At 66.2% G+C, this 44,770-nt stretch carries 47 protein-coding genes; 24 read left to right on the plus strand and 23 right to left on the minus strand.

The window, feature by feature from the left end; translation table 11 throughout:
* A partial coding sequence (locus HNP98_RS20030; RefSeq protein WP_173811965.1) for a hypothetical protein occupies positions 1–340 on the minus strand: 340 nt, incomplete at its 3' end.
* A 317-nt stretch (positions 341–657) separates the two neighbouring features.
* Between HNP98_RS20030 and argS the strand changes: the two genes are divergently transcribed.
* From argS to HNP98_RS20050, 4 genes are all read left to right on the plus strand, one after another.
* On the plus strand, positions 658–2,451 hold the full coding sequence (gene argS / locus HNP98_RS20035) for an arginine--tRNA ligase (protein WP_173811966.1): 1,794 nt from the start codon (positions 658–660) through the stop codon (positions 2,449–2,451).
* Between the two features lie 214 nt (positions 2,452–2,665).
* Complete coding sequence (locus HNP98_RS20040; protein WP_173811967.1) at positions 2,666–3,247, plus strand: LOG family protein; 582 nt, start codon at positions 2,666–2,668, stop codon at positions 3,245–3,247.
* Positions 3,248–3,334: 87 nt separating this feature from the next.
* Positions 3,335–3,919: a glutathione peroxidase gene (locus tag HNP98_RS20045; RefSeq protein ID WP_173811968.1), complete on the plus strand. Its 585-nt coding sequence runs from the start codon at positions 3,335–3,337 to the stop codon at positions 3,917–3,919.
* Positions 3,920–4,095: 176 nt separating this feature from the next.
* Positions 4,096–4,989: a 1,4-dihydroxy-2-naphthoate polyprenyltransferase gene (locus HNP98_RS20050; RefSeq protein WP_173811969.1), complete on the plus strand. Its 894-nt coding sequence runs from the start codon at positions 4,096–4,098 to the stop codon at positions 4,987–4,989.
* 248 nt (positions 4,990–5,237) lie between these two features.
* Here HNP98_RS20050 and HNP98_RS20055 read toward each other — a convergent pair whose 3' ends face one another.
* Positions 5,238–6,929: a DEAD/DEAH box helicase gene (locus tag HNP98_RS20055; protein WP_380267745.1), complete on the minus strand. Its 1,692-nt coding sequence runs from the start codon at positions 6,927–6,929 to the stop codon at positions 5,238–5,240.
* Between the two features lie 172 nt (positions 6,930–7,101).
* Between HNP98_RS20055 and HNP98_RS20060 the strand changes: the two genes are divergently transcribed.
* From HNP98_RS20060 to HNP98_RS20075, 4 genes are all read left to right on the plus strand, one after another.
* Positions 7,102–7,839: a class I SAM-dependent methyltransferase gene (locus tag HNP98_RS20060; protein ID WP_173811970.1), complete on the plus strand. Its 738-nt coding sequence runs from the start codon at positions 7,102–7,104 to the stop codon at positions 7,837–7,839.
* Between the two features lie 43 nt (positions 7,840–7,882).
* Positions 7,883–8,215: a hypothetical protein gene (locus HNP98_RS20065; protein ID WP_173811971.1), complete on the plus strand. Its 333-nt coding sequence runs from the start codon at positions 7,883–7,885 to the stop codon at positions 8,213–8,215.
* A 35-nt stretch (positions 8,216–8,250) separates the two neighbouring features.
* Positions 8,251–8,904 (plus strand): ATP-binding cassette domain-containing protein, encoded by a 654-nt coding sequence (locus HNP98_RS20070; protein WP_217425850.1) that lies wholly within the window; start codon positions 8,251–8,253, stop codon positions 8,902–8,904.
* 308 nt (positions 8,905–9,212) lie between these two features.
* Complete coding sequence (locus HNP98_RS20075; RefSeq protein ID WP_246275248.1) at positions 9,213–10,133, plus strand: hypothetical protein; 921 nt, start codon at positions 9,213–9,215, stop codon at positions 10,131–10,133.
* A 194-nt stretch (positions 10,134–10,327) separates the two neighbouring features.
* Here the strand turns inward: HNP98_RS20075 and trpS are convergent, their stop codons facing one another.
* The 12 genes from trpS to HNP98_RS20135 form a co-directional block, all read right to left on the minus strand.
* Positions 10,328–11,305 (minus strand): tryptophan--tRNA ligase, encoded by a 978-nt coding sequence (trpS, locus tag HNP98_RS20080; protein WP_173811973.1) that lies wholly within the window; start codon positions 11,303–11,305, stop codon positions 10,328–10,330.
* 11 nt (positions 11,306–11,316) lie between these two features.
* The gene (locus HNP98_RS20085; RefSeq protein WP_173811974.1) at positions 11,317–11,967 is read right to left on the minus strand and encodes a hypothetical protein; all 651 of its coding nucleotides are present in this window, start codon (positions 11,965–11,967) and stop codon (positions 11,317–11,319) included.
* A 38-nt stretch (positions 11,968–12,005) separates the two neighbouring features.
* A complete protein-coding gene (locus tag HNP98_RS20090; RefSeq protein WP_173811975.1) occupies positions 12,006–12,644 on the minus strand; it encodes a hypothetical protein in 639 nt (212 codons plus the stop codon).
* A gap of 81 nt (positions 12,645–12,725) precedes the next feature.
* Positions 12,726–13,337 (minus strand): hypothetical protein, encoded by a 612-nt coding sequence (locus HNP98_RS20095; RefSeq protein ID WP_173811976.1) that lies wholly within the window; start codon positions 13,335–13,337, stop codon positions 12,726–12,728.
* Between the two features lie 26 nt (positions 13,338–13,363).
* Positions 13,364–14,116, minus strand: a complete 753-nt coding sequence (locus HNP98_RS20100; RefSeq protein WP_173811977.1) for a queuosine precursor transporter — start codon at positions 14,114–14,116, stop codon at positions 13,364–13,366.
* Between the two features lie 10 nt (positions 14,117–14,126).
* Complete coding sequence (locus HNP98_RS20105) at positions 14,127–15,038, minus strand: ribonuclease Z (protein ID WP_173811978.1); 912 nt, start codon at positions 15,036–15,038, stop codon at positions 14,127–14,129.
* Positions 15,039–15,225: 187 nt separating this feature from the next.
* Positions 15,226–15,600, minus strand: coding sequence for an STAS domain-containing protein (locus tag HNP98_RS20110; RefSeq protein ID WP_109656031.1), 375 nt, complete (start codon positions 15,598–15,600; stop codon positions 15,226–15,228).
* Positions 15,601–15,660: 60 nt separating this feature from the next.
* Positions 15,661–16,515: a DUF4198 domain-containing protein gene (locus HNP98_RS20115; protein ID WP_173811979.1), complete on the minus strand. Its 855-nt coding sequence runs from the start codon at positions 16,513–16,515 to the stop codon at positions 15,661–15,663.
* 5 nt (positions 16,516–16,520) lie between these two features.
* Entirely contained in the window at positions 16,521–18,362 is a 1,842-nt protein-coding gene (locus HNP98_RS20120; protein ID WP_173811980.1) for a glycosyltransferase, read from the minus strand.
* A gap of 79 nt (positions 18,363–18,441) precedes the next feature.
* Positions 18,442–19,197, minus strand: a complete 756-nt coding sequence (locus HNP98_RS20125; RefSeq protein WP_173811981.1) for a LytR/AlgR family response regulator transcription factor — start codon at positions 19,195–19,197, stop codon at positions 18,442–18,444.
* A gap of 219 nt (positions 19,198–19,416) precedes the next feature.
* The gene (locus HNP98_RS20130; RefSeq protein ID WP_173811982.1) at positions 19,417–20,451 is read right to left on the minus strand and encodes a sensor histidine kinase; all 1,035 of its coding nucleotides are present in this window, start codon (positions 20,449–20,451) and stop codon (positions 19,417–19,419) included.
* Complete coding sequence (locus tag HNP98_RS20135) at positions 20,448–21,173, minus strand: hypothetical protein (protein ID WP_173811983.1); 726 nt, start codon at positions 21,171–21,173, stop codon at positions 20,448–20,450. Before HNP98_RS20135 ends, HNP98_RS20130 begins: the two co-directional genes overlap by 4 nt.
* Before the next feature lie 248 nt (positions 21,174–21,421).
* Here HNP98_RS20135 and HNP98_RS20140 point away from each other — a divergent pair, with 248 nt between their 5' ends.
* Both HNP98_RS20140 and HNP98_RS20145 read left to right on the plus strand, forming a co-directional pair.
* Positions 21,422–22,303: a DUF5694 domain-containing protein gene (locus HNP98_RS20140; RefSeq protein ID WP_173811984.1), complete on the plus strand. Its 882-nt coding sequence runs from the start codon at positions 21,422–21,424 to the stop codon at positions 22,301–22,303.
* Positions 22,304–22,364: 61 nt separating this feature from the next.
* Positions 22,365–22,997, plus strand: coding sequence for a nitroreductase family protein (locus HNP98_RS20145; protein WP_173811985.1), 633 nt, complete (start codon positions 22,365–22,367; stop codon positions 22,995–22,997).
* 100 nt (positions 22,998–23,097) lie between these two features.
* Here HNP98_RS20145 and HNP98_RS20150 read toward each other — a convergent pair whose 3' ends face one another.
* Both HNP98_RS20150 and HNP98_RS20155 read right to left on the minus strand, forming a co-directional pair.
* A complete protein-coding gene (locus tag HNP98_RS20150) occupies positions 23,098–24,006 on the minus strand; it encodes a YitT family protein (protein ID WP_173811986.1) in 909 nt (302 codons plus the stop codon).
* A 197-nt stretch (positions 24,007–24,203) separates the two neighbouring features.
* Positions 24,204–26,093 (minus strand): alpha-amylase family glycosyl hydrolase, encoded by a 1,890-nt coding sequence (locus HNP98_RS20155; protein ID WP_262889146.1) that lies wholly within the window; start codon positions 26,091–26,093, stop codon positions 24,204–24,206.
* Positions 26,094–26,286: 193 nt separating this feature from the next.
* Between HNP98_RS20155 and HNP98_RS20160 the strand changes: the two genes are divergently transcribed.
* Positions 26,287–26,694, plus strand: a complete 408-nt coding sequence (locus tag HNP98_RS20160) for a DUF6960 family protein (RefSeq protein WP_173811987.1) — start codon at positions 26,287–26,289, stop codon at positions 26,692–26,694.
* An 82-nt stretch (positions 26,695–26,776) separates the two neighbouring features.
* On the opposite strand, the gene HNP98_RS20165 is transcribed toward HNP98_RS20160, so the two are convergent.
* The 4 genes from HNP98_RS20165 to HNP98_RS21630 all read right to left on the minus strand — a co-directional run bounded on the left by HNP98_RS20165 (position 26,777) and on the right by HNP98_RS21630 (position 32,806).
* Positions 26,777–28,438 (minus strand): M1 family metallopeptidase, encoded by a 1,662-nt coding sequence (locus HNP98_RS20165; protein ID WP_173811988.1) that lies wholly within the window; start codon positions 28,436–28,438, stop codon positions 26,777–26,779.
* Positions 28,439–28,540: 102 nt separating this feature from the next.
* A complete protein-coding gene (locus HNP98_RS20170; RefSeq protein ID WP_173811989.1) occupies positions 28,541–29,893 on the minus strand; it encodes a YfcC family protein in 1,353 nt (450 codons plus the stop codon).
* 79 nt (positions 29,894–29,972) lie between these two features.
* Positions 29,973–31,328 (minus strand): type IIL restriction-modification enzyme MmeI, encoded by a 1,356-nt coding sequence (locus HNP98_RS21625; protein ID WP_317171162.1) that lies wholly within the window; start codon positions 31,326–31,328, stop codon positions 29,973–29,975.
* A complete protein-coding gene (locus tag HNP98_RS21630; protein WP_217425851.1) occupies positions 31,325–32,806 on the minus strand; it encodes a type IIL restriction-modification enzyme MmeI in 1,482 nt (493 codons plus the stop codon). The genes HNP98_RS21625 and HNP98_RS21630 overlap by 4 nt, the downstream gene beginning before the upstream one ends.
* A 72-nt stretch (positions 32,807–32,878) precedes the next feature.
* On the opposite strand from HNP98_RS21630, the gene HNP98_RS20180 reads away from it, so the two are divergent.
* From HNP98_RS20180 to HNP98_RS20190, 3 genes are all read left to right on the plus strand, one after another.
* Positions 32,879–33,376 carry a DUF2721 domain-containing protein gene (locus tag HNP98_RS20180; RefSeq protein ID WP_173811990.1) on the plus strand — a complete coding sequence of 166 codons (498 nt, stop codon included), beginning with the start codon at positions 32,879–32,881 and terminating at the stop codon, positions 33,374–33,376.
* 177 nt (positions 33,377–33,553) lie between these two features.
* Positions 33,554–33,889 carry an ASCH/PUA domain-containing protein gene (locus HNP98_RS20185; RefSeq protein WP_173811991.1) on the plus strand — a complete coding sequence of 112 codons (336 nt, stop codon included), beginning with the start codon at positions 33,554–33,556 and terminating at the stop codon, positions 33,887–33,889.
* 187 nt (positions 33,890–34,076) lie between these two features.
* Positions 34,077–35,891, plus strand: a complete 1,815-nt coding sequence (locus HNP98_RS20190; RefSeq protein WP_173811992.1) for a T9SS type A sorting domain-containing protein — start codon at positions 34,077–34,079, stop codon at positions 35,889–35,891.
* A gap of 30 nt (positions 35,892–35,921) precedes the next feature.
* On the opposite strand, the gene HNP98_RS20195 is transcribed toward HNP98_RS20190, so the two are convergent.
* A complete protein-coding gene (locus HNP98_RS20195) occupies positions 35,922–36,332 on the minus strand; it encodes a hypothetical protein (protein ID WP_173811993.1) in 411 nt (136 codons plus the stop codon).
* A 208-nt stretch (positions 36,333–36,540) separates the two neighbouring features.
* On the opposite strand from HNP98_RS20195, the gene HNP98_RS20200 reads away from it, so the two are divergent.
* Entirely contained in the window at positions 36,541–36,786 is a 246-nt protein-coding gene (locus HNP98_RS20200) for a hypothetical protein (RefSeq protein WP_173811994.1), read from the plus strand.
* A gap of 304 nt (positions 36,787–37,090) precedes the next feature.
* A complete protein-coding gene (locus HNP98_RS20205; protein WP_317171164.1) occupies positions 37,091–37,531 on the plus strand; it encodes a BLUF domain-containing protein in 441 nt (146 codons plus the stop codon).
* On the opposite strand, the gene HNP98_RS20210 is transcribed toward HNP98_RS20205, so the two are convergent.
* Positions 37,528–38,052, minus strand: coding sequence for a 2'-5' RNA ligase family protein (locus HNP98_RS20210; protein WP_173811995.1), 525 nt, complete (start codon positions 38,050–38,052; stop codon positions 37,528–37,530). The two genes, HNP98_RS20205 and HNP98_RS20210, sit on opposite strands and share 4 nt — an antisense overlap.
* 117 nt (positions 38,053–38,169) lie before the next feature.
* Here HNP98_RS20210 and HNP98_RS20215 point away from each other — a divergent pair, with 117 nt between their 5' ends.
* Complete coding sequence (locus tag HNP98_RS20215; RefSeq protein ID WP_246275249.1) at positions 38,170–39,297, plus strand: spore photoproduct lyase family protein; 1,128 nt, start codon at positions 38,170–38,172, stop codon at positions 39,295–39,297.
* A gap of 16 nt (positions 39,298–39,313) precedes the next feature.
* Here the strand turns inward: HNP98_RS20215 and HNP98_RS20220 are convergent, their stop codons facing one another.
* Entirely contained in the window at positions 39,314–39,586 is a 273-nt protein-coding gene (locus HNP98_RS20220; protein WP_173811996.1) for a modulator protein, read from the minus strand.
* Between the two features lie 71 nt (positions 39,587–39,657).
* On the opposite strand from HNP98_RS20220, the gene HNP98_RS20225 reads away from it, so the two are divergent.
* From HNP98_RS20225 to HNP98_RS20255, 7 genes are all read left to right on the plus strand, one after another.
* A complete protein-coding gene (locus HNP98_RS20225; protein WP_173811997.1) occupies positions 39,658–40,209 on the plus strand; it encodes a hypothetical protein in 552 nt (183 codons plus the stop codon).
* Between the two features lie 78 nt (positions 40,210–40,287).
* Complete coding sequence (locus tag HNP98_RS20230; protein WP_173811998.1) at positions 40,288–40,497, plus strand: hypothetical protein; 210 nt, start codon at positions 40,288–40,290, stop codon at positions 40,495–40,497.
* Positions 40,479–40,886, plus strand: coding sequence for a type II toxin-antitoxin system VapC family toxin (locus tag HNP98_RS20235; protein ID WP_173811999.1), 408 nt, complete (start codon positions 40,479–40,481; stop codon positions 40,884–40,886). The genes HNP98_RS20230 and HNP98_RS20235 overlap by 19 nt, the downstream gene beginning before the upstream one ends.
* Before the next feature lie 11 nt (positions 40,887–40,897).
* Positions 40,898–41,677, plus strand: a complete 780-nt coding sequence (locus HNP98_RS20240) for a serine aminopeptidase domain-containing protein (RefSeq protein WP_317171163.1) — start codon at positions 40,898–40,900, stop codon at positions 41,675–41,677.
* A gap of 107 nt (positions 41,678–41,784) precedes the next feature.
* A complete protein-coding gene (locus HNP98_RS20245; RefSeq protein ID WP_173812000.1) occupies positions 41,785–42,615 on the plus strand; it encodes a phosphatase PAP2 family protein in 831 nt (276 codons plus the stop codon).
* A gap of 91 nt (positions 42,616–42,706) precedes the next feature.
* A complete protein-coding gene (locus tag HNP98_RS20250; protein ID WP_173812001.1) occupies positions 42,707–43,531 on the plus strand; it encodes a PhzF family phenazine biosynthesis protein in 825 nt (274 codons plus the stop codon).
* A gap of 42 nt (positions 43,532–43,573) precedes the next feature.
* Positions 43,574–44,665: a tetratricopeptide repeat protein gene (locus HNP98_RS20255; RefSeq protein WP_173812002.1), complete on the plus strand. Its 1,092-nt coding sequence runs from the start codon at positions 43,574–43,576 to the stop codon at positions 44,663–44,665.
* Positions 44,666–44,770 lie beyond the last annotated feature (105 nt).

The following is a 44,770-nucleotide window of genomic DNA, read 5'->3' on the forward strand; positions in this document are numbered from 1 at the left end:
GGATTAAAATCTGTCTTAGCAACTTAATGCTCAGACGACTTGCTAAACGGGCAATATCCAAACCTGACGATTGATTTATCCTATACCCTCTTAGGGTTACCGGTGGTTCGGGCGTGTGGCCCTCGGTGGTTTCGTAGGCTTCTACGGCATCGGCAAGTAAGGCCAGGGCTTTGTTATCGGCGGCGTCCGGGGCTTGCTCCCAGGCTATCATCTGCTCGATGGCGGCCGCGTGCTGTTCGTCACTGGTAATCTTGAAATCGAAGGAATAGGCGGGTTTAGCAGCTGCGGCACCCGGCTTCGTGGCCTGCCCGGCGACGGTTTTTTCGGTGGATTTGCTCATTTCGCGTGGGGTATTAAATGATTTATCTTTCAAATAACGGCGAAGGTGCAGGATGGGCTTCCATACAGTATAATTAAATTATCAGAAACGGAATAAGTGACCCTATATGCAGCAAGCCGGCCCCAAGGCAAGCCCCGCCAGCCACCACCAGGGCCCCTAAGTCGCTCCAAGTTTCGGGAGGCTACCCGCCCGTCCGGCGCGAGGGGCCCCACCCGCCCAGCCCAGTCCCCCCGCGCCCGCCGCCGCTGGGGCCCTACGCTGGGGGCCCTGCTTTTTGCCGCGGGGATAGGGTTACGGCCAGCCCGTACCTTTGCCCCGTGCAACAGTTAGAACAAGACCTCAAAACCGCGCTGCAAACCGCTGCCCGGGCCGTTTTCGGCGTCGAAATCCCCCTTGCCAGCCTCGCCTTGCAGCCCACGCGCAAGGAGTTTGCCGGCAGCTTCACTCTCGTCACGTTTCCGCTCACCAAGGCGCTGGGCCAGGGCCCCGAGCCCATCGGCCGCGCCCTGGGCGAGTGGCTGCAGGCCCACGAGCCCCGCGTGAGCGGTTTCAACGTGGTGAAGGGCTTCCTCAACCTCGAAATTGCCGACGCCGAGTGGCTGAAGCTGTTTGCCCAGCTGCAAGCGCAGCCGGCCGGGGCCCCTGTCCCCACCGGGGGGCCCCAGCGCGTGGTGGTCGAGTACTCGTCGCCCAACACTAACAAGCCCCTGCACCTGGGGCACTTGCGCAACAACTTCCTGGGCTACTCGGTGGCCGAAATCCTGAAGGCCACCGGCGCCACCGTTACCAAGGCCAACCTGGTGAACGACCGCGGCATCCACATCTGCAAGTCGATGATTGCCTACCAGCGCTTCGGGCAGGGCGAAACCCCGGCCAGCGCCGGCCTCAAGGGCGACCACCTGGCGGGCAAGTACTACGTGCTGTTCGAGAAGCACTACCGCGAGGAAATCCGGCAGCTCGAAGCCGAAGGCGTGACCAACGAAGTGGCCAAAAAGCAGGCCCCCCTGATGGCCGAGGCCCAGCAGATGCTGCAAGCCTGGGAAGCCGGCGACGAAGCCGTGATGGCCCTCTGGCACCAGATGAACGGCTGGGTGTACGAGGGCTTCACCGAAACCTACGCCACCATCGGCGTCGATTTCGACAAGTTCTACTACGAATCGGGCACCTACCTGCTGGGCAAGGAGCGGGTGGAGGAAGGCCTGCAAAAAGGCGTGTTCTTCACCAAAGAAAACGGCTCGGTCTGGGTCGATTTGCAAGCCGAGGGCCTGGATGAGAAGCTGCTGCTGCGCGCCGACGGCACCAGCGTCTACATCACCCAGGACCTGGGCACGGCCGAGCTGAAGTACCAGGATTTCGGCTACGACAGCAGCATCTACGTCATCGCCGACGAGCAGAACTACCACATGCAGGTGCTCCAAGCCACGCTGGCCAAGCTGGGCAAGCCCTACGCCGCCGCCATCCACCACCTCAGCTACGGCATGGTGGACCTGCCCTCGGGCAAGATGAAGTCGCGCGAAGGCACCGTGGTGGACGCCGACGAGCTGGTGCGCGACGTGGTGGCCGCCGCCAAAGCCGCCACCCTGGAAAAAGGCAAAACCGAAGGCCTGTCCGACGCCGAGCTGGAGGAATTGTACCACCTGCTCGGCCTGGGGGCCCTAAAGTATTACCTGCTGAAGGTGGACCCCAAAAAGCGCATGCTCTTCAACCCCGAAGAATCGGTGGCGCTGGAGGGGCACACGGGGCCCTTTATCCAGTACAGCTACGCCCGCATCGCCGCCATCCGCCGCAAAGCCGCCGAGCTTGGCATTGCCGAAGCTGCGGATTTTGCGGCCCTGGGGGCCCTGGCGCCCACCGAGCGCGAGCTGGTGCAGGAGCTGGCCCGCTACCCCGCCGTGGTGGCCGACGCCGCCCGCAACCTCTCGCCCGCCGTGGTGGCCCAGTACGCCTACGACCTGGCCAAAGCCTACAACCGCTTCTACGCCGAAGTCTCCATCTTCCAGGAAACCGATGAGCTAAAGCGCAGCCTGCGCGTGGCCCTGTCGGCCCGGGTGGGCGAGCAACTCAAGGTAACGCTGGGCCTGCTGGGCATCCAGGTACCCGAGCGCATGTAGGCCGGCCCGGGCTGCCGGCTTTTCCGCCGGCTGCCCGGTAATCCCCAGGGCCCCCAGGTCAGGTACCAAGGGCCCCCAGGTAACCCCAGGGCCCCGGGGCAACGATTCCCTGCCGATTCAACGATTAGCGGGCAGCCGGCGAAAAGCCGGCAGCCCGCCCCGTTTCCTCATCCATAATCCCTCATCCGCAGTCCCTTATCCATAATCCCCCCGAATGAAAAGCGTCGCCGTCTACTGCGGTTCCAGTGCCGGAACCAACCCTGCCTACGTGGCCCAGGCCCGGGCCCTGGGGGCCGCACTGGCTGCCCAGGGCCTCACGCTGGTGTACGGCGGCGGGCGCGTGGGCCTGATGGGCACCATCGCCGATGCGGTGCTGGCCGCCGGCGGCAAAGTGGTTGGCGTTATCCCCGGTTTTCTGGATGCTAAGGAGCTGGCCCACAAAGGATGCACCGAGCTGCACGTGGTGCGCACCATGCACGAGCGCAAGCTAATGATGGCCGACCGCGCCGACGCCTTCATTGCCATGCCCGGCGGCTACGGCACCCTGGAGGAGCTGTTCGAAGTCCTCACCTGGGGCCAGCTGGGCCTGCACCAGAAGCCCGTGGGCCTGCTGAACGTAGCGGGCTACTACGACCACCTGCTGCTGGCCCTCGACCGCATGCGCGACGACCAGCTGCTGCGCGCCGAAAACCGGGCCGCCCTGCTGGCCGATGCCAGCCCCGCCGGCCTGCTCGCGCAGCTGGCCGCCTACCGCTCGCCGCAAGTCGAGAAATGGCTCGATTCCAGCACCACGTAGCACTGTGAACATGGGGGCCTCAAACCTTGCGGCGGCCGCGCCGGTTCAAGCGGCAAGTTCTAATTCAACCACCTCAACACCAATTTTATGAAAAACTCCCTGTTGCGCCTGCTGGGCCTGGGTGCACTGGCCACGGCCGGTCTCTCGGCCATGAATTTCACCGCTTCGCCCCAACCTAAAATGGAAACTGCCGCCGCCCCCACCGTGTACGATTTCACCGTGAAGTCCATCGACGGCAAAGACGTGAAGCTGAGCCAGTACAAGGGCAAGAAAATCCTCATCGTGAACACCGCCTCCAAGTGCGGCTTCACCCCGCAGTACAAGGAGCTGGAGGAGCTGTCGAAGAAGTACGGCAAGGAAGTGACCGTGCTCGGCTTCCCGTCCAACAGCTTCAACCAGGAGCTGGCCTCGAACACCGAAGTGGCCTCGTTCTGCGAGAAAAACTACGGCGTGACGTTCCCCCTGTTCCAGACCGTGGCCGTGAAGGGCGACGACGCCACCCCGCTCTACAAGTTCCTGGCCGACAAGACCAAGAACGGTGCGGTGAGCGACGCTCCGAGCTGGAATTTCTGCAAGTACCTGGTCGATGCCCAGGGCCACGTCGTGAAGTTCTACCCCTCGAAAGTGACGCCCCTGAGCCCCGAGCTGCTGGCCGACATCGCGGCCAAGTAATTTTTGCCCCCGGCAAGCTGTTGCCTGCGTGACGCAAATAGAACGTCATGCTGAGCGCAGCCGAAGCATCTCTCCTGCTCAACTATTCCAATCGATTGGAGTGCTGCTGCGGGAGAGATGCTTCGGCTGCGCTCAGCATGACGTTCTTTTGCTTTTAATTACTTTTTTCTACAGTTATGTCCCCCTGGATTTCCGCGTTTCGCCCGCGCACCTTGCCCCTGGCCCTGGCCAGCATCCTCACCGGCGGCTTCCTGGCGAAGGCGGCGGGCCTGTTCAACGGCCCCGTGGTGGCCCTGGCGGCCCTCACCACCATTCTCCTGCAAATCCTCAGCAACCTGGCCAACGACTACGGCGACTCGCAAAACGGGGCCGACAGCATCCACCGCGAGGGGCCCCAGCGCGCCGTGCAAAGCGGGGCCATCACCCCCACCCAAATGAAGCGCGGCATGTACATCTGCGGGGCCCTGGCCTTTGCCAGCGGGCTGCTGCTGCTGTGGGTGGCCCTGGGCACGGCCGGCCTCTGGCTGCTGCTGGGCTTCCTGGCGCTGGGCCTGGCCGCCATTTGGGCGGCGGTGAACTACACCGCGGGCAGCCGGCCATACGGCTACGCCGGGCTGGGCGACATTTCGGTGTTCCTCTTTTTCGGGATTGTGGGCGTGTGCGGCACCTACTTTTTGCAGGCGGGGGCCCTGCCGCTGGCCGTGCTGCTGCCCGCTGCCGCGCTGGGATGCTTCGCCACGGCAGTGCTGAACGTTAATAACATCCGCGACATTAAATCCGACGTGCTGGCCGGCAAAATCACGATTCCCGTGCGGCTGGGGCCCCGGCACGCCCGGCGCTACCACTGGCTGCTGGTGCTGTTCGGGCTGGGCTGCGCCACGGTATTTGTGACCCTCACCTACCACTCGCCCTGGCAGTGGCTCTACGTGCTAGCTGCCCCGCTGCTGCTCTTCAACGCCATTCAAGTATGGCAGCGCCAGGAATCCCTGCAAATCGATCCGCTACTGAAGCACATGGCCCTGAGCACGCTGGTGTTCACGGTACTATTTGGGGTGGGGCAGGTAGTGTAGGATTGCCCTGCTCCCAAGGAACCTCACCCCCTAACCCCCTCTCCAAAAAAGAGGGGGAACTAGTTTTTAGCCTTAGCTTCTAAAACTAGAAGATTATGCTAGGGCTAGTTCCCCCTCTTTTTTGGAGAGGGGGTTAGGGGGTGAGGTTCCCTAGGACGGTGAGCGCAGAGGCGGATGCTAGAACGACCCACTTGAGCATTGATTAAATAAAAAAAGCGCGGCCGCCCACATGGGCGGCCGCGCTTTTTTTATTCGCTGGCAGGTGGCGTTTCGCTGGAAGTAGTGCTGCTTTCGGCACCGCCTTCCGGCTTGGGGCCCCGGTCGTCTCTGTTGCGGTTGCGGCCGCCGCGGCTGCGGCGGCGCTCCCCGTCGGGGCGGGGCTCGCGGGGTTCGCCGTTGGCAGGGGTTTCGCCTTCGGCCCGGGGCTCGCGCGGGGGGCGCTGCCCGCCTTCGGGGCGCGGGGTTCGTTCGGGGCGGGGGCCCCGGTCGCGGCGCTCTTCGCCTTCGGGGCGCGGGGGGCGCTGGTAGGGCACGGCGGGGGCGCTGCCGGCGTCGAGGGCGGCCAGGGCGTTTTTGGCGTTGGCCAGGCGCTCCAGGTGCCGGGGGTCTTTGGGGTCGGGGGCGTCGCGGCGGGGCGGCCGCTCGCCGTCGCGGCCACCGCCTTCGCGGCGCGAGCCGCCCTCGCGGGGGCCCCCGCCGAAGCCGCCGCTCCGGCCGCCGCCGCTACCGCCGTGGCCGCCGCGGGCGGGACGGCCGCCGATTTTGCCGCCCAGGCCGGCGAAGCGCTTGGGGTCGAACTCCGGGGCGGGGCCCAGGCCCAGCTCCTCGGTGATGGCCCGCTTCTCCAGGTCGCGCTCGATGAGCTTTTCAATTTTCAGCACCCGGTCCTGGTCCTGGTCCGAGATGAAGGTGATGGCCGTGCCCTTGGTGGCGGCGCGGGCCGTGCGGCCGATGCGGTGCACGTAGTCCTCGGCGGCGCGCGGAATGTCGTAGTTCACCACGTGGCTCAGGCTGTCGATGTCGATGCCGCGGCTGAGCACGTCGGTGGCCACCAGGATGGGGAACTGCTTGTTTTTGAAGGCCCGCATGATTTCCTCGCGCTCCTCCTGGGTGCGGTCCGAGCTGATGCCGCGGGCCTCAATGCCGAGCTTGTTCACGGCTTTCACGATGCCGCCCACGGCCGCTTTCTGGCTCGTAAACAGCACCATGCTCTGCACGTCCTGGGTTTTGATGATGTGCTCCAGCACGTAAATCTTCTGGCGGTCGAAGGCCATGTACAGCTGCTGGTCGATGCCGGCGGCGGGCTTGCTCACGGCCAGGCGAATCTCTTCGGGATTGGTGAGAATCTGCTGCGAGAAGTCGCGGATTTTGCTCGGCATGGTGGCCGAAAACAGCAGCGTCTGCCGCTGCTTGGGCAGCTGGCGCACGATGTTGAAGATGTCGTCGCTGAAGCCCATGTCCATCATCTTGTCGGCCTCGTCCAGCACCAGGTACTTGATTTGGTCGAACTTGACGTAGCCCATCTGCAGGTGCGCGATGAGGCGGCCGGGCGTGGCGATGATGATGTCGGCCCCGCTCGTCAGGGCCCGCTTCTGCTGCTCCCAGCCCTCGCTTTTGCCGCCCCCGTAAATGGCTATCGAGCTGGCCTCCACGTAGTAGCCGAAGCCCATCACCTGCTCGTCGATCTGGGTGGCCAGCTCGCGGGTGGGCACCAGGATGAGGGTGGTGGTGTGGCCGTGCTTGGCGTGCGAAATCTTGTCGAGCAGCGGCAGCAGGTAAGCGGCGGTTTTGCCGGTGCCGGTCTGGGCGCAGGCAATCAGGTCTTTGCCTTCCAGGATTTTGGGGATGGCCTGCTCCTGCACGGGCGTGGCCTGCTGGTAGTTCATGGCGTCCACGCCGGCCAGCAGGTCGTCGTGGAGGTTAAATTCGTGAAACGTCACGGGACAGCTGTTTTAAAATGAATAATTTGGGCTGACCTCGTGCTTTTGGCCAGCAAACCGCTTGATTTACGGTAAAGATACGCCCGGGGCCCACGCTTGAGGTTGCGCCGGGCGGCCCGGGGCACCGGGCCGCCCGGCCCCGCCAAAAGCCCCAACGACTCAGCGCCCAGAAATGTCCCTCGACCGCTTCTCCGCCCAGGCTGCGGCCTACGCCCGCTTCCGCATCGACTACCCCGCCGCCCTCTACGCGTGGCTGTTGCCGCTGGTGCCCGGCCGCCAGCGGGCCTGGGACTGCGCCACCGGCAACGGCCAGGTGGCCGTGGCGCTGGCCGCGCACTTCGCCGAAGTGGAGGCCACCGACCTCAGCACCAACCAGCTGGCCCAGGCCCCGGCGCGGCCTAACCTCCACTACCAAACGGCCCGCGCCGAGCACACACCCTTCCCTGATGCCGCGTTCGACCTCATCACCGTGGGCCAGGCCGTGCACTGGTTCGACCACGCCGCCTACCACCGCGAGGTGCGCCGCGTCGCTGGACCCGGTGCGTGGCTGGCCGAGTGGGGCTACGGCCTGGGCCGCATCAGCCCCGCCATCGACCCGCTCGTGTGGCACTTCTACCGCGAGGTGCTGGGACCCTATTGGGACGAAAACCGCTGGCACGTGGACGACGAGTACGCCCGCATCCCGTTCCCGTTTGCCGACGTGCAGCGGGCGCATTTTGCCGAGCAGCGGCAGTGGTCGGCCGCCTGGTACCTCGATTACCTGCGCACCTGGTCGAGCGTGCAGAACTACCAAAAACAGCACGGCACCGACCCCGTGGCGCTGGTGGCCGAGGCCCTGACGCAGGCCTGGGGCCCCGGTGAGCGGGCGGTGATATTCCCCGTATTCGCCCGGGCCGGGCGGGTGAAATAATCACAGGTTCACCGCGTTGGCGAGCCATTTATTCCTGATTTTTATGACCCCACTGGCTACCCGGTTGCGGGCGGTGCTGCTGTTCTACCGCGGCGTCGCGCCGTTTACGCTGGGCATCTCGGCGCTGATAGTGCTGGCGGTTTTGGTGCCCGCGTTGCGCGAGGGCCGGGCCCGGGGCTTATTGCCGATGCTGTTGCTGCTTAAGCTGGCCACGGGCCCCGCGGTGTGGTACCTGGCCGAGCAGCTGCGCCCCCAGCAGTACTGGTTTTACTACAACCTGGGGGTATCGCGCGGGCGCTTGTGGGCCGGCGTGGCCGTGCTGGACGGGCTGCTCTTCCTCGGCACGGCGGCCGCCGCAACGGCCCTGGCCGCGTGAGCCGGGGCCCCGCATTCCGCGCCGCGGGCCCGCACGTGCTCGAAGCCGACGGCATCCGGGTGGCGTTCGGCGGCCGGCCGGTGCTGACCGACATCTACCTGCGGGTGCAAACCGGCCAGGTGGTGGGCCTGCTCGGGCGCAACGGCAGCGGCAAATCCACGCTGCTGCAAGCCGTGTTCGGGGCCCGGTGCGTGGCCGATGCCTCGGTGCGCGTGAACGGCCGCCGGGCCGTGCCCGCCTTCCGCACGCCGGGCCTGCTCAACTACCTGCCGCAAGCGCCGCTGCTGCCGCCCGGCGTGTCGCTGCGGCAGGCGGCCCGGCTGTTGCGCGTCGATTGGGCGCAGGCCACGGCCAGTTTCCCCGAGCTGCGGGCGCAGCTGGAGGCCCGCCCCGGCGAGCTTTCGGGCGGCACGGCCCGCTTGCTGCACATGCTGCTGCTGCTCCACGCCGACACCGCGTTTTCGTTGTTCGACGAGCCATTTACCGGCATCATGCCCGTGCACCTCGAAACGCTGGGCGCGGAGATGCAGCGGGCCCGGCAGCGCAAAGGCCTGCTCCTCACCGACCACCGCCACGCCGAGGTGCTGCCGCTGTGCGACGTGGTGTACCTGCTGCACCAGGGCCGCCTGCTGAAGCTGGGGGCCAACCCCGGCCCCGAGCTGCGCGACCACGGGTACCTGGCGGCCTGAGCAGGGCCCCGGCGCGGCCGGCGCGGTGGTTTGCGGGCCGGGTGCGCGGGGGCGGCACCCGTTTGTCCCAGCTCCAAAAACGCCGTGGTCAAACGGGCGAAACGATGGAAGCCGAGGGTTAACGCAGCTATGTTATACTGAAATTAGGTACTTGCGCCAGGTGCTTTAAAATAAATTAAAAAATAATTATCTGTAAGTCAGTATGTTAATTAATAGATGTAAATTTTGCTTTTGGTATTTTGACAGTAAACCTTTATTCTTGCCAGTACTAGCTATCCCGTTTTATTTCATAAATTACTTACTCTATCATGGCCAAGCTATCCAATAAAGCCCCCGCCGCCCCCGAGCTGTTCGCGCCGGCCGAGCCGCGGCCCGCTACCGACTTGGTGGCCACCCCCGCGCCCGCCCGGAAAAAGGCCAGCCGGGTTCCTAAAAGCCCTAAGAAGGAAGCCCTTATCCCGGCCGAAGCCCCCGCTGCCCCGGCCGAAACCGTGCACAGCGGGGCCACCGCTACCAACGACCAGCCCACCGCCGAAGCCGGCTCGCCCACCGAGGCCCCCGCCGACCGCCTCGACCAGATTTTCGACGGCCTCAAGCAGAAATCCACCGCCAAGCAGGCCATCTTCCGCAACACGCTCGCGGCGTTCGAATGCCTGCGCCTGGTCTCGCAGGAGCTGGTGCTGGAGCTGGCCCACAAGCGCCCGCCCCTCGACGCCAGCGTGGTGCTGGAGTACCGCTCCATCAACGACATGGAGTTCCACATCCGGTTTTCGGGCGATTTGCTGGTGTTCGTCATGCACTCCAACATCGTCACGTTTGCCGACGAGTACGGCCCCATGCCCAGCGCCTACGTCCAAGCCGATTTCCGGCGGCGCTTTTTTGGCCACATCATGGCCTACAACTTCATGGCCGACAGCATCAAGTACCAGCGCCTGAACGACCCGGGATACCTCGTGGGCCGCCTGCTCGTCAACATCGAAAACCACTACTTCCTCGAAGGCGTGCAACAGCTGGAGCTGCCCAACAACGACATGTCGGACAACGTGCTGACGACCGACGCCATGCGCCTGTTCGTGGAAAGCGCCATGATTGCCGCCGTCAACAACGACCTGATTGCCCCGCCGCTCACCGAGATTCAGAAAATCAACGTCAAGCAAAAGTTGGAAAACCAGCAGGTGAGCCGCGGCAGCAAAGTCGGCTTCAGCTTCTCCCACGAGCAGGTCGTCTGAACCGCAGATTAAGTGGATTTAACGGATAAGAACGGATTTCAATAGCCTTTAAATATTTGGTGAGAGGAGCTTTGGGCCGCTAGCTGGAATTTCTAAACCCCAACAAAAAGGCCACTCGTAGAGTGGCCTTTTTGTTGCAGAAGAGGAGGCCGTTGGAATCCGTTCTTATCCGTTAAATCCACTTAATCTGCGGTTCAGACAACGCCATAACCCACCTTGGCCCGCACCTTCGCTAGCACGCCGGCCCCGTAGGCCTGGGCCCGGCGGGCCCCGATGGCCAACTGCTTGTCTATTTCGGGCAGGTTGGCCATGTAGAAGTCGAACCGCTCGCGCTCGGCGGCGAAGCGCTTCAGAATCAGCTCGAACAGGGCCTGCTTGGCGTGGCCGTAGCCGTAGCCGCCGGCCAGGTACAGGCGGCGCAGCTCGGCGGTGTCGGCGGGCGGGGCCAGCAGCGAGTACAGCTTGAAGGTAACGTCGGTGTCCGGGTCTTTGGGGTCGGCGAGGTCTTTGCCGTCGGTGATGATTTTGCGGATGACCTTCTGCAACTCCTTCTCCGGCAGGAAGATGTCGATGGTGTTGCCGTAGCTCTTGCTCATCTTCAGGCCGTCGGTGCCGGGGATGGTCATCAGCTCGGCGTCGACGCGGGCCTGGGGCGGCACCAGCGTGTCGCCGTAGCGGGCGTTGAAGGCCTGGGCGATGTCGCGGGCAATTTCGAGGTGCTGCACCTGGTCTTTGCCCACGGGCACAATCTCGGCGTCGTAGAGCAGGATGTCGGCCGCCATCAGCACCGGGTAGGTAAAGAGGCCGGCGTTCACGTCCGAGAGCTTGTCGCTCTTGTCCTTGAAGCTGTGCGCGTTGGCCAGCATCGGGTAGGGCGTGAAGCACGACAGGTACCAGGTCAGCTCGGTCACCTGGGGCACGTCGGACTGCCGGTAGAACAGGTTTTTCGCGGTATCGAAGCCACAAGCGAGCCAGGCGGCGGCCACGGCGTAGGTGTTCTGGCGCAGCACGTCGGGGTCGCGCACGGTGGTGAGCGAGTGCAAGTCGGCGATGAAGTAGAGCGAGTCGTTGGCCGGGTTCTTCGACAGCTCGATGGCCGGGAGGATGGCCCCGAGTAGGTTGCCCAGGTGCGGGCGGCCCGTGCTTTGGATGCCGGTGAGGATGCGGGACATGGAAATGAGAATCAGTGTGCGGTGTCCGGCAGGGGAGCCGGCACGTAATCGGTACCCGTGTTGAGCGCGTGCACAATGCCGGGCAAATCGTCGGTGGTGAACCGCTTGGCTTCCAACAGTTCGGTCAGGTCGGGCCGGTTGGCGAGGTGGCGTTGGAGTGCTTCCCTGAATTTTTTGCCGCCGCCCAGCAGGCCACTGGACGGGATGGGCGAAACGTCTGCCTCCTGCACCCATTTCAACAGATATAAGACGCCGGTGGACCCGCCGCCGCCCACCATCGCGCCGCCGGCCCCCACCATCGGGGCCCCACCCGTCGGGTAGGTGTAGCGCAACAACGACACGTAGCCGCTGTCGAGCCGCTCTACAAAGGCCAGGTCCACGGTTTTAATAAACGGGCCGGAACCCAATGTGAAGTTGCCCGCGGTGACGTATTTGTGCCCGCCCATCTGAAAGGAAGCGACTTCCTGTGGAGCGAACCTGGTTTTTTTGCCGTCCGCATCTTCCACCACCAATTGGTCGTTGCCCCGCAGCTTCAGCTGGCCTTGGTGGCGCACGCCGGGGCTGTTGACCAATCGGTAAGAGCCGGGCTCGAAAGAATTAAAAAACTGGGCCCACAGCACCTGTGGCAACAATAACCCAATGAATACGAATAGCAGGCGCATGGCGTAAAGAAATAGAATGGTTAGGGATAAAAAAATAATCAGGGTTTCATCCGCACGCCTTGGTTATAGGCGCGCACCAAATCGGCCAGCTGGGCCCGGGTAATCTGGTTAGCCACCAGCTGCCGCTGCAACACTGGGTCGGCGGGGAACAGGCCGGCCACGAGCGGGCTCAGGGCCTGGCGAGCGTCGAGGCCCGGGGCGTGCTTGGGGCTGTACACGAAGAAGTTGGCGGTGCCGCGCTTGCGCAGCACGGCCAGCGCGATGTGGGCCTTGATGGGGCCCATCGGGGCCACGTAGTAGTAGTAAAACAGCTCCACGGGGCCGTCGGCCACCACGGTTTCCAGCAGGGCCGGGTCGGCAAATTTCGCGTCGAAGCCGGCGCGGAGCTTGAAGCCGTCCTGCCGGGCAAACGCGTGGCCGTCAACGGTGAAGGCCGCTACCTGGGCGGGGCGGAAGCTGCGCTCCTGGCCGTTGCGGACGCCGGCCAGGGCCCCGGGCTTGGCGTCTTCGGCCAGCACCAGCTTCAGGTCGGCGTCGCCCTGGGCCCCGTTGGCCAGCTGGTAGTGGCCCGGCGCGAGCAGGAACTGGGCGTGGGCCCGGCCCGGTGGCAGCGCGGCCATGGCGAGGGCCCCGGCCAGGCCCACCAGGCAGTGGCGGGCAAACGATAAGCGCAGCATGATGATTAACAGGTAGATAAGATAGAAATAATTATTGCCTCACTAAAATGACTCGGGTAAGGTAGCAAGTGCGCCGCATGTTCAGGGCTTCACGAAGGGCTGGCCGGAGTTGAGGGCCCGAAAAAACGCGGGCAGGGTGTCGTCGCGCACGGCCGAGCCGTCCAGCAGGGCCAGCAAATCGGGGCGGCCCGCGGCGTAGGGCCGCAGGGCGGCGTGCAGCTTCGCGCCCTGGTTGGTCCAGGCGTAGGCGGGCAGGCTGACGGCCTCGGCCGCCCCGGCCGGGCGCGCGAGGTACACGCTCACCTGGCTCGTGCGCTCGTACGCGCCGTCGTAGCGGAGCACCCCGGCCGTGGCCGATTCGTAGCGCAGCAGGCACACGCGGCCGCTGTCGAGCCGCTCCACCAGGGTGGGCCCCATCTTTTGGTAAGTAGCGCCGCTGGGCACCAGGAACCCGGCCGCTGGCACGAACACCCGGCCGTCGTCGGTCTTCGCGTAGGCCAGGACCTCGGGCGCAATCCGGGACGCGTTGCCCGCTTCGTCTTTGACCCGGAGGCCGCTTTCGCTCAGCAGCAGGGCCCCGCGGTAGCTTTTGTGGGGGTCGCTGGCCAGCGCGTAGGTGCCCGGCCCGCGGGGCTGCGCCCGGGCCGCCGCGGGCAGTAGCAGGGCCAGTAGGAAAAGCGTGTTTTTGAGCATGGAAAGGGTGGAAAGAGGGGTTGGGCTCACACACTGTCGTTGGCCGCGGCTTCCTGCTGCAGCTCCAGCGTGTCGGCGGGGCCGAGGTAGCGGTCAATCAGGAAGTGGGCCAGGTAGAGCACGGGCGTGAGCAGGATGGCGGCGGCAAATTTGTACCAATAGTTGAAGTTGGCCACGCTCACCACCTGCGCCAGGCTCCAGTTGCCGAACACGTAGAACGCCACGTACAGCACCACGAAGCTGTCCACGAGCTGCGACACCAGCGTCGAGCCCGTGGCCCGCAGCCAGATGAGGCGGCCCCCGGTGGCCCGGCGGAGGGCGTCGAAGATGCTGGCGTCGAGCAGCTGCCCGATGATGAAGGCCACAATGGAGCCCGTGATGATGCCCAGCCCCTGCCGGAAAATGCTTTGGTAGGCAAAGTCGATGCTGAACGGCCGGCCCAGGTTGTCGGCCTTGTTCACGTCGAGCCAAAAATCGGCCGGGGGCAGCCGGGTGGTGAGGTAGATGACCCCGAAGGCGAACAGGATGAGCCCCATCGTGAGGTAGCTCACGCGCAGCACGCCCGCCTTGCCGAAGTACTCGTTGATGATGTCGGTGGTGACGAACACGACGGGCCAGATGAGCACGCCGGCCGTGAGGTTGCCGGGCAGAAAGCCGGTGAGCTTGGCCACCGAAAAAATCTTGACCCCGATGATTTCGGCCAGCAGCGCGTTCACCAAAAAAATGCTGCTCAGCACCAGGTACAGTTGCTGTTTGCGGTGGGCAAAAGGGGCGGGCATACGGCAGCGGTTATAGGCTCACCATCAGCCCTTCGAGGGCCAGCTCGGCGGTGGGAAACACGGCGCGGGCCTCGGCCAGCAGCGGCTCTAGGGCCTTGTAGCGGCTGGAAAAGTGGCCGATGAGCAGGCGGCCCACGCCCGCGTCGCGGGCCAGCAGGGCGGCCTGGCGGGCGGTGCTGTGGTGGGTTTGGGCGGCCCGCTCGCGCAGGTCTTCCAGAAAGGTGGCCTCGTGGTAGAGCAGGTCGGCCCCGCGCACGAGGTCGGCCAGGGCGGGGGTGTAGAGCGTGTCGGAGCAGAAGGCGTAGCGGCGCGGCGGCGCGGCGGGGGCCGACACGTCGGCGTGGCGCAGGCCGGGCTGCCGGTCGTCGGGGGCCAGGTCGTGGCCCTCGGCGAGGCGGGCCAGCTGGGCGGCGCTGAGGCCGGCGGGCAGGCGCTCCTTCAGCAGGCGGGGGCGGCGCGGCTGCTCGGCAAACAGGTAGCCGGCGCACGGAATGCGGTGGCGCATGGGCAGCGAGGCCACGGTGATGTGCTGGTCCTCGTACACCCCGGCGTGGACTTCGGTATCGACGGCGACGAACTCCATGGCGTAGGCCAGCTTCGTGCCCGACGCCCGCATCTGGGCCAGGAGCACGTCGTCGAGGCCCGGGGGGCCGACGATGACGAGCGGGCGGGTGCGGCCCTGCAAGTGCAGGGTACCCAGCAACCCGAAAATGCCGAAGTAGTGGTCGCCGTGCAGGTGCGAGATGAAGATGGCCTTCAGTTGGTTGAGGCGGCTGCGGTATTCGAGCAGGCGCCACTGGGTGCCCTCGCCGCAATCGACGAGGTAGTGGGCCCCGCCCACGGTGAGGGCCTGGGCCGTGGGGTGGCGGCCCAGCACCGGCGTGGCCGACGCCGAGCCCAAAATTCGCAGCTCGAAAGTCAAAATAGTAAGCCGTTGATTATAAGCTGTTAGCCATCAGTTGGCAACAGGTAGCTCTTTTCAATAAGAATTCAGAATAGTTGGCCATTCAGCAAAAAGAAATTGGCTGCCAACGGTAGCACCCCCAAGGAAGGCTAACAGCTGACAGCCAAAAACCATGTGCCGTATCAAGGCAGCCGCTCAATAAAAACTACTCTTTGTCCGTCAGGTCGCGCTCGATGGCGTGCAAAAACACCCGGTCGATGCCTTCCTCCACGGTGGGCAGGATGTGCAGCACCGACTCCAGCTTGCTGATAGTGATGAGCTTAAGCACGTGGTCTTGCAGGCCGGTGAGCACCAACAGGCCCCCGGTAGAGTTGCACAAGCGGTTGGCGATAAGGATGGAGCTGAGGCCCGACGAATCGGTGTATTTTACGTTGGACAGGTCCAGGATCAGGTTGTTAATACCTTCAGCGTTGAGCTTAACAAACTCCGATTTGAGGTCCGGGGCGACGGTGGTGTCCAGCTTTTTCTCGTCGATGGTGATGACGGTGTAGCTTTCTTTTTTATCGATGGCGTACTTCATGCGGCGGGAGCGGGAGATAAGTATTAAAGCAACGAAGGTAGAGAAAAAACGCGCAAGGCCCTAGCGCAGCACGGGCCCCGCGAACGTGAGCGAAGCCCAGGTGCTGAGCCAATCGGCCCGGTCGCGCAGAGCCGCCGGGGCTTCGGCCATGTCGACGGCGGCCACCAGGTAAGGGCCCGGCCCCAACAGGCGCAACAGCACGCGCCCGCTTTGGTTGGCGTGGGTCACGAAGTGCCCCGTGGGCTGGCCCGCCGGCTGCTGCTGCCACACCTGCACCAGGGCCCCGCGCACCGGCTGGCCGGCCCGCAGCACCCGCACGGTGAGGGCCGCGCCGGGGGCCAGGCGGTAGGGATTTTGCTCGGGCACCAGCTCGAAGGGCAGGCCCAGCACCCGGCGGTAGGCGGTGTCGGCCGCCGAGGCCGTGAGCCCCACCTGCACCAGGGCCTTGGCGCAGCGGCGGTAGGCCTCGCGGCCGGGCAGGGCCTGCTGGGCCCGCTCCTGGCGGCGGCGCAGGGCCAGCTCCAGCCCTTCTTCGCGCAGGTAGGCGGTGAACTTCTCGCCGGGCAGCTCGATGAACGCGAAGTTGCTGCGCAGCACCACCAGGTGGGTGCCGGGCCGGGCAAAGGCCACGGCGGTGCGAAACGTGTCGGCCGGGGCCCCGCCGGGCGCGGGCGTCAGGTCGGCGGTGTCGGCCGGCACGGGGCCGTAGCGCCCAAAGCGCAGGATTTTGCGGGCCCCGTTGCCCCAGGGCTCGCCCCGGAAGCTTTCGCCCACCAGGGGCCGCACGTACACGGTTTCGCCCGGCAGCAGGCGGAAGCGGGCGGGCTGGAGCCAGAACTCGTGGGCCAGGGCCCCCGAAGCCGCCGCCGCGGCCAGCAGCAGCGCTGCCCCGCGGATGGGAAAATGCGCCTTCATGCCCGCTACTGCCGCTCCAGGGCCAGGGCGTAGGCGCGGTCGTAGTACACGCGCAGGTTTTTCCAGTCGAACAGGTCGGCGTGGCTTTCCACGTTGTTGCGCTGCTGAATCCGGTCGCGGCGGCTCAGCAGCACGAACTGCCAGAGCATCTCGGTCAGCTCCTCGGCCGATTCATCGAAGGTGCGCTCCTGGCGGTGCACCACGAAAATGCCTTTCTGCTCGGGGTCGGGCACGTTTTGCAGGGCGTAGTCGCCGAAGCCCGAGAGGTCGCTCGTAACGGCCGGCACGCCGCGGGCCACGCACTCCAGGGGCGTGTAGCCCCAGGGCTCGTAGTAGCTCGGGAACACGCCCAGGTGGGTGCCCCGCACGAACTGCCCGTACTCCATGCCGAAGAGCGGCGAGGTGGTGGACACAAAGTCGGGGTGGTACACGATTTTTACCCGGTCGTGCTGGTAGTTCAGCAGGTTGGCGCGGCGCAGGTAGTTGAGGATGTCGTCGTTTTGGTCGTCCACCAGGTTGTGGGTGATGACCGGGGGCAGGGCGTTGGATTTCCAGCTTTGCAGCGTGCGGCGGTAGCGCAGCTTCCAGTAGTCGTCCACCATCGAGCCCAGCTCGGGCAGGCGGTGGTCGGAGCTGGCGGCGGCGGCGTAGAACAGCCGCTCGCCCACCTGCTCCTCGATGGCGCGGCAGGTCTGGCGCACTTCTTCCAGCACGGCGCGGCGCTCCAGCACCTGCGGGTTGATGCTGGTGAAGGGCCGCTTGGTGATGAAAAACATCACCACCTGCACGTCGACGCCGCCCTGCTGGAGGCGGTAGTTGAGGCGGGCCAGGGCCTCCAGGGTCAGGTCGAAGCCCTTGTTGTGGTACTCGTAGCGGCCCGAGGTGAAGAAGTACAGCGTCTTGTCCAGCTCGAAGGAGTACGAGTGGAAAAAGTGCGCCATCACGAACTCGTTAATCTTGGCCTTGTAGAGCTGGTGCAGGTTCTGGAACTCGTGGCCGGCCACGAACCGCTCGATGTTGAGGCCGTTGGGCAGCACGGCGTCGGGCATGCGGTCCAGCAGGTAGATGCACTCGCGCACCGTCAGCTCGCTCACCGTCGTGAACACGTGGCTGCCGTGGGCGGCGGCCCGTTCCATCGTCACGGCCGGCTCGATGTTGAAGTGGCGGCTCTCGGCCAGCCAGTCCACGCGCATGAGGTGGTCGTAGAAGTCGGGGTCGTTCATGGCCAGGTAGCGGCCGAGCAGCGTGGCGTGCGTCGTGAACACGAGGTGCGCCGGGGTGCGCTCGCGCCGCAGCTCCGGGATGGCCACGCCCGTCATCCACTCGTGGAAATGCACCAGCAGGCGCTGCTTTCCGGCCTGGATGGCGGCCACGGTTTGGATGAAAATCCGGGACAGCTCCCCGAAGGCCACCACCTGGTGCAGCAGGTCGTCGTTGTCGGGCATCGGGATGCCGTGGCGCTCCCAGAGGTCGGCCTTGATTTGGCCCAGCCGGCCGTAGGCCTGGAAGGGGTTGATGAGCACCACCCGGGGGCGGCCCGTCACGAGCCAGGTGCCGAAGCAGATGTCGTAGCCCGCGGCCCGCAGCTGGCGCACGGCCACGGCGTAGGGGTCGTCCATCAGGTCGAGGTGGTGGTCTTCGTAGTTCTCGAACTCGCCCTGGGCCATGTGGGCGAAGTAGGGCCCCAGCAGGCAGTACCGCTCGCCCCAGGCGGGCACGGTGGCCGGCACTTTGGAGCGGATAACGGTGTAGATGCCACCGACTTGGTTGCAAACCTCCCAGGCCACTTCAATCAGCAGGGCGTCGGGCAACAGGGCGTCGGGGGCGGGGGCAAGGCTCGTGGGCATGGGCGGGCGGGAAGGGCGGGAGGAACAGCGGCGGCGAAAGGTAAGCCGGGCCGGGAACACGGACCGCGCCCGCCGCCACTTATTTTCGGTACGGCCCGCCGGGGCCCTCCGGCTGGTTTTGGGCCCGAATGCGTTGGAAAAACTCCTCGCGGTAGGTTTCGCCCAGCGGAATGGCCGCCTCGCCCACGTACACCGTGTGGCCGTCCACGAGCTTGATTTTGTCCAGCGCCACCACAAAAGATTTATGCACCCGCAGAAACGCCGGCCGCGGCAGCTGCTGGGCCAGGTCCTTCAGCGTTTGGTAGGTGACGACGCGCTGGCCCGGCACCGCGATGGACACGTAGTTTTTCAGGGCCTCCACGTACAGAATATCGGCGTAGTTGAGCCGCAGAAACTTGTTTTTGCTCTCGCCCTTCACGAACAGGTAGTCGGCCGCTGGGGCCCCCACCACCGGCGGCGGGGCCAGGACCGGGGCCCCGGCCGGCACCAGCGCCTGGGCTTTCTGCACGGCGCGCAAAAACCGGTCGAAGGCCACGGGCTTGAGCAGGTAGTCCACCACGTCGTGCTCGTAGCCGTCGAGGGCGTACTCGGGGTAGGCGGTGGTGAGGACGACCCGGCAGCGGTGGCCGCAGATTTTCAGGAATTGCAGGCCCGTCAGCTCCGGCATCTGGATGTCGAGGAACACCAAATCAACGCGGCCTTCCTGCACCCATTGCAGGGCTTCGAGCGGGTTGGTGGTGGTGCCCACCAGCGCCAGCGTCGGGATTTTCTGGATGTAGGCGGCCAGCAGCCGGGTGGCGGCGGGCTCGTCGTCAACGGCGATGCAGCGGAGCATATTTTAGTTGTTAGTTATTGGTTGTCAGTTGTTCGTTGGTTGTTGTTGGTTGTCCGAAAAGGCCGTCATGCCGAGCGCAGCCGAGGCATCTCCACTGCCCTACTAATCCAATCGATTGGTTTACTGCTGCACGCGAGGTGCCTCGGCTGCGCTCGGCATGACGGCCTTTTCGGACAACCGATAACCAATAACTGACAACGAGCAACCAACAACTAACAATTAAACCGGCCCCAAATCCAGCTCCAGGCGGGTGTAGTGCTCCGTGCCGTCGCTGCGTATTTCCAGGGCGTGGCGGCCGGGGTAGAGCAGGGCCAGGCGGCGGCGCAGGTTGGCCAGGCCGATGCCGGTGGTGGCGTCGCGCTGGTGGGGCCCCACGCGGTTGCGCACCTCGAAGCACAGGCGGCCCGGCGCGGGCAGCGCGAGGCAGATGTCCACGGGCTGGTCGGGGCGGTGGAGGACGCCGTGCTTGAGGGCGTTTTCCACGAACGGGACGAGCAGCAGCGCGGCCACCCGCTGCCCGCCCACGGCCGCCGGCTGGTGGAAATTGACGAAAAAATGGTCCTCGAAGCGCAGGCGGTGCAGGGCCAGGTAGTTTTCCAGGTACGCCACTTCCTTGCGCAGCTCCACGCGGCCGTCGGGGCCCTCGTGCAGCATGTAGCGCATGAGGTCGGAGAGGCGCAGCACCGCGCCGGCCAGCGGCTCCGACACGGCGTAGGCCTCGGCGTAGAGGTAGTTGAGGGTGTTGTAGAGGAAGTGCGGGTTGAGTTGGGTTTTAAGGAAGGCCAGCTCGGCCCGGGTTTTTTCCTGCGTCAGGAGCTGGGTGGCCTGGTCTTTTTCGCGCCGGAACACTTCCTCGATTTTCCAGGCTAGGGCCGCCAGTACCACAACGGGCGGGCTCAGGTACACGTCGTCGATGGCGAAGGCACGCCAGGAGCTGCCCGGGTCGTAGTTGCGCAAGCCGAACGCGGCGGGCATCAGCACTTCCTCTACCAAGTAGCGCACGGCGCCGAACACCAGCGGCGTGGCCAGTAGCCCCAGCAGCAGCTGGGGGCCCCGGCCCGGCCGCCAGTAGCGCGGGTACACCAGCGAAAAACAGTAGTAAAACAGCACCATTTGGGTGAGCCACAGCGTGCCGGTGAACACCAGGTATTCGGGCAGGTGGGTTGTGTGGTTGAGCAGGACGCCCACCTCGTCGTGGGCAATCAGCAGGGCCCAGCCCAGGGCGTGGTAGCGGGCAATCCGGCGGCGGTTCATGGCTTAAAAGTAGCCGGCGGGGGCCCCGGGGTGGCTATGGGCTGCCCCAGCGTGAATAAGTGCCGGTAGGTGAGGGCCAGCACTGCGCCCACGGCCGCCGTCCAGCACGTAATCAGCAGGGGCGAGCCCAGGATGCCGTAGGTGGCCAGAAAGCCGCTGGCCAGCAGCGAATTGAGGGCCCCTAGCAGCACCGCCGCGGCGAAGGGAAAGGGCAGCAGGAAGAACGCGAGGAAGACCCACGGCCGCCCCTTGCCGCGCAACGCCGCCCAGGCGCGCACCAGCGGCGGCACCGTGGCCAGCACCACCAGCGCGCCCCCCAGGGCCCAGGCCGCGGGGTGGGCCATAAACTTGCTCAGGGCGTACACCTCGTCGTTGCCACCCAGGAAAACGGCGCCCAAAATGCGGGCAAACGGCACGCTGGCCAGCACCAGCGCGAAGCCCAGCGACTGCCGCGCCGCGGGCTGGCGGGGCCCGAGCAGCCCGTAACCCACCCAGCCCACCGCAAACGTGAACGCCGGGCCGGCCAGCGTGGCCGCCAGGTTGGTGTAGGGGCGGCCGGTGGCGCAGGTGCTGCACAGGCTCCACACGTTGAAGTCGCGGGGGCCCCAGCAGCCGCACAGCAGCCGGCCCAGGCCGGTGTGCACCAGCTCGTGGGCCTCGGCCAGCACAAACAGCAGGGCCGCAAACGCCAGCAGCGGGCGCCAGGTGAGAACAATTTTCATGGGGGAAGGGGATGGGTAACCGGATGGGAAAAGGCCCTTGGGGCCCCGGTGCACAAAGCTGCCGACGGGCCGGCCCAGCGAAAAAAATATTATCCCAACCCCGCCAAACGGCGGACGACCCAGCCCCCAGGGCGCCCAGCGGCATTGGCGGCCATTTTTCGGGGGTTGGGATAATAAAATTTTGGGCCGCCGGGGGCCCCGGCACCTTTGTCCCATCGTCCTCCGCAACCCGCTTTCACCCCGCCGCCATGATTGCTTTCCGCTCCGCCGCCCGCCTCCTGTTGTCGCTCGCCCTGCTGGGGCCCGCCGCCGTGGCTTCGGCCCAAACCAAGCCCGCGGCGCCCGCCAAAATCAAGGTGTACCTGGTGGGCACGTTCCACTTTGATTCTTCGCCGACCGACGTCAACCACGGTGTTCCGATTGACATGAGCACGCCCGAAAAGCAGCGCGAGCTGGACGAGCTGGTGGGCAAGCTCCAGAAAACCCAGGCCGATAAAGTGTTTGTGGAAGTGCGCATGGACCAGCAAAATGCCATCGACAGTACCTATACCCTGTACCGTAAAAATCAGCTTAAACCCCGTAATGGCGAAGTGTTTCAATTGGGTTATCGCTTGGCCGACAAGCTAAACCGGCCCCGTGTGTACTGCGCCGATTCGTTTGTCAACATGGACTTCGAGGCCGCCCAGGCCTACGCTAAGCTGCACGGCCAGGAGCCCATCATCGCTGGCGCGATGGCCGCCGAGCCCAAGGACAGCATTGGTCGGCTCATCGCGGCCCGCACCGGGAGCCGGCCCAACGTGAATGCACTGCTGGGCCCCGGGGGCACGCTGCTCCAGCGCTTCATTCGCATGAACACCGAGGCCACCGAACGCGCCCAGATGGACACGTACCTGCTCGATTTGGCCCGCATAGGCGGGGGGGACAATTATTCAGGCGCTGACATGGGAGGTGATTTTTTCAAGCGCAACGTGCGCATCTACACCAACTTATTGCGGCAGGTGGACGTGCAGCACGACCGGGCCATTGTGCTCGTCATCGGGCAGGGGCACGTGGCGTTTCTGAAGGCCATTCTCAAGTACAACTCCCTGTTTGAGGTGGCGGACGTGGTGCCGCTGCTCACGGCCAAGTAGGGGCCCCGCCCGGCCCGGCGGGTAGTAGCTTGCGGGCCCGTTCATCAATCCATTCTCCCCTATGGCCGCCGATACCACCAACGTCCTCGCCCTCGAACACGAAATACTGCCCGCCCTGGCCCAGCGCCGCAGCCCCCGCGCCTACGCCGACCAGCCCGTGCCGGCCGACGCGCTGCACCAGGTGTTCGCCGCCGCTTCGGCGGCCTCGTCGTGCTTTGGCGAGCAGCCCTGGCGCTTTTTGGTGGGTACCCGCGCCGAGTCGGCCGAGGCCTACGATAAAATCCTGGCCAGCCTGGCCGAGTTCAACCAGGGCTGGGCCAAAGCCGCGCCCGTGCTGGTCGTGAGCCTCGCCAAAACGCACTTCTCGCACGACAGCAACCCCAACGCCTGGGCCACGCACGACGTGGGCCAGGCCGTGGCCTCGCTGGCCATCCAGGGGGCGGCCCTGGGCCTGCAAATCCACCAGATGGCCGGTTTTTCGGCCGACAAGGTGCGCACTTCGTTCGGGGTGCCGGCCGGCTACGACCCGGTGGCCGTGTTCACCCTCGGCTACCCCGGCGACCCGGCCGGCCTGCCCGACGGCCTGCGCGAGCGGGAAATGGCCCCCCGCGTGCGCAAGCCGCTCGCCGAGTTCGTGTTTGAAGGCGGCTGGCCCCAGCCCGAAGGCGAGCGCTACGACCAGGCCCCGGTGTAGCCATTTAACAGGTATCAATTAACCTTTAACAGCCGTTTCAGTGGTGTCTATTGGCCCGCCGGAACGGCTGTTAAAGGTTAATTGATACCTGTTAAATGACCTAATGCAATGCCCGTTGCTTGATGATGCCGCCCTGGGCGTCGTCTACCCGGTACTGCACGACGAAGGCCTGCGGGTCGATGGCCTGCACCTGGGCGCGCAGGCCGGGTAGTTCGAGGCGGGTGACGACGGTGAACACGATGTCGCGCTCGTGGCCTTGCTCGCCGCGCTTGCCGTAGCCGGCCTTGCCCTGGTACATGGTCACGCCGCGGCCCAGGTTTTCGGTGATGGCCTTGCGGATGGCGTCGCTGTGCTCCGAGACGATGGTGACGCCCGTGTACTGCTCGATGCCGTTGAGCACGAATTCCAGCACGCGCGCCGCCGCGAAATAGGTGAGCATGGAGTACAGGGCCGCCTCGGTGCCGAGCACGGCCACCGCCGCCCCGAAAATGACGAGGTTGAGCAGCAAAATCAAGTCGCTGACTTTGAGTAGGGTGAGGTGGCGGCTCACGAGTAGGGCCGCGATTTCGGTGCCGTCGAGCACGGCCCCGCCGCGCATGGCCAGCCCGATGCCCGCCCCGATGAACACGCCCCCGAACACGGCCGTGAGCAGCAGGTCGTGCGTCACGTCGGGAAACGGCACCGTGGCCAGCACCAGCGCCAGGCCCCCGATGCCAACAGCGCTGCGCAAAGCAAATTTCCGGCCCAGCTGCCGCAGCCCCAGGCCAATAAAGGGCAGGTTGAACACCAAAATCAGGGCCGCCAGGGGCAGGTGCGTAACGGCGGCCAGCAGCATGGAAACGCCCGTCACGCCGCCGTCGATGAAGTGACTCGACAGCAGGAATCCCTTCAACCCAAACGCCGCCGAAAATACCCCGGCCGCAATGAAGCCGGCATTGCGCAGTTCCGAGTTGGGCGCGTTGAGCGCCGCGCCGGGGCCGGCCGAAGAAGTAGGCGGGGAAGTGTCCATGGCGGCAAGGAGCGCACAAAATGATTAATGAATCATTTCGCTAGAAATCATTTCGCTAGAAAAGAACGTCATGCTGAGCTTGCCGAAGCGTCTCTCCCGCTGAGTAACTAATTACTGCTGCGGGAGAGACGCTTCGGCAAGCTCAGCATGACGTTCAAAAAGGAGCATCCTGCCCTGAACTGGATTAAGCCAGCCGCTTACTGGGCCATAATCACCACGCCGTAGGGGGACAGGGCCACGCTGCCGTGCCAGCCCAGGCCGTCGTATTCGCCGGCCTCGGCGGTGGCCCCCAGGCAGCCGAAGTCGCCGAACGAGCCGTCGTAGCCCTGCCAATCCGAATTGAAGCGGCAGGGCCAGTCGCCGCCGGCGGGCAGGCCGATGGTGTAGGCGTCGTGCGTTTTATCGCCGAAGTTGGCCACCACGATGGTCGTGTCGCCGGGGCCCCCGTCGCCGTCGGCCCAGCGGGCAAAGGCAATGACCTTTTCGTCGTTGTTGACGTGGAACACGTGCGTGTGCTGGCCGCCCAGGCCCCGGGTGCGGCCGTCGAGGTTGCGGCGCAGCCGAATCAGGTCGCGGTAGAGCTGCACGAGGCCCTTGAACTCCTCCTCCCGGCCCCATTGCAGGGGCTGGTCGTCGTTGAACGCTCCGTCGGCCAGGAACTCCTGGCCCTGGAACAGCATGGGCAGGCCCGGGGCCGTGAGCACGATGGCCGCCCCCAGCACGGCACGTTTCTTCGGGAACCACGAATCGGCGGCCCCGGGCATGATTTCTTCCGGGATGCGGCTCTTGCCGTTGGCCACTTCGTCGTGGCTTTCGGTGTAAATCACGCGGTGGAAGGCGTCGCCGTTGTAGGTCTGGGTGAGGGCCCCGGCCACGGCGTGCATGTCGCGGTCGGCGTCGTTGGGTGCCACGATGGCCTCGTGCACGGGGTACACGAAGGCCGAGTCCCACTGCGAGTCGAAGCCCTGGCCGCCCGCGGCCACGGGGGCCGTGATGCCGTCGTTGCCGCGCATGTCCTCGGCGATGGTGATTTTCCAGGGCATGGTCTGGTCGATTTCCTCGTTGATCCAGCTCATCAGGCTCCAGCCCTCGGGCAGGTCGGCCCCGGGGTTTTCTTCGCCCTCCACGTTGCGGACGAAGGCGATGGCGTCGGCCCGCAGGCCGTCCACGCGGTAGTCCTCCAGCCACATCAGGGCGTTGTCGCGGATGTACTGGCGCACCTCGGGGCGGCCGTAGTCGGGGCGGTTCTCGCCCCAGGGCGTTTTGGCCCGCCAGTCGTTGTAGAAGTAGATGCCGCCGCCGCCGTTCTCGCTCCAGCCGTCGAACTGCCACAGGTCGAGGTCGCCGGGCCCGAAGTGGTTGTACACCACGTCGAGCACCACGGCGATGCCGTGCTGGTGGGCCGCCTTCACCATTTCCTTAAAGGCCAGGGGCCCGCCGTAGTCGCTTTCGAGGGCAAACGGATTGGCGGGGTTGTAGCCCCACGAGCGCGAGCCCGGAAACTCGGTGGCCGGCAGCAGCTCGATGCAGTTGATGCCCAAATCGCGCAGGTAGGGCAGCTTCTCCACCACGCTCATGAAGGTGCCCACCTGGTCGGCATCGGGGGCGTGGAAGGTGCCCACGTGCAGCTCGTAAATCACGAGGTCATTCCAGGCGGGCATCTGGAAGTGGTCGTCGCCCCAGTCGAAGGCCGGGTCGAACACCACCGAGTTGCCGGCCGAGCTGGTGACCTGGCGGGCGTAGGGGTCGTTGCGGCCAAAGGTTTTGTCGCCGTTGGTCAGCTCAAACTTGTACTCGTCGCCGGCCTTGGCCGCGGGCACGTCGAGGGCCCAGTAGCCGTCGTTTTCGGATTGCAGCCGGTCGGCCCGCGCGTCCCAGCCGTTGAAAGTGCCAATCACGGCCACGGCGTCGGCGTGGGGGGCCCACACGCGGAAGGTGGTGCCGCCGGCGTGCGGCACGGCCCCCATGCCGGGCTGCGGGGCCGGGCGGGGCGGAGAAGGGGCAGCGGGGGGGGGCGTGGCCTGGGGCTTGGTGGTAGCGGAAGCAGCAGTGGCGGTGGGTTTGGCGGGGGGCGACGAGGTGGCCATTCGTTGAGCAAGCGTGAAGCGCCACGGGCGCGGCTGAAGATGCAGCCGGTGGCAGGCGGGGCGGTAGCTGAGCAATACGCAAGCGTAATATTTTTAGTTTTGCTAAGTCTTTTGCCTTAGCAGCGGGTTCGCTCGCACCTTTGCGCCGACCAATTGTTAACCTTCCCGGTTAACTGCTCACGGAAAGAAACGAATGCCCCGCCCCAAACCCCTCGTCCACGGCCTCTACGGCTGGACGCCCGCCTACGGCTACCGCTACGTGCACCCCGCCAACCGCCGCTCGTTCGAGCTGCTGGAGCCGGTGGGCAAGCTGTTCGAGCAGGTCAGCGAAGACGAAGAAAACGACTGGCTGACGCTGCGCTACGACGAGCAGCAGTTCCTGGTGCGGCCGGAACTGTTCCAAATAATTTCCCGCAAGCCCCCGTTCAGCTTCGGCGACGAAGTGGAGGAAATCACCCCCCAGCCCGGCCAGTACCGCCGCTTCGGCCTGGTGTCCGACGTGTTCTGGGACGAGGCCACCGACACGGCCACCTTCCAGATTGTGGAGCGCAAGCGCAAACTGCCCCAGGTTTTCCGCGCCGAAGAATTAAGGTTTGGGTAGAAAGCCGCGAACGGAAAGCCAGTTGGTTGCCGGGTCGTCATGCTCACCGCGCATTGTCAACCGGCCTGCCGTTCACTAATTCCTACTCCACCAGCACGCCGATGTAGTAGTTGAGCGTATCCACCTCCACGTTTTCTTTCGTGGCCCCGGGTAGCGGCAGGGGGCCCCACTTGGTGGTGGGGGCCACGAAGCGGTACTCGCCGCCGCGCAGCCGCACGCGCACCGGCAGGTCGAAGCCCGGCGCGCTGGCCTGCCAGCGGCCCAGCGGCTGGCCTTTGTCGAAGCGGATTTCCAGGATGGGCAAGGTGCTGAAGCGCAGGTACTGGGCAAAAATCTTCGACAAGTCGCGGCCCGATTCTTTGCTGAGGTAGTCGATGATTTGGGCCCCGGTCACGGTTTGGTGGTAGAACGTTTTGCTGAGGCCGCGCAGCATTTGGCGCCATTTCTCGTCGTCGTTCACCACGGTGCGCACCATGTTCAGCAGGTTGCTGCCCTTGTCGTACATGTCGCCGGAGCCTTCTTTGTTCACGCCGTAGGGCCCCACGATGGGCGCGTCGTTCTGGATGTTGCGGCGCTGGCCGTGGATGTATTCCTGGCCGGCTTGCTTGCCGTACTGGCTTTCCACGAACAGGGCCTCGGAATAGGTGGTGAAGCCCTCGTGCACCCACATGTCGGCAATGTCCTGGCTGGTGATGCTGTTGCCGAACCATTCGTGGCCGCTCTCGTGCACGACGATGAAGTCCCACTTCAGGCCCCAGCCCGTGCCCGAGCGGTCCTGGCCCAGGTAGCCGTTCTGGTAGTGGTTGCCGTAGGCCACGGCGCTCTGGTGCTCCATGCCCAGGTGGGGCGCGTCCACCAGCTTGTAGCCGTCGGCGTAGAACGGGTAGGGCCCGAACCAGTGCTCCATGCTCTTGAGCATGGGCGGCACGTTGGCCGCGAACTGCGCCTTGGCCTTGGCCAGGTTGTCGGGCAGCACCCAGTAGTCGAGCGTCAGGGGCCCCTGCTCGCCGGCGTACACGCCGCCGAAATGCACGTAGTGGCCCACGTTCAGGGCCACGTCGTAGTTGTTGATGGGGTTGCGCACGGCCCAGTCGAAGCGCGTGTAGCCGTCCTTCAGGTCCGTGACGCGGCGCAGGCGGCCGTTCGATACGTCCTGCAAGCCCGTGGGCACGCTGATGCTGATAAGCATCGAGTCCACCTCGTCGGCCTGCTGGTCCTTGCAGGGCCACCAGATACTCGCGCCCACGCCCTGGCAGGCGCTGGCTACCCAGGGCTGGCCCTGCGCGTCTTTGCTGAACACCAGGCCGCCGTCCCAGGGCGCTCTTTTGGCCACCGTGGGCTGGCCGCTGTACTGCACCGTGAACTCGTCCTGGCTGCCCTTCCTGACCACCTGCGGGAAGGTGACGAACACCGCATTCGCCTCGCGCACGAACGGCACCGGCTGGCCGTGGTACAGCACCTTTTCCACCGCCAGGTTGGCAAACAGGTCGAATTGCAAGCGGCTGAAATCCTGCGTCGCTGCGAAGCGAAACAGATTGCTGCCGCTCACCGATTGCTTGGCCGGGTCGAGCCGCACGTCGAGGTGGTAGTAGCGGATGTCGTAGCAAGTGCGGGCCACCGGCTGGCCCCCGCGCAGCGTATCGGCCCGCGTGAAGGCGGCTTTGGGCTGCACGAGTTGGGCCGTGGCGAGCTGCGCCGCGGCGAGCAGTGGGAGGAGAAGGAGCAGGGTTTTGGGCAGGGGCATTAGAAGTAACAGGGACGGTGCTTTTATACTTCAAAGAACGTCATGCTTCGGCTTCGCTCAGCATGACGTTCAGTGGTCATTCTGTATTCCCGATTTCCTCCCTCACACCCCCAAATAAATCCCCGCCACCACGCCCGCTGCGCCCAGCGCCAGCAGGGCCAGGTAGCGGGGCCCCGCGAAGCGCAGCCACTCGTCAAACGGCACGCCGCAGGCCGCCAGCATGGCCATCAGGGCCCCGTTGGTGGGCGTAATGAGTTCGCAGAGGCCGGCCGCGTACTGAAACGCCAGCACCGTGACCTGCCGCGAGAGGCCGATTAAATCCGACAAGGGCACCAGCAGGGGCATGGTGAGGGTGGCCTGGCCGCTCACGCTGGGCACGGGCAGGTGCAGGGCGGTTTGCACGCCCATCATGCCCAGGGCGGCGGCGGCCACCGGCAGGTGGGCCAGCGGCGCGGCCAGGCCCTGCACGATGGTGTCCACGACGTGGCCCTGGGCCAGCACCACGAAAATGGCCCGCGCAAACCCCACCAGGACGGCCGAAAACGCCATGTCGCGGAAGCCCGCCACGAAGCCGTCGGCCGTGCCGCTCAGGCCCAGCCCGCCCAGTAGCCCCGCCCCGATGCCCAGCGCCAGGAACAGCGCCGACATTTGGTCGAAGTCCCAATCCAGCCGCACCACGCCGTAGGTGAACAGCGCGAACACCCCGAACAGGAGCAGCAGCACCAGCCCGTGGCGGCCGGCCCCGGTGGCAGCGGCGGCCGCGTCGGCGGCCGCGGGGTCGGGCAGCTGGCGGTGGCGGGCGGCGTGGCGCATGGTGGCCAAGATCCAGAGGGCCAGGGCCGGGGCCAGCAGCGCCAGCCGGTAGGCCCCGCCCGAGAGCAGGGGCAGCTGCGCCAGCTTCTGGGCGATGCCTACCTGGAAGGGGTTGATGGGGCTGAAGGCGGCCCCCACCGCGGCCGCCCCCAGGCTGGCCGCTACCGCCGTGAGGGCCGGGTAGCCCAGCCGCCGCATCAGCACGAGCAGCACCGGCACGAGGGCGATAATCTCCTCGCCCATGTTTTCCAGGGCCCCCATCGTGGCAAAGAGCAGGCCCAGCAGCGGAATCACCAGCGCCTCGCGGCCCCGGGCCCGGGCCAGCAGCCAGTCCACGCCGTGGCGCAGGGCCCCCGTGCGGTCCACCACCGTGAAGGCCCCGCCCGAAAGGAAAATCAGGAACACCACGGCCCCGGCGTCGAGCAGGCCCCGGGGCACGTCCACCAGCATTTGCAGGGGCCCCACGGGCGTGGCCGGCACCCGGTGGTAGCTGCCCGGCACCACCACCTGGCGCTGGGTAGCGGCGTCGAGGCGGCGCACAAACTCGCCGGCGGGCAGCACGTAGCTCAGCAGCGCGGCCAGCACGATGAAGGCCATGAGCAGCACAAGCGGGTGGGGAAAGCGGAAGCGGGGCGGCGTCATGGCCGCAAAGGTGGGGCCCCGGCGGCCCCTTTCGGGCCCCAGACCGAACCTTTCGGCCCCGCCGGGCCCCGCGCCGCCCCTACGCCGGGCGGCGCGGGGCCCGGCTGGCCCGGGGTGCGGCGGCGGGCAGCAGCGGCGCTTGCAGCTGCCGGTACGCCTGAAACAGGAACTCCAGCCGGCTCAGCTCGGTGGGGAAGGGGGCCGGGCGGTAGCAGGCGTCCACGGCGCGGTCGAGGGCGGCGTGGGCGCGCACCAGCGCCGGCGGCATCGTGAGCGGGTCGTAGAGGGTAGCCAGGCTCTCGGCCGGGAACGCGGCCCGGGCCGTCAGCACCTGCGCGGCGGCGGCTTCCACGGCGGCGGTTTGCTTGGGCGTGGGGGAAGGAGGGAAGGGGAAGTTGTTGTAGACTAAATCTTTGGAATAACGGTAGTCGCTTTTCAAGCGTCCGCATATCTGCCTCATCCAACCCATGTGCATCGCCGAAGTCAATACGCCAAATAGGTAAGGAGTAGCGTTGGGAATAGTAAATACCAGGTTACTAGGTACTACTGCATCGGTTAGAAAACCAATTGGAATATAACGGCGCGCTTCCGACGAGACGCTGGGCACGATGAGGTAGGCGGCAGGTAATTTTCGGTCACGAAATAGCGTGGGAGTCGCAGCGAATTTTTGAGTTGAAGGCGCTACGCTAGCTTCCCGGAATTGCTTTACTGCTTCTACTCGCTTCATCACTTCGGGCAGCTTCTTAAGCTCCGAAGGTGCCGCGTCTACCAGCCATAAGCACCAGCGTTTTTCATTTCGAATAAACTCTTGCGCACCCATAAACTGCTTGATGAACGGCAGCGCACCGGGCTCTTTTGCTACAAGCTCTTCTCTCTGCTCATCTGAGAGTAAAAGATTGCCGCCATCAAGCGGCATGTTTCCGAAATTGATGCCAGGCACCGGACTAATGGGCGTTTGGCGGCTACCGACCAGCACATTCTCTGCATCAACCAAATACGGGTTAATGTTTTTCACCTTCAACTCTTGCGGTTCGCTACGGGGAGTGGCATAATCAAACAGGCGGCGTACTGGCAATTCTTCCCGTCCAAACCCGACGATAATGCAGAACACTTGCGCGTTGCCGCGTGCCTCATTGCTCCATTTGAACGTGCGGTGCGCAAATTGAATCTTGGCCCCCAGCCGCAGCATTTCGCCCCACAAAATACTGACCTGCTCGCCCTGCGTGACGCTGTTAGTACTGACGAACGCTACCCGAATGGGCAATTGCCCGGCAAGTTGGGCCCCCTTTAAATACCACGCGGCCACGTAATCAAGCACCCCCGCGCCTTGCAAACTGCCGGCAATTGCCAGCAGCTCCCGCCGCTGCTGTTCGCTCATCAGCTTCGATCCAATGAACGGCGGGTTGCCCAAAATATAGATTTCTCCCGCGTTCACGCTTTCGCTGGAGCTGCCGAGCTGCCGAGCTGCCGAGCTGCCGAGCTGCCGACGTATTCTAAACCGTGCAAGTTCAGCACAGATTTCCAATCGGTGGTGAGGGCGTTGCCGTGGACGATTTTGGCGGTGCGGGTGAGGGGCAGGCGCAGGTAGAGGTTGCCGAAGGCTTCGGAGAGGCGCAGGTTGAGCTGGTGGTCCATGAGCCACATGGCCACTTCGGCAATGCGGGCCGGGAATTCTTCGACCTCGATGCCGTAGGCCTGGTCCACCTGCACGCGGGCGTAGAGGGCCAGGTCCACGGTTTGGCCGGTGGCCACCTGGGCCGCAAACTGGCGCTCCAGAATCTCCTGCTCCAGCAGGCGCAGCTCGCGGTAGGTCACCACCAGGAAGTTGCCGCAGCCGCAGCTCGGGTCCAGGAAGCGCAGGCGCTCCAGGCGGCGGTGCAGCGCGTCGAGGCGGGGGCGGCTCTGGCCGGCGGCGGCCAGCTCCTGGCGCAGCTCGTCGAGAAACAGGCCCTGGATGACCTTGAGGATGTTGGCCTCCGAGGTGTAGTGGGCCCCCAGGTTACGGCGTTTCACGGGGTCCGTCACGCTCTGAAACAGCGAGCCGAAAATGGCTGGCGAAATGCGCGACCAGTCGAAGTACGTGCACAAAATGAGCTGCTGGCGCAGGGCCCCGTCAAAGGCCGGGAACGGGAAAAACTCCGTGAACAGGCTGCCGTTCACGTAGGGTAGCTGGGCGAGGTAGGCGGGCAGGTGGCGCTGGCGGGTGGCGGGGGCTTGGTCGAGCACCGAGAACCACTCGGCCAGCCGCGTGCCCACGTCGGCGCCGTCGGGGCGGGTCTGGGTTTCGAGGAATTCCTGGAAGGCGTTTTTCTCGAAGATGGCCGTGTCTTCGGCAAACAGGCAGAAGAGGATGCGCACGAGCAGCACCTCCAGCTGGTGGCCCTGGTAGCCGCCGGCCAGCAGGGCGTCGTGCAGGGCCCCCATCAGCTCGGCCGCCTTGATGTTGGCGGGGTCCTCGGGGCGGTACTCCCGCTTCTGGTACCCGGTGAGGAAGGCGAACAAGTGCAGGTGCTCGTGCAGCTGCGCGAGCCCGAATTCGTGCGCCGTGCCCTCGTCGAGGTCGTAGAGGCGGAAGCGGGCGAAGTCGCTGACGAGGATGTACTTGGGCAGCTCGTGGTCCTGCAGGCCGGGGAAGTAGTCGCGGGCCTGTTGGCCGGCGCGGTCCAGGTCGCGGCCGCGGCTTTTGTGCTCTACCAGCAGCGTGCCCTTCCAGAGCAGGTCGATGAAGCCCTGCTTGCCGTCGGCCTTCTTGATGGGCACCTCAAACGAGGCCACCCGCCGCCGCTTCACGTCGAACACCTGGAAAAAGTCGATCCAGAACGCCTGGGCGTCGGCGCGCTCGTCGCGCGAGTCCTGCCATTCTTGGGCGAAGCGAATGGCGCGGTCTTTTAATTCGGCGAGGGAAAGGGGCATGGGGGCAGGTGGAGGAGCGGAAAGGGCGCGGAAGATAGGGCCCCGGGGCCCCGGGGGCCGTTACTTCGCGCCATGCCCGTACCCATCACCTTTCTGCGCGACGTGCCGGGGGCCCTCGCGGCCTTCTCGGCGATGGTCACGCCGGCCATTCTGGTCTCGGCTTGCGGGGCCCTGGTGCTCACCACCTCGCAGCGCCTGAGCCGCAGCCTGGAGCGGGTGCGGGCCGTGGCCGCCGCCCTGCGGAGCCTGCGCGACGCCGCCGCCCCCGCGGCCGACGAGCACGGCTACCTCACCCAGCAGCTGTTGTTCGCGGCGCGGCGGGCCAAGCTCCTGCAAAAGGCCATGACCGTTCTGTACCTGGCCCTGGGTACCTTTGTGGGCACCATCGTCGTCATCGGGGCCATTGAAGCGCTGGCCCTCACAGCGGCCTGGCTGCTCACGGGGCTGGCCCTGGCCGGCAGTGGAATGTTCTTCTACGCCAGCGTGTTACTGATTCAGGAATCGCGGGTGGCGCTGCGCGACGTGGGCTCGGAAACCGACTACCTGGTGCAGCACAACCCGCTGGCCTAATACTTGCCCGGCCCCGGTAAGTCCGGCTTTTTCAGTAACTTGAGGAAGTTGCCCGCCGCACCGGCCAACCGGGCCGGCGGCCGTGCGCCGCCCACCGCGGCCGCGGCAACCCCAGCCCCAGACCAGCTTACACGAAAAGCTTGGTTCTGACTATCAATGAATTAATTAATGAACATTATGAAAATTGTTCCTTCGAACCAAGTGCTGGTGTCCGTGCCAGACAATTGCCAGCTCCACGAGCTGGAAATATGGTCTTCTTGTTTTGACGCGGTGGAGGCGGGAGCCAAGCCGTTCGACGTGCGCGAAAACGACCGCCACTTCCAGGTCGGCGACGCGCTGCTGCTGCGCGAGTTCGACCCCGAAACCGCCGCTTTCAGCGGGCGCATTGCCCTGCGCTGGGCCAGCTACGTGCTCGAGGGCGGGGCCTTCGGCATCCGCGACGGCTGGTGCGTGCTGGGCCTGGCCGAGCACCCGCCGCTGCCCGCCGGCATCAGCGACACGCGCCTGTGGTAGGCTGAGATGAGCCGCCGCCCGCGCGGCCCGTTTGCAACGGGGCCCCGCCGCTCGCAATCGTTTGACGATGGCGGGCGGCGGGGCTTTTGTTTTGGGCAAAAAAGGCCGGCGGCGCTTTTAGCCAGGCGTGTGCCGCGCGGTTTTTACACGTAATTGTGGCGTCATTACTTGTATTATCCCTTATTTGATGAAACAGTTATACTTTTTTGGCTTTTGGGCCGCTGCCGGGCTCCTGGCCCCGGTGGGCCCCGCCCTTGCCCAGCTCACCATTACGGCCGTCTCGCCGGCGGCCAACGCCCGCGCCGCCCGCCCCGGCCCCGTCGTGGCCACGTTCAGCGAGCCGCTGACGGCCGCCTCCGCCGGAGCCCTGAAAGTGTATTCGGCCCAACGGGGCGGGCTGCGCACGCGCGGCGCCACGCCGGCCGAAGTCAGCGGCAACACGCTCAGCTTCGCGCCCCGCGCCTACCCGTTCATGCCGGGCGAAACCGTGTTCAGCACCGTGACCGCGGCCGCGGCCGGCAACAGCGGCCACTTGGCCCACGCGCGGGTAGCCCAGTTCACGGCGGCGGTGGGGGGCACGGGGCGTGGCACGTTTCCGCCCGGCCCCGACGTGGCTACGGGCAGCTACCCCAGGGCCCTGGCGCTGGGCGACGTAGACGGCGACGGGGACCTGGACTTGCTCATCGCCAATGGGTTTGGTGCCAGCGGAACGGTGAGCGAGCTGCTGAACGGCGGCGACGCCACCGGCTCCAACACCGGCGTGTTCGTCCTGAACGACGCCCTAACCATTGGGCCAGGTGCCCACGGGGTAGCACTGGGCGACGTGGACGGCGACGGCGACCTGGACCTGGTGTCGTCCAATACCGGCAACCAGTTGGTGGTGCTGCTAAATGGCGGCGACGCCACGGGCTCCAACACCGGCCAGTTCATCAACGGCAGCACCGCAACCGTGGAATACCCCGGGGCCCCGGTGTTGGGCGACGTGGACGGCGACGGCGACCTGGACCTGGTGGCGACCAGCGGTAGCCCGGCGTCGGTGCGGGTGCGCCTGAACGGCGGCGACGCCACCGGCTCCAATACCGGCCGGTTCAGCAATGGCACCGCCCTGGCCGCGTACACCCAACTCGCGGGGCTGGCGGTGGGCGACGTGGACGGCGACGGGGCCCTGGACGTGGTGACGGCCAACGGCACCGACAACACGGCCAGCGTGTACCTCAACGACGGCGGCGGCTTCAGCAGCGCCAGCCGCCAGGCCGTGGCCGTGGGCAGCAACCCCACCGCGGTGCTGCTGGGCGACGTGGACGGCGACGGCGACCTGGATTTGCTCACCGTCAACTACGGCAGCACCGCCACCCCGGCCAGCGGCACGGCCAGCGTGCGCCTGAACGGCGGCGACGCCACGGGCTCGAACACGGGCGTCTTCGGCAACGGCCCCGACCTGGGCTTGGGCGTCAGCCCCGCGGCCGCGGCGCTGGGCGACGTGGACGGCGACGGCGACCTGGACCTGGTGGCAACCAACTACCAGGACAACACCGTGAGCGTGCGCCTGAACGGGGGCGACGCCACGGGTTCCAACACCGGGGTGTTTGGCGGCGGCTCCGTCGTGGCCGTGGGCAGCCACCCCGGCGGGGTAGCACTGGGCGACGTGGACGGCGACGGCGACCTGGACCTGGTGGCAACTAACTTCCTGGGCAACACCGTGAGCGTGCGCCTGAACCAGCCCGCGCAAGCCTTGGCGGCGGGTTTAAAAGCACCAAAGACCGGTTTCACGGTGGCCCCCACGGTGGCCGCCGAGGGCGCGCCGCGCTACGCTTACACCGGGCCAGGACTGGAGGCCGGCACCGAGCTGGCCATTTATTCCGTCACGGGGCAGTGCGTGCAGCAGCTGCGGGACGTAGCCGCGGCCGGGACCCTGCCCACCGCCGGGCTGGCCAGCGGCTGGTACGTGGCCCGCTTGCGCACGAGCGGTGGCAGCTACGTGGCCCGCTTTTACCGGCCCTAGCCCACCCATGGGCTCGGGCGGGGCCCGGACCTACGCGGGCTGGTCCAGCAGCCAGCCCACGGCCGCGCCTTCGTCGGCGAACACGCGGGCCTGGTAGGGGCGCTCGGGGGCCAGGGCGCGGGCCACGGGCGAAACCACGGCGTCGTCGGTGCGCATCTGCTCGATGCGGGCCGGCGAGCTGAACACGGCCAGCCGCAGCGGGTACGGGGCCAGCCGGGCCGCGGCCTCGGGAAAAAACTCGTCGGCGAGCCAGTTGGTTTCCACCACGTCGATGGGGCCGCCGCGGCGGGCATCGAGCAGCCAGTGGGCGCAGCCGTGCTGCTGGGCCTGGGCCAGGAGCTCCAGGTAAGAGGCCTGGGTTTCGGCAAGGGTGGTTTCGCGCAGCCAGCGCAGGAATAAAATGCGGAGGTCGGGCCGGTGGAGGATGGTGTAAGGAGCCAAAGCGACGGACGCTGAAATGCAACAAAAAGTGGGCAGAAACCTGGTAACAAGGGCCAAACCGCCAGGGTTTTGCGCGGCCGGGCCCGGCAAGCAAAAGGGGCCCCGGCGCGGCAATGGGCAGCCTGGTCCGCCCCGGCCACGGGCCCGCAAGGTAGCAACCCGCGCCGCCGCCCGAACTTTACCCCGCCGGTTTCACCTTTCTGTCCCGATGACCCTCGCCGATTTCAAAGCCCTGCACCAGCGCCGCCAGACCGAGTACCTGGCCCACCACGGCCACCGCCTGGCCGAGCGCCAGGAGGACAGCTTCGACCTGACCCTGTTCGCCGTGGCCGACTTCTACGCCGAAACCTGGCGCAGCCGCGGCGAGGAAGCCGTGCTCTTTATTCACGTGTTCCAGAAGCCCGCCGGCCTGGGCGACTACCTCAAGCTGGTGCGCCTGCCGCACGGGCTGTAGCGCGGAATGGGGGCCGGGCCACTTATTTGCCGGTTCGGCTGCGCCCGAAAGCCCGTCGGCTGCTGCGGCTCCTGCACAAGTACCTGTACTCGTCCAGGGCTGTTCCCTATCCCATGCGTACTCGGAGGGACCGCCGCGGCCAGCCGCCCAGAAACGGCTGGCCAAGCTGAGCTTCTAAAATCATAAGTAGCTGCTAGGTAGTAGGTACTGTTATTTGGCCCATCGAAAAGTATCAAGTAATCAATAAGCTAATATATTTACCTAAGCCAACTTACGGCCGCCCGGTACGCCCCTGCGCCAACTGATTCACGTCAGCACTGCCACCCAGGACTTCGGCGACGACGCCCTGCGGGCCCTGTTGGCGCAGGCGCGGCCCCGCAACCGGGCCACCGGCGTAACGGGCCTGCTGCTGCACAGCGAGGGCTTGTTTCCGCAACTGCTGGAAGGCGCGCGGGCCGCCGTGCACGAGCTGTGCCACGGCCGCATTGCCCACGACCCGCGCCACCACCGCCTGCACCTGCTGGCCGCCGGCCCGCTGCTCGTGGGCCGCACGTTTCCCGGCTGGCACACGGCCTTCCTGCGCGCCACGCCGGCCAGCGCGGCGGCCCTTGGCGGCCACCTCGGCCCCGCCGCCGCCGCCGATTTTTTGGCCGCCCGCGCCCCGCGCATGTCCCCGGTGCTGCTGCGCCTGCTGCACCAGTTTGTGGGGCGGTGGGCGCAGGGAGCGGCCCGCCGCTGGCGCTAAACCCCGCCCGCGAAGGGCAGCCGGGCCCGGGGCTCCCAAGGGCCCCCGCGGTAGGCCCACAGCGCCAGGCCCGTGCCGGTGGCGGTGAAGGACTGAAAATCAGCTTGTAAATTGGTCAGCAGCTGGCGGGCTACGGCGGGCTCCACCTTGTTTTGCACCGTGACGTGGGGCTGGAGTTGCTGTTGGTCCTGGGGCGTGAGGCGGGCGGCCCAGGCCGTTTGCAGGCGGCGGTGCAGGGCCCGCAGCTCGGCGTTTTCCAGCACGATGGCCACACCCCGGCCCAATGAGCGCAGGCCCGTGGCCTGCACCGCTAAGGGCGCCTGGGCCCGGCAAACTTCCGCCAGCCGGGCGGTTATCGGTGCCTCGTCGGCCCCCGGCAGGTGGTGAAACAGGGTGACGTGGGCGGCCAAGTGATTGATTTTGGGCGGGAAATGCCGGCGGCGCAGCCCGTTGAAGTACGCCTGCGACTCGGCGTCGAGCGTCAGGGTGAGAATGAGGGGAGCCGGGTCGGGGAGGGGCATGGGGAGGAAACAAGTGGTGGAAAATAATTTGTAATCAGCTGGTTTACAAAGGGAATAATTTACCCGTGGCGGGCCCTGGAATGACCCATTGTACGGGCTGCGGTGTTTAATAAGCCAATGCAGACCGACCTCTTTTTACCCGTCCTCAACGCCCCGGTGCCCGCTATTGCGCCGGAGCCCGACCCTGCCGCCGCCCCTCGTACGCACGGCGCCAAGCTGTGGCTGCCCAAGCGCGTGCTCTTCACCCCCGACGCCTTGCAGGAGGAATACGGCCAGCAAATCCTGGCCCGCGCCACGGCCCTGAACCTGGACGTGGAGCTGCTGAAAAGCAACCGCCTCACCGGCCTGCGCGGCGACGACGAGCGGGCCACCTACCGCACCGCCAAAACCACGCTGGCCGTGGTGAACGCCCCCGCCGGGGCCCTGCGCCTCCAGCCCACCCCGCCCTCGGCCGACTACCAGCTCAACCTCGCCGAGGGCTGCCCCGCCCACTGCCAGTACTGCTACCTGGCCGGCAGCCTCAGCGGCCCGCCCGTGGTGCGCGCCTTCGCCAACCTGCCCAAGCTGCTGGCCAACACCCAGGTGTACGAGCGCGCCGACCGGCCCGTGAGCTTCGAGGCCAGCTGCTACACCGACGTGCTGGGCATCGAGCACCTCACCGGGGCCCTGGCCGAAGCCGTGCGCTACTTCGCCGGCCGCGAGGGGGGCCGCCTGCGCTTCGTGAGCAAGTACGACCACGTGGACAGCCTGCTGGGCCTGCCCCACCGCGGGCACACCCGCGCCCGCGCCTCGCTCAACGCCGAGCCCCTGGCCCGGCAGCTGGAGGGCGGCACGGCCAGCATCGAGGCCCGCCTCCAGGCCCTGCGGCGGCTGGCGTTGCCGGTGGCGCAGGGCGGCGGGGGCTACCCGGTGGGCGTGCTGCTGGCCCCCATCATGCCCCTGCCCGACTGGCGGCGGCACTACGGCGAGCTGCTCGACCGCGTGCGGGCGGCCTTCGATTTCGACTGCGACCTCACCGTGGAGTTCGTCACGCACCGCTTCACGCCCGGCTCCAAGCAGGTACTGCTCGGCTGGTACCCCGGCACCACCCTCGACCTGAGCGAAACCGGCCGCGCCGTGAAGCGCAACAAGTTCGGGGGCGTCAAGTACGTGTACGACATGCCCACCATGAAGGAGCTAAAAGCCTGGTTTTACGCCGAGTGGCAGCGCCGCTTCCCCCACGCGCCCATCCAGTACTGGACGTAGGGGCCCCGCGCCGCCCTCAGCAGCCGCAGCGGTAATCGGGGTACTCCGCAAACCCCGGCGCGGGCGTATCGTCGAGGCGGATGATGCGGTCGAGGCGCACTTCTTCGCCCGAAGCCAGCAGGGCGTACTCGGCGTGGTCGCGGGTGACGAACGTGCGGAGGGCCACGGATTCCTGGCACAGCTGCCGCAAGTCGTTGAAGTATTGCAGGTAAACCGGCTGCTGGCGGGTGGCGGCGGCCTCCAGCACGTCGTAAAAGCCGCAGGCGATGGGGTGGTAGTCGGTGGGCACGGCGGGTAGGGGTTGGGGGTGGAGTGCGTAGTTTACGCTCACAACCCGTACCGCGTTAACCGCCGCGCCGCATGACCACCGCCGAATTCTGGAACCAGCAGCAGTTTAGCTACCTCGTAACGCACTCCTTCAACCGGGGGCCCAAGCTGGCCGCGTTGCACGAAGCGGCCGCCGCAATCGAGCAAGCCAAGCAGGAATTGCAACAGGCCCGGTTTATGCAGCGGGCTAGTTTATTGCAGAAACTGCGCAGCTTGGAAGAAGAGTTTAGCGGCAATGTTCCTCTAAAAACATTGTCGGATGAAAAGTCAGTAATTGGTGATGCTGCCGAGAAAATAGCGGTAATTGAGCGGGAATCGGCAGTGGCCCAGCAACTCAGTGAGGCCCTGCAAACCCCAAACAGCGAAGAATTTGCTTCTGGGTGCGTCCCCATTTACCGCGATGCGCTGGCTTTTTATGATGACCACGATAAGCTCTTACGTGTACTTAACATCTGTTTCCAATGCTTATTCATGCAGACAGATGACGGGGTAATGGTTGAGGCGAGTGTAGAAACTTATTACAAGCTGCGCGAACTGCTTTTGCAGCTCGGCCACCCGATTGAAACGGCCGGCGAGCAGGAATAAATCGTGCTGATTCAGGCACTGCATTCGCCGCCGCAGCTATTCCGCTGGTATCTTAGGGCAACAAAAATCGTTGTACCCATGGCCCCCATCCTTATTGAACCTCTGAGCGAGCAAGCCTACGAGTTGCTGCGGCAACTGGAAGCGCTGCACATCCTGCGGGTGGTGCCTGCGGCCGAAGCGCCCGCGCCGGCCAAGCGCCAGTGGGCTGGCAGCCTGTCCTCCGCTTCGGCCGAGGCCTGGGACAAGCACTTACTGGAAATCCGGGGCGAATGGGAGCGGAATATTTAGCCGATAGCAACGCTGTTATCGACTTGGTGCTGGGCCGCCTGCCGCTGGTAAGCGCCGGTTGGTTAGACCAACGGCTGAACCAGCAGCTGGTAGCGGTATTTGTAATCACGCGCATCGAGCTGCTGACGAAGACCGAGCCCGCATCTGAGTACGCCTTCATGCAGTCCTTCGTGCAGAGCGTGGAAGTGCTACCCTTCGATGAGCCCGTGGTGCAGCAAACCATCCGGCTGCGCCAGCAGCACCGCATCAAGCTGCCCGACGCCATCATTGCCGCCACGGCCTTGGTGCACGGGCTGGCCCTGCTCACCCGGAATACGGCGGATTTTCAACGGGTCGCCGGCTTGGTTGTGGTCGACCCGCACGCCCCGGCCCAGCTGCCAGCACGCTAGCTGCCGTGGCCGTGAAACCCTTACGCGCGCTGGGCCTGGCCCTGCTCCTGGCCAGCTGCCAGCAGGGCCGGCCGCCGGCCGTTCGGCCCCGTGCCGCGCACCAGGCGGCTGGCAGCCCAGCCACCGTTCGCCTCGACAGCCTGGCGCTGTTCGACAGCGCCCGCCAGCGGGCCGTGCCGGTGGCGCTGTACTTTCCCGGCGGCGGGGGCCCCAACGCGCGGCTGAAGGCCGCCCTCCTCAGCCACGGCTACGGCGGCCACTGCACAGACTATTCCTTCATTGCCCGCAACCTGGTGGCGCACGGCTACTTCGTGGCCAGCGTGCAGCACGAGTTGCCTACCGACGCGCCCCTGCCCACCGTGGGGGCCCCGCAGGTGGTGCGCCGCCCCAACTGGGAGCGCGGCGTGCAAAACCTGCTGTTCGTGCGGCGGGCGCTGCAAAGGCGCTACCCCCGCGTTGATTTCGACGCGCTGCTGCTGGTGGGCCACTCCAACGGCGGCGACACGGCCCTGCTCTTCGCCCAGGAGCACCCCGCCCTGGTGCGGCGCGTCATCTCGCTCGACAACCGCCGCATGCCGTGGCCCCGGGCCCGCCGGCCCCAAATCCTGTCGCTGCGCTCGAGCGACCAGGTGGCCGACAGCGGCGTGGTGCACACGCCGGCCGAGCAGCGCCGCTACGGCAGCACCGTGGTTCGGCTGCCGCACACCTTGCACGACGACATGTGGGACGGGGCCACGGATGGCCAAAAACAAGAAATAAATGCGTTGATTGCCGAGTTTCTGACGCGCTAGCCGGGGCCCCCGCGGGTTGCCCAGAGCCCCGCGAATTGGTTTTGTTGGCTAAACCCCTGGGGCCAGTCCTGCGTTTCCGGCTTCTACCCAAACGCTCCTTTAGTTTGATGAAATTCTTCGCTTCCCTGGTGTTTTCCGGCGGCTGGCTGCTGGCCGGGGCCCCGGCGGCCGTGGCCCAGCAGGCGCCGTCGCCCTACCATACCCGGTTCGCCGTCGACGCACCCGTTGCGCTGGGCCTGGGGGCCGTCAGCGGCTTCGGCCTCTACCGGGTGCAGCAAAAGCACGGCCTGAGCGCGGCCGGGCTGGCGGCGCTTAGCAAGGACGACGTGCCCCGCATCGACCGGTTTTCGGCCGGCTACTACAGCGCGCGGGCCCAGACCACCAGCGACTACCTCTGCTACGGCTCGCTGTTGGTGGCCCCGGGCCTGCTGGCGCTGAACCCCGCCGCCCGCGGCCGCTGCGGGCAAGTGGCGGCGCTGTACGTGGAAACGTTGCTCGCCACCGACGCCATCTTCACGACTTCCGTGGGCAACGTGGCGCGCTACCGGCCCTACCTCTACGGCCCCGAGGGCGGCGATGACCGCACGGGCAAAATCGCCACCAACTCGTTTTTTTCCGGCCACACGGCCCACACGGCCACGGCCACCTTCTTCGCCGCCAAGGTGTTCCACGACTTCAACCCCGGCTCGCGCGCCCAGCCCTACGTGTGGGGCGCGGCGGCGGCGGTGCCGGTGGTCGTGGCGTATTTTCGCATCGAGGCGGGCAAGCACTTCCTGACCGACAACCTGCTGGGCTACGCCGTGGGGGCCACCACGGGCGTGGTGGTGCCGCAGCTGCACAAAAAAGCCGGGGCCGCGGGCGTGTCGCTGGCCCCCATCCAGGGCCTGAACGCGAACGGCTACGCCTACTCGGGCCTGCTGCTGCGCAAACAGCTGTAGGGCCCCAGGACCGGGTTGGGGCCCCGGTAGCTCGCGGCGGGGGCGCATCTTTGCGCGTCTTTTTTGTGCGCCGCCAAGCCTTTTTCCCGCCATGCCCGTCCCCATCTACCAAATCGATGCCTTTGCCCGGCACGCTTTTGCCGGCAACCCCGCCGCCGTGTGCCCGCTCGAAGCCTGGCTGCCGGCCGAAACCATGCAGCAGGTTGCGGCCGAAAACAACCTGGCCGAAACCGCCTTCTTCGTCCCGCTGGCCGGGGAGGAGGCCGATTTTCACCTGCGCTGGTTCACGCCCACGTTCGAGATTGACTTGTGCGGCCACGCCACGCTGGCCACGGCCCACGTGCTGTGGAACGAGTTGGGCTTTGCCAAGCCCGAAATTGTGTTTCAGAGCCAAAGCGGCCCTTTGCGCGTGCGCCGCGAGGCCGACGGCCGGCTGGTGCTCGACTTCCCCAGCCGCCCGCCCCGGCCGCTGGCCCCCCCCGAGTACCCCAGCGTGCTGATGCAGGCGCTGGGCCCCGGCGCGGCCGCGCCCCTGGCCGTGCTGGCCGCCCGCGACTTGGTGGTCGAATTCGCTTCGGCCGCGGAAGTGCTGGCCCTGACGCCCGACTTCGCCGCCCTCGCCGGCCTGGGCTACATCGGGCTGATTGCCACCGCGCCCGGCCCCGAAGGCGTTGATTTCGTGTCGCGCTTTTTCGCGCCCGAAGTGGGCGTGCCCGAGGACCCCGTGACCGGCTCGGCGCACAGCACGCTCATCCCGTTCTGGGCCGCGAAGCTGGGCAAAACCGAGCTGTTTGCCCGGCAGGAATCGGCGCGGGGCGGCGAGCTGTGGTGCCGCCTGCGCGGCGACCGGGTGGACATCGGCGGGTACGCGGTGACGTATTTGGTGGGGGCCCTGCCTAACTTACCGGAGGCCTGACCGTTTACTGACCGGCCAGCGCACACCTAACGGGCCCCCGGCATGAAGAAAGCAAGGATTTTGTGGCTACTGGGCGGCTGGGCGGGCGGCGTGGCGGGCAGCGCCCCGGCCTGGGCCCAGGCCGGGCCGGCCCGCGAGCTGGTGCGCGAGGGCGTGGCCCTGTACGACACCGGCCAGTACAACCAGGCCGCCAACAAGTACCAGCAGGCCCTGGCCGCCACCCCCGGCGACGCCCAGGCCCAGGCCGAGCTGGCCATGACCTACGCGGCCCTGAACCGCCACGACGAGGCCGTGGCCCTGTGCCAGCAGCTGCTGGCCGCCCACCCCGAAGCCGACCCGCTGGTGTACGCCACCTACGGCAACAGCCTCGACGCCGGCCAGCGGCCCGCCGAGGCCCTCGCCGTGTACCGCCAGGCCCTGCTGCGCTACCCCGATTCGTACATCCTCTACTTCAACCAGGGCGTGACGCTGGCCGGGCAGGAGCGGGAAGCCGAAGCCGTGGCCAGCTTCCAGCACGCGCTGGCCCTGAACCCCGCCCACGCCAGCTCGCACATGGTGCTGGGCGGCGTGCAGCTGGGCGCCGGCACGCGGGTGCCGGCCATTCTGGCGCTGGCGCGGTTCCTGGTGCTGGAGCCGGGCAGCGGCCGCTCGGCCCAGCGCCGGGCCCTGCTCGACCAGGCCCTGCTGCAAGGCGTGAGCCGGGCCGACGGCCGCCCCGTCAACATCGCCCTCAGCCGGCCGGCCGCGGGCCCGAAAAAGGGCAAGGGCCGGAAGGCCCGCCCCGACGATTTCGGGCCGGAAGAAATGTTCCTCTCGCTGGCGGGGGCCCTGGCCCTGGACGAGAAAAACCAGGACAAAACGAAGACCGAGCGGTTCATCGACCAGTTCGGGGCCCTGTGCCGGGTGCTGGGCGAGCGGGCCCCCGCGGCGGGCGGCGGCTTCACCCGCACGTACTACGCGCCGTACTTCGTCGAGCTGGAAAAAAAAGGCTACGTGCCGGCCTTCGCCTACCTCACCCACAGCTCCGAGACCGACGCCCCCGAGGTGCAGCAGTGGCTGGCCGCGCACCCCACCGAGGTGGAGGTGTTCCGCGAATGGTCAAAAAACTACGACTGGCCGAAGCCGGCGTTTTAAGTACTGAGCCGTTAAGTAGTCACGCAAAAGTAACCGTATAATTTTTTCCGATTCGGATTAGGACGTGTTCGATGCGTTGAAGCAAGGTGTGGTCGGATTGGTAGT

The organism is Hymenobacter caeli (genome assembly GCF_013294115.1).
Taxonomy (GTDB): domain Bacteria; phylum Bacteroidota; class Bacteroidia; order Cytophagales; family Hymenobacteraceae; genus Hymenobacter; species Hymenobacter caeli.

Coding starts and splice junctions, on each gene's coding strand:
- HNP98_RS20040 (WP_173811967.1), top strand. CDS start 2,666: ATGAAAAGCGTCGCCGTCTACTGCGGTTCCAGTGCCGGAACCAACCCT.
- HNP98_RS20045 (WP_173811968.1), top strand. CDS start 3,335: ATGAAAAACTCCCTGTTGCGCCTGCTGGGCCTGGGTGCACTGGCCACG.
- HNP98_RS20050 (WP_173811969.1), top strand. CDS start 4,096: ATGTCCCCCTGGATTTCCGCGTTTCGCCCGCGCACCTTGCCCCTGGCC.
- HNP98_RS20060 (WP_173811970.1), top strand. CDS start 7,102: ATGTCCCTCGACCGCTTCTCCGCCCAGGCTGCGGCCTACGCCCGCTTC.
- HNP98_RS20065 (WP_173811971.1), top strand. CDS start 7,883: ATGACCCCACTGGCTACCCGGTTGCGGGCGGTGCTGCTGTTCTACCGC.
- HNP98_RS20075 (WP_246275248.1), top strand. CDS start 9,213: ATGGCCAAGCTATCCAATAAAGCCCCCGCCGCCCCCGAGCTGTTCGCG.
- trpS (WP_173811973.1), bottom strand. CDS start 11,305: ATGTCCCGCATCCTCACCGGCATCCAAAGCACGGGCCGCCCGCACCTG.
- HNP98_RS20085 (WP_173811974.1), bottom strand. CDS start 11,967: ATGCGCCTGCTATTCGTATTCATTGGGTTATTGTTGCCACAGGTGCTG.
- HNP98_RS20090 (WP_173811975.1), bottom strand. CDS start 12,644: ATGCTGCGCTTATCGTTTGCCCGCCACTGCCTGGTGGGCCTGGCCGGG.
- HNP98_RS20095 (WP_173811976.1), bottom strand. CDS start 13,337: ATGCTCAAAAACACGCTTTTCCTACTGGCCCTGCTACTGCCCGCGGCG.
- HNP98_RS20100 (WP_173811977.1), bottom strand. CDS start 14,116: ATGCCCGCCCCTTTTGCCCACCGCAAACAGCAACTGTACCTGGTGCTG.
- HNP98_RS20110 (WP_109656031.1), bottom strand. CDS start 15,600: ATGAAGTACGCCATCGATAAAAAAGAAAGCTACACCGTCATCACCATC.
- HNP98_RS20115 (WP_173811979.1), bottom strand. CDS start 16,515: ATGAAGGCGCATTTTCCCATCCGCGGGGCAGCGCTGCTGCTGGCCGCG.
- HNP98_RS20120 (WP_173811980.1), bottom strand. CDS start 18,362: ATGCCCACGAGCCTTGCCCCCGCCCCCGACGCCCTGTTGCCCGACGCC.
- HNP98_RS20125 (WP_173811981.1), bottom strand. CDS start 19,197: ATGCTCCGCTGCATCGCCGTTGACGACGAGCCCGCCGCCACCCGGCTG.
- HNP98_RS20130 (WP_173811982.1), bottom strand. CDS start 20,451: ATGAACCGCCGCCGGATTGCCCGCTACCACGCCCTGGGCTGGGCCCTG.
- HNP98_RS20135 (WP_173811983.1), bottom strand. CDS start 21,173: ATGAAAATTGTTCTCACCTGGCGCCCGCTGCTGGCGTTTGCGGCCCTG.
- HNP98_RS20140 (WP_173811984.1), top strand. CDS start 21,422: ATGATTGCTTTCCGCTCCGCCGCCCGCCTCCTGTTGTCGCTCGCCCTG.
- HNP98_RS20145 (WP_173811985.1), top strand. CDS start 22,365: ATGGCCGCCGATACCACCAACGTCCTCGCCCTCGAACACGAAATACTG.
- HNP98_RS20150 (WP_173811986.1), bottom strand. CDS start 24,006: ATGGACACTTCCCCGCCTACTTCTTCGGCCGGCCCCGGCGCGGCGCTC.
- HNP98_RS20155 (WP_262889146.1), bottom strand. CDS start 26,093: ATGGCCACCTCGTCGCCCCCCGCCAAACCCACCGCCACTGCTGCTTCC.
- HNP98_RS20160 (WP_173811987.1), top strand. CDS start 26,287: ATGCCCCGCCCCAAACCCCTCGTCCACGGCCTCTACGGCTGGACGCCC.
- HNP98_RS20165 (WP_173811988.1), bottom strand. CDS start 28,438: ATGCCCCTGCCCAAAACCCTGCTCCTTCTCCTCCCACTGCTCGCCGCG.
- HNP98_RS20170 (WP_173811989.1), bottom strand. CDS start 29,893: ATGACGCCGCCCCGCTTCCGCTTTCCCCACCCGCTTGTGCTGCTCATG.
- HNP98_RS21630 (WP_217425851.1), bottom strand. CDS start 32,806: ATGCCCCTTTCCCTCGCCGAATTAAAAGACCGCGCCATTCGCTTCGCC.
- HNP98_RS20180 (WP_173811990.1), top strand. CDS start 32,879: ATGCCCGTACCCATCACCTTTCTGCGCGACGTGCCGGGGGCCCTCGCG.
- HNP98_RS20185 (WP_173811991.1), top strand. CDS start 33,554: ATGAAAATTGTTCCTTCGAACCAAGTGCTGGTGTCCGTGCCAGACAAT.
- HNP98_RS20190 (WP_173811992.1), top strand. CDS start 34,077: ATGAAACAGTTATACTTTTTTGGCTTTTGGGCCGCTGCCGGGCTCCTG.
- HNP98_RS20200 (WP_173811994.1), top strand. CDS start 36,541: ATGACCCTCGCCGATTTCAAAGCCCTGCACCAGCGCCGCCAGACCGAG.
- HNP98_RS20210 (WP_173811995.1), bottom strand. CDS start 38,052: ATGCCCCTCCCCGACCCGGCTCCCCTCATTCTCACCCTGACGCTCGAC.
- HNP98_RS20215 (WP_246275249.1), top strand. CDS start 38,170: ATGCAGACCGACCTCTTTTTACCCGTCCTCAACGCCCCGGTGCCCGCT.
- HNP98_RS20225 (WP_173811997.1), top strand. CDS start 39,658: ATGACCACCGCCGAATTCTGGAACCAGCAGCAGTTTAGCTACCTCGTA.
- HNP98_RS20230 (WP_173811998.1), top strand. CDS start 40,288: ATGGCCCCCATCCTTATTGAACCTCTGAGCGAGCAAGCCTACGAGTTG.
- HNP98_RS20235 (WP_173811999.1), top strand. CDS start 40,479: ATGGGAGCGGAATATTTAGCCGATAGCAACGCTGTTATCGACTTGGTG.
- HNP98_RS20245 (WP_173812000.1), top strand. CDS start 41,785: ATGAAATTCTTCGCTTCCCTGGTGTTTTCCGGCGGCTGGCTGCTGGCC.
- HNP98_RS20250 (WP_173812001.1), top strand. CDS start 42,707: ATGCCCGTCCCCATCTACCAAATCGATGCCTTTGCCCGGCACGCTTTT.
- HNP98_RS20255 (WP_173812002.1), top strand. CDS start 43,574: ATGAAGAAAGCAAGGATTTTGTGGCTACTGGGCGGCTGGGCGGGCGGC.